At 38.7% G+C, this 57,671-nt stretch carries 53 protein-coding genes and 1 pseudogene (2 of these 54 only partly in view); 30 read left to right on the forward strand and 24 right to left on the reverse strand.

The genetic code is table 11. From position 1 onward, the window contains the following. The 4 genes from ACB088_RS08475 to ychF form a co-directional block, all read left to right on the forward strand. Positions 1-812, forward strand: partial view of a MetQ/NlpA family ABC transporter substrate-binding protein gene (locus tag ACB088_RS08475; protein WP_375038636.1) — the 3' portion only. Its footprint begins 22 nt before the window's first position; only the last 812 of its 834 coding nucleotides appear in the window; its start codon lies beyond the left edge, outside the window; it ends in the stop codon at positions 810-812. A gap of 5 nt (positions 813-817) precedes the next feature. After that, positions 818-1,894, forward strand: a complete 1,077-nt coding sequence (locus tag ACB088_RS08480) for a methionine ABC transporter ATP-binding protein (protein WP_375038637.1) — start codon at positions 818-820, stop codon at positions 1,892-1,894. Beyond that, positions 1,875-2,534 carry a methionine ABC transporter permease gene (locus tag ACB088_RS08485; protein ID WP_375038638.1) on the forward strand — a complete coding sequence of 220 codons (660 nt, stop codon included), beginning with the start codon at positions 1,875-1,877 and terminating at the stop codon, positions 2,532-2,534. The genes ACB088_RS08480 and ACB088_RS08485 overlap by 20 nt, the downstream gene beginning before the upstream one ends. A 93-nt stretch (positions 2,535-2,627) precedes the next feature. Next, positions 2,628-3,719 (forward strand): redox-regulated ATPase YchF, encoded by a 1,092-nt coding sequence (ychF, locus tag ACB088_RS08490; protein ID WP_017390507.1) that lies wholly within the window; start codon positions 2,628-2,630, stop codon positions 3,717-3,719. Positions 3,720-3,766: 47 nt separating this feature from the next. On the opposite strand, the gene ACB088_RS08495 is transcribed toward ychF, so the two are convergent. Continuing rightward, a complete protein-coding gene (locus ACB088_RS08495; RefSeq protein WP_375038639.1) occupies positions 3,767-4,294 on the reverse strand; it encodes a DUF962 domain-containing protein in 528 nt (175 codons plus the stop codon). Between the two features lie 92 nt (positions 4,295-4,386). Here ACB088_RS08495 and ACB088_RS08500 point away from each other — a divergent pair, with 92 nt between their 5' ends. Both ACB088_RS08500 and ACB088_RS08505 read left to right on the forward strand, forming a co-directional pair. Next, positions 4,387-5,094: a Crp/Fnr family transcriptional regulator gene (locus ACB088_RS08500; protein ID WP_375038640.1), complete on the forward strand. Its 708-nt coding sequence runs from the start codon at positions 4,387-4,389 to the stop codon at positions 5,092-5,094. A gap of 171 nt (positions 5,095-5,265) precedes the next feature. Next, the gene (locus ACB088_RS08505; RefSeq protein ID WP_309950422.1) at positions 5,266-5,592 is read left to right on the forward strand and encodes a hypothetical protein; all 327 of its coding nucleotides are present in this window, start codon (positions 5,266-5,268) and stop codon (positions 5,590-5,592) included. Between the two features lie 72 nt (positions 5,593-5,664). On the opposite strand, the gene ACB088_RS08510 is transcribed toward ACB088_RS08505, so the two are convergent. Continuing rightward, positions 5,665-6,135: a hypothetical protein gene (locus ACB088_RS08510; protein WP_307010143.1), complete on the reverse strand. Its 471-nt coding sequence runs from the start codon at positions 6,133-6,135 to the stop codon at positions 5,665-5,667. A 121-nt stretch (positions 6,136-6,256) separates the two neighbouring features. Here ACB088_RS08510 and ACB088_RS08515 point away from each other — a divergent pair, with 121 nt between their 5' ends. From ACB088_RS08515 to dapC, 6 genes are all read left to right on the forward strand, one after another. Next, positions 6,257-6,979, forward strand: coding sequence for an AzlC family ABC transporter permease (locus tag ACB088_RS08515; protein ID WP_348949581.1), 723 nt, complete (start codon positions 6,257-6,259; stop codon positions 6,977-6,979). A gap of 1 nt (position 6,980) precedes the next feature. Beyond that, positions 6,981-7,322, forward strand: coding sequence for an L-valine transporter subunit YgaH (ygaH, locus tag ACB088_RS08520; RefSeq protein WP_017390502.1), 342 nt, complete (start codon positions 6,981-6,983; stop codon positions 7,320-7,322). Between the two features lie 124 nt (positions 7,323-7,446). Continuing rightward, positions 7,447-7,836 carry a tautomerase family protein gene (locus ACB088_RS08525; RefSeq protein WP_209733398.1) on the forward strand — a complete coding sequence of 130 codons (390 nt, stop codon included), beginning with the start codon at positions 7,447-7,449 and terminating at the stop codon, positions 7,834-7,836. A gap of 103 nt (positions 7,837-7,939) precedes the next feature. Beyond that, on the forward strand, positions 7,940-9,157 hold the full coding sequence (purT, locus tag ACB088_RS08530) for a formate-dependent phosphoribosylglycinamide formyltransferase (RefSeq protein WP_375038641.1): 1,218 nt from the start codon (positions 7,940-7,942) through the stop codon (positions 9,155-9,157). Positions 9,158-9,184: 27 nt separating this feature from the next. Next, positions 9,185-11,848 (forward strand): [protein-PII] uridylyltransferase, encoded by a 2,664-nt coding sequence (gene glnD / locus ACB088_RS08535; protein ID WP_133746220.1) that lies wholly within the window; start codon positions 9,185-9,187, stop codon positions 11,846-11,848. 25 nt (positions 11,849-11,873) lie between these two features. Further along, complete coding sequence (gene dapC, locus ACB088_RS08540; protein ID WP_026055603.1) at positions 11,874-13,043, forward strand: succinyldiaminopimelate transaminase; 1,170 nt, start codon at positions 11,874-11,876, stop codon at positions 13,041-13,043. Between the two features lie 50 nt (positions 13,044-13,093). Here the strand turns inward: dapC and ACB088_RS08545 are convergent, their stop codons facing one another. The 4 genes from ACB088_RS08545 to msrB form a co-directional block, all read right to left on the reverse strand. After that, positions 13,094-13,726 (reverse strand): LysE family translocator, encoded by a 633-nt coding sequence (locus ACB088_RS08545; protein WP_375038642.1) that lies wholly within the window; start codon positions 13,724-13,726, stop codon positions 13,094-13,096. A gap of 64 nt (positions 13,727-13,790) precedes the next feature. Then, entirely contained in the window at positions 13,791-14,636 is an 846-nt protein-coding gene (locus ACB088_RS08550; RefSeq protein WP_375038644.1) for an AraC family transcriptional regulator, read from the reverse strand. Continuing rightward, a complete protein-coding gene (locus tag ACB088_RS08555; protein ID WP_003651303.1) occupies positions 14,636-15,121 on the reverse strand; it encodes a glutathione peroxidase in 486 nt (161 codons plus the stop codon). Before ACB088_RS08555 ends, ACB088_RS08550 begins: the two co-directional genes overlap by 1 nt. Then, positions 15,118-15,537: a peptide-methionine (R)-S-oxide reductase MsrB gene (gene msrB / locus ACB088_RS08560; RefSeq protein WP_004792889.1), complete on the reverse strand. Its 420-nt coding sequence runs from the start codon at positions 15,535-15,537 to the stop codon at positions 15,118-15,120. The genes ACB088_RS08555 and msrB overlap by 4 nt, the downstream gene beginning before the upstream one ends. Positions 15,538-15,776: 239 nt before the next feature. On the opposite strand from msrB, the gene ACB088_RS08565 reads away from it, so the two are divergent. The 8 genes from ACB088_RS08565 to ACB088_RS08600 all read left to right on the forward strand — a co-directional run bounded on the left by ACB088_RS08565 (position 15,777) and on the right by ACB088_RS08600 (position 29,339). Continuing rightward, positions 15,777-17,207, forward strand: coding sequence for a pyridoxal phosphate-dependent aminotransferase (locus tag ACB088_RS08565; RefSeq protein WP_375038645.1), 1,431 nt, complete (start codon positions 15,777-15,779; stop codon positions 17,205-17,207). Positions 17,208-17,681: 474 nt separating this feature from the next. Beyond that, positions 17,682-18,989: a dicarboxylate/amino acid:cation symporter gene (locus ACB088_RS08570; protein ID WP_375038646.1), complete on the forward strand. Its 1,308-nt coding sequence runs from the start codon at positions 17,682-17,684 to the stop codon at positions 18,987-18,989. Between the two features lie 688 nt (positions 18,990-19,677). Then, positions 19,678-20,745: a type II asparaginase gene (locus ACB088_RS08575; protein ID WP_045432880.1), complete on the forward strand. Its 1,068-nt coding sequence runs from the start codon at positions 19,678-19,680 to the stop codon at positions 20,743-20,745. A gap of 199 nt (positions 20,746-20,944) precedes the next feature. Beyond that, positions 20,945-24,508 carry a DNA polymerase III subunit alpha gene (gene dnaE, locus ACB088_RS08580; RefSeq protein WP_375038647.1) on the forward strand — a complete coding sequence of 1,188 codons (3,564 nt, stop codon included), beginning with the start codon at positions 20,945-20,947 and terminating at the stop codon, positions 24,506-24,508. Positions 24,509-24,522: 14 nt separating this feature from the next. Continuing rightward, on the forward strand, positions 24,523-25,362 hold the full coding sequence (locus ACB088_RS08585) for an RNA methyltransferase (protein WP_045432883.1): 840 nt from the start codon (positions 24,523-24,525) through the stop codon (positions 25,360-25,362). Beyond that, positions 25,355-26,170, forward strand: coding sequence for a serine O-acetyltransferase (gene cysE / locus ACB088_RS08590; RefSeq protein WP_092705534.1), 816 nt, complete (start codon positions 25,355-25,357; stop codon positions 26,168-26,170). The genes ACB088_RS08585 and cysE overlap by 8 nt, the downstream gene beginning before the upstream one ends. Positions 26,171-26,275: 105 nt before the next feature. Continuing rightward, positions 26,276-27,217 (forward strand): ABUW_2363 family tetratricopeptide repeat lipoprotein, encoded by a 942-nt coding sequence (locus ACB088_RS08595; protein WP_199990671.1) that lies wholly within the window; start codon positions 26,276-26,278, stop codon positions 27,215-27,217. Between the two features lie 115 nt (positions 27,218-27,332). Continuing rightward, positions 27,333-29,339: an alpha/beta fold hydrolase gene (locus ACB088_RS08600; protein ID WP_309950397.1), complete on the forward strand. Its 2,007-nt coding sequence runs from the start codon at positions 27,333-27,335 to the stop codon at positions 29,337-29,339. Between the two features lie 56 nt (positions 29,340-29,395). Here ACB088_RS08600 and ahpF read toward each other — a convergent pair whose 3' ends face one another. The 3 genes from ahpF to ACB088_RS08615 form a co-directional block, all read right to left on the reverse strand. After that, positions 29,396-30,961, reverse strand: a complete 1,566-nt coding sequence (gene ahpF, locus ACB088_RS08605; RefSeq protein WP_375038648.1) for an alkyl hydroperoxide reductase subunit F — start codon at positions 30,959-30,961, stop codon at positions 29,396-29,398. Between the two features lie 179 nt (positions 30,962-31,140). Continuing rightward, positions 31,141-31,662 (reverse strand): chromate transporter, encoded by a 522-nt coding sequence (locus ACB088_RS08610; protein ID WP_209733388.1) that lies wholly within the window; start codon positions 31,660-31,662, stop codon positions 31,141-31,143. Next, complete coding sequence (locus tag ACB088_RS08615) at positions 31,662-32,222, reverse strand: chromate transporter (protein WP_003651289.1); 561 nt, start codon at positions 32,220-32,222, stop codon at positions 31,662-31,664. Before ACB088_RS08615 ends, ACB088_RS08610 begins: the two co-directional genes overlap by 1 nt. A gap of 101 nt (positions 32,223-32,323) precedes the next feature. Here ACB088_RS08615 and ACB088_RS08620 point away from each other — a divergent pair, with 101 nt between their 5' ends. Beyond that, positions 32,324-33,226 carry a LysR substrate-binding domain-containing protein gene (locus ACB088_RS08620; protein WP_375038649.1) on the forward strand — a complete coding sequence of 301 codons (903 nt, stop codon included), beginning with the start codon at positions 32,324-32,326 and terminating at the stop codon, positions 33,224-33,226. 60 nt (positions 33,227-33,286) lie between these two features. Here ACB088_RS08620 and arsH read toward each other — a convergent pair. The 3 genes and pseudogenes from arsH to ACB088_RS08635 form a co-directional block, all read right to left on the reverse strand. After that, a pseudogene (gene arsH, locus ACB088_RS08625) lies at positions 33,287-34,000 on the reverse strand (arsenical resistance protein ArsH). Beyond that, complete coding sequence (gene arsB / locus ACB088_RS08630) at positions 33,987-35,033, reverse strand: ACR3 family arsenite efflux transporter (RefSeq protein ID WP_375038650.1); 1,047 nt, start codon at positions 35,031-35,033, stop codon at positions 33,987-33,989. Before arsB ends, arsH begins: the two are co-directional and overlap by 14 nt. A gap of 104 nt (positions 35,034-35,137) precedes the next feature. After that, entirely contained in the window at positions 35,138-35,467 is a 330-nt protein-coding gene (locus ACB088_RS08635) for a metalloregulator ArsR/SmtB family transcription factor (protein ID WP_199991083.1), read from the reverse strand. Between the two features lie 84 nt (positions 35,468-35,551). Between ACB088_RS08635 and arsC the strand changes: the two genes are divergently transcribed. Continuing rightward, positions 35,552-35,980 (forward strand): arsenate reductase (glutaredoxin), encoded by a 429-nt coding sequence (gene arsC / locus ACB088_RS08640; protein WP_375038651.1) that lies wholly within the window; start codon positions 35,552-35,554, stop codon positions 35,978-35,980. Positions 35,981-36,051: 71 nt separating this feature from the next. On the opposite strand, the gene ACB088_RS08645 is transcribed toward arsC, so the two are convergent. From ACB088_RS08645 to ACB088_RS08655, 3 genes are all read right to left on the reverse strand, one after another. Beyond that, positions 36,052-36,213: a DUF1427 family protein gene (locus ACB088_RS08645; RefSeq protein ID WP_000784879.1), complete on the reverse strand. Its 162-nt coding sequence runs from the start codon at positions 36,211-36,213 to the stop codon at positions 36,052-36,054. Positions 36,214-36,270: 57 nt separating this feature from the next. After that, on the reverse strand, positions 36,271-38,145 hold the full coding sequence (locus ACB088_RS08650; RefSeq protein ID WP_375038652.1) for an amidohydrolase: 1,875 nt from the start codon (positions 38,143-38,145) through the stop codon (positions 36,271-36,273). Between the two features lie 109 nt (positions 38,146-38,254). Beyond that, a complete protein-coding gene (locus tag ACB088_RS08655; RefSeq protein ID WP_001043290.1) occupies positions 38,255-38,941 on the reverse strand; it encodes a hydrolase in 687 nt (228 codons plus the stop codon). 196 nt (positions 38,942-39,137) lie between these two features. Between ACB088_RS08655 and ACB088_RS08660 the strand changes: the two genes are divergently transcribed. Beyond that, the gene (locus tag ACB088_RS08660; protein ID WP_375038653.1) at positions 39,138-40,028 is read left to right on the forward strand and encodes a LysR substrate-binding domain-containing protein; all 891 of its coding nucleotides are present in this window, start codon (positions 39,138-39,140) and stop codon (positions 40,026-40,028) included. 39 nt (positions 40,029-40,067) lie between these two features. Here ACB088_RS08660 and ACB088_RS08665 read toward each other — a convergent pair whose 3' ends face one another. Further along, positions 40,068-40,817, reverse strand: a complete 750-nt coding sequence (locus ACB088_RS08665) for a GntR family transcriptional regulator (RefSeq protein ID WP_375038654.1) — start codon at positions 40,815-40,817, stop codon at positions 40,068-40,070. 398 nt (positions 40,818-41,215) lie between these two features. On the opposite strand from ACB088_RS08665, the gene ACB088_RS08670 reads away from it, so the two are divergent. Together ACB088_RS08670 and ACB088_RS08675 are read left to right on the forward strand one after the other, a co-directional pair. Next, positions 41,216-42,676: an NCS1 family nucleobase:cation symporter-1 gene (locus ACB088_RS08670; protein WP_375038655.1), complete on the forward strand. Its 1,461-nt coding sequence runs from the start codon at positions 41,216-41,218 to the stop codon at positions 42,674-42,676. 11 nt (positions 42,677-42,687) lie between these two features. Next, positions 42,688-43,422, forward strand: coding sequence for an aspartate/glutamate racemase family protein (locus ACB088_RS08675; protein WP_375038794.1), 735 nt, complete (start codon positions 42,688-42,690; stop codon positions 43,420-43,422). A 70-nt stretch (positions 43,423-43,492) separates the two neighbouring features. On the opposite strand, the gene tauD is transcribed toward ACB088_RS08675, so the two are convergent. Genes tauD through tauA form a run of 4 tightly spaced genes read right to left on the reverse strand, consistent with a single transcriptional unit; the run spans position 43,493 to position 47,093 of the window. Then, entirely contained in the window at positions 43,493-44,374 is an 882-nt protein-coding gene (gene tauD / locus ACB088_RS08680) for a taurine dioxygenase (RefSeq protein WP_375038656.1), read from the reverse strand. 8 nt (positions 44,375-44,382) lie between these two features. Continuing rightward, positions 44,383-45,252 (reverse strand): taurine ABC transporter permease TauC, encoded by an 870-nt coding sequence (gene tauC / locus ACB088_RS08685; protein WP_375038657.1) that lies wholly within the window; start codon positions 45,250-45,252, stop codon positions 44,383-44,385. Next, positions 45,249-46,043 (reverse strand): taurine ABC transporter ATP-binding protein, encoded by a 795-nt coding sequence (locus ACB088_RS08690; RefSeq protein ID WP_375038659.1) that lies wholly within the window; start codon positions 46,041-46,043, stop codon positions 45,249-45,251. The genes tauC and ACB088_RS08690 overlap by 4 nt, the downstream gene beginning before the upstream one ends. A gap of 9 nt (positions 46,044-46,052) precedes the next feature. Continuing rightward, a complete protein-coding gene (tauA, locus tag ACB088_RS08695; protein ID WP_375038660.1) occupies positions 46,053-47,093 on the reverse strand; it encodes a taurine ABC transporter substrate-binding protein in 1,041 nt (346 codons plus the stop codon). A gap of 441 nt (positions 47,094-47,534) precedes the next feature. Here tauA and ACB088_RS08700 point away from each other — a divergent pair, with 441 nt between their 5' ends. Beyond that, positions 47,535-48,719, forward strand: a complete 1,185-nt coding sequence (locus ACB088_RS08700) for a hypothetical protein (protein WP_375038661.1) — start codon at positions 47,535-47,537, stop codon at positions 48,717-48,719. Between the two features lie 61 nt (positions 48,720-48,780). Here ACB088_RS08700 and ACB088_RS08705 read toward each other — a convergent pair whose 3' ends face one another. The 4 genes from ACB088_RS08705 to ACB088_RS08720 form a co-directional block, all read right to left on the reverse strand. Next, a complete protein-coding gene (locus ACB088_RS08705) occupies positions 48,781-50,247 on the reverse strand; it encodes an MFS transporter (protein ID WP_231761337.1) in 1,467 nt (488 codons plus the stop codon). Positions 50,248-50,439: 192 nt separating this feature from the next. Then, positions 50,440-51,831 (reverse strand): LLM class flavin-dependent oxidoreductase, encoded by a 1,392-nt coding sequence (locus tag ACB088_RS08710; RefSeq protein WP_375038662.1) that lies wholly within the window; start codon positions 51,829-51,831, stop codon positions 50,440-50,442. A gap of 175 nt (positions 51,832-52,006) precedes the next feature. Continuing rightward, a complete protein-coding gene (locus tag ACB088_RS08715) occupies positions 52,007-53,302 on the reverse strand; it encodes an acyl-CoA dehydrogenase family protein (protein ID WP_375038663.1) in 1,296 nt (431 codons plus the stop codon). 117 nt (positions 53,303-53,419) lie between these two features. Continuing rightward, positions 53,420-54,238 carry a hypothetical protein gene (locus ACB088_RS08720; RefSeq protein WP_375038664.1) on the reverse strand — a complete coding sequence of 273 codons (819 nt, stop codon included), beginning with the start codon at positions 54,236-54,238 and terminating at the stop codon, positions 53,420-53,422. Between the two features lie 654 nt (positions 54,239-54,892). On the opposite strand from ACB088_RS08720, the gene ACB088_RS08725 reads away from it, so the two are divergent. The 4 genes from ACB088_RS08725 to ACB088_RS08740 form a co-directional block, all read left to right on the forward strand. Then, entirely contained in the window at positions 54,893-56,338 is a 1,446-nt protein-coding gene (locus tag ACB088_RS08725; protein WP_045436368.1) for a cytochrome ubiquinol oxidase subunit I, read from the forward strand. Continuing rightward, positions 56,331-57,338 carry a cytochrome d ubiquinol oxidase subunit II gene (gene cydB, locus ACB088_RS08730; RefSeq protein ID WP_003651254.1) on the forward strand — a complete coding sequence of 336 codons (1,008 nt, stop codon included), beginning with the start codon at positions 56,331-56,333 and terminating at the stop codon, positions 57,336-57,338. Before ACB088_RS08725 ends, cydB begins: the two co-directional genes overlap by 8 nt. A 15-nt stretch (positions 57,339-57,353) precedes the next feature. Next, complete coding sequence (locus ACB088_RS08735; RefSeq protein ID WP_003651253.1) at positions 57,354-57,488, forward strand: hypothetical protein; 135 nt, start codon at positions 57,354-57,356, stop codon at positions 57,486-57,488. Between the two features lie 98 nt (positions 57,489-57,586). Next, positions 57,587-57,671 carry the 5' end (the start) of a PLP-dependent aminotransferase family protein gene (locus tag ACB088_RS08740; RefSeq protein ID WP_035357515.1) on the forward strand. It continues 1,334 nt past the right edge of the window, so the window shows 85 of its 1,419 coding nt (coding positions 1-85); its start codon is at positions 57,587-57,589; its stop codon lies off the right edge, out of view.

The following is a 57,671-nucleotide window of genomic DNA, read 5'->3' on the forward strand; positions in this document are numbered from 1 at the left end:
ATAAGCCTTGGTTACTCGGAATTACGATTTTAATCGTGATTCTGGGTCTCGTCGGTTATCGCTATATTAAAAATAAGCAAACCGATGATGTTTTAACGATTGGCATTAGCCCGCCTTATGCTGAGCTATTACAAAGCATTGCCAATGAAGTTGAAAAGCAAGGTGTTCACGTCAAGCTTGTTGAATTTTCTGACTGGCGAGCACCGAATGTTGCCGTACAAAACGGCGATATTGATGCAAACTTTTTCCAGCAAAGCGTTTTTTTACGCAATGCCGTTAAAGAAACAGGATATGACTTACACGCATTTGCTGTGGGTTCAGGAAGTCACGTAGGTTTATATTCAAAAAAATATAAAACACTTGATGATTTACCTTCACAGGCACGCGTTGCTATTCCAAACGACCCAGTCAATTTAGCTCGTGCCTTAATTTTGCTACATCGTGCTGGCTTAATTCAGCTAAAAGACAGCAACAATGAACTTTCGACCACCCAAGACATTATTGCTAATCCTAAACAGCTAAATTTTGTTGAGGTTGAAGGCCCGCAGACAGCACATGCATATAACGATGTCGATTTAATTTTCGGCTTCCCTCACTACTTAAAAATGGCAAAGGTAACCGACCCGCATAGCGCATTATTTTTAGATCCGATTGATAAAAAATATGCAATTTTGTTTGTGACCCGTCGTGATTACCAAGATAAAAATCAAAAACTGGCAACCTTCGTCAAAGCATTCCAGAACTCAAAACAAGCGCAGGATATTCTGGATAAAGACTTTGGCCAAGGTATGTGGTTTCAAGGCTGGAAATAAGGAGAATGACGATGGTGAGTTTTGGATCACAAGTTGATTTTTCTCTACCCCATATCAAAATTCGTGGTTTAAATAAGTTTTACCAATCACAAGGTCAAAAACTTCATGCTTTAAAAGAAATTAACCTTGATGTTCCTCAAGGTAAAATCTTAGGCATTATTGGGAAAAGTGGTGCAGGCAAATCTTCCTTGCTCCGTACTTTAAATGGCTTGGAACAAGTGAATACTGGCAGTATTCATATTCATCAACAAAACATTGCTGAATTGAGTCATGCCGAGCTCATCCAAACCCGTCAACGGATTGGAATGATTTTTCAACATTTCAATTTAATGTCTGCAAAAACAGTTTGGGAAAATGTGGCATTGCCCTTAAAAGTTTCCAATTACAACAAAGCAGATATCGACCAACGTGTAAATGAAGTTTTGGCTTTAGTCGGGCTAGCAGATAAATCTAGCTATTATCCGTCACAACTTTCTGGTGGGCAAAAGCAACGTGTCGGTATTGCACGCGCACTTGTTCACCACCCTGAAATTTTACTATGTGACGAAGCAACCTCCGCACTTGATCCAGAAAGTACAGCCACTATTTTGGCTTTGCTTAAAAAGATTAATCAGGAGCTTGGCTTAACTATTGTATTAATCACTCACGAAATGCAGGTCATTCGAGAAATTTGCGATCAAGTCGTAGTGATTGATCAAGGTGAGATTGTAGAGGCTGGACAAGTTTGGTCTGTGTTTTCACGCCCAGAACAACAGATTACCCAAGAGCTGCTTAATCTTGAGCAAATCACCCTACCTTTTAAGATCAGTCCGTTACTGGATGAAAATTCGACTCATATTATTATAAAACTTAAATATGAGGCTGAAGCACATCAAGTACCCGATATACAAGAACTACTTGCTAGATTTAAAGCACCCGTCAATTTATATCAAAGTCAGGTCGACACCATTCAAGGGCACATTATTGGCTCACTTTTAGTGGGTATTCCTAATGTAGAAATTGATATTTCATCCATACGACAAGATGCATTAACAGCAATTGCACAATTTGAGGTACTTGGCTATGCCCGACCAGCTCATTGATCTATTAATTACTGGAACTGTAGATACCTTACTTATGGTGGGTGCATCTGCATTGATTGCTTTTTTAATTGGCTTACCGATTGCTGTTGTTCTAGTAAGTACATCTGAGCATGGCATTCACCCCTCACAAAAAACTAATCAGGCGTTGGGCTGGGTAATTAACATTACGCGCTCTGTGCCTTTTCTTATTTTAATGGTAGCCCTTATTCCACTTACTCGCTGGATTGTCGGGACAAGTTACGGCGTATGGGCAGCCGTTGTTCCATTAACGATTGCTGCAATTCCTTTCTTTGCCCGTATTGCAGAAGTTAGCTTACGTGAAGTCGATCAAGGCTTAATTGAAGCTGCACAAGCGATGGGTTGTAACCGTAAACAAATTATTTGGCATGTGCTTTTACCAGAGGCTTTGCCAGGTATTGTTGCGGGCTTTACTGTCACAATTGTTACCATGATTAACTCCTCTGCCATTGCCGGTGCTATTGGTGCGGGTGGCCTAGGAGACATTGCTTATCGTTATGGCTATCAACGTTTTGATATGCAAATTATGGTGGCTGTAATTTTAGTATTGATTGTTTTAGTCATGTTAGTACAAGCGACTGGTGATGCATTAGCCCAGCAACTTGATAAACGTAAAGTTTAAACTCAACAGAACCCTGCTCTAGCCATGACTTTGTCATGGCTTTCATGTAAAATCAGCCACAATTTTTAATTTACATATTTGTGAGTGGTTTTCATGGGTTTTAATTGCGGTATTGTTGGTCTGCCAAACGTAGGGAAATCTACCCTTTTCAATGCATTAACGAAAGCAGCAATTGCAGCGGAAAACTTCCCTTTCTGTACCATTGAACCAAACACAGGTATTGTTCCTGTACCAGATCCACGTTTAGACAAACTTGCTGCGATTGTTAAACCACAGCGTATTTTGCCAACTACAATGGAATTTGTAGATATTGCAGGTCTTGTTGCTGGTGCATCAAAAGGTGAAGGCTTAGGTAACCAATTCCTTGCTAACATTCGTGAAACTGATGCAATTGCTCACGTGGTACGTTGTTTCGAAGATGAAAACGTGATTCACGTAAACGGTAAAATTGATCCGTTAGATGACATCGCAACCATCAATACTGAACTTGCACTTGCAGACCTTGAAACTGTTGCTAAAGCAATTTTACGCTTAACTAAAGTTGCTAAAGGCGGTGACAAAGAAGCTGTTGCAACTAAAGCAGTTTTAGAAAAAATCCAACCATTACTAGATGAAGGTAAACCAGCACGCGCAGCTGATTTGTCTGATGACGAACGTAAATTAGTTCGTGGTTTTGGTTTAATGACTTTAAAACCAACGATGTATATTGCCAACGTTGCTGAAGACGGTTTTGAAAATAACCCGCATTTAGATGCAGTAAAAAAACTTGCTGCTGAAGAAAACGCAATTGTTGTTCCTCTTTGCAACCAAATCGAAGCTGAAATTTCATTATTAGAAGATGAAGATCGTGCTGAGTTCCTAGAAGCAATGGGCATGGAAGAACCAGGCTTAAATGTGGTTATTCGTGCAGGTTATGCGCTTTTAGGTTTACAGACTTATTTCACTGCTGGTGTACAAGAAGTACGTGCATGGACTGTAAAAGTTGGTGCAACCGCTCCTCAAGCAGCTGGTGTGATTCACACTGACTTCGAAAAAGGCTTTATCCGTGCTGAAGTTGTTGCATATGATGACTTCGTACAATACAACGGTGAAAACGGCGCTAAAGAAGCTGGTAAATGGCGTTTAGAAGGTAAAACTTACATCGTTCAAGATGGCGATGTAATGCACTTCCGTTTCAACGTTTAAGTTAAAGATTAAGAAAAAGCCCCAACATATTGGGGCTTTTTTTATATTTATAAGGAATGATTCAGATCCATCATCTCTCGTTTACTACGTGCTTCTTTCAAAATTCGCTCATGCAATGGCTTTCTAAAACCCAGCATAAATATAAATTCTGCCAATACAAATAACGGCCCTATCGCAAGTCCAATCACGTCATCAACAAAAGCTGGTTTTTTCTTTTCGAAATAATGCCCAACAAACTGAAAGACCCATCCCACCACAAAGATACCAATACTTGCTGCTAACCATTCTCCCCAAGATAATTGGGCAATTTGGCTCGCCAGTGGATAGAAAGCAACTAAAAGAATCAGCATGAGTAAACCAAATACTTTATCTAAAATAAAATAATAAATCGTACTAACTGCAATCAACACAATAGCTAAAGTAAGTTTAAAACTACTTATATCGATCCCAGCTCTCGCAGTTAAACATAGAATTGAAAAAACGATGAGTGGAATACCAATAAAATGCGTCAAAATATTTTTATGATTTAAGTGGTAAGCCGCATATTTGCTAAGCTGTTGCTCCAGATTTGACATGAGTTGTTCCCTATTCATCTACATATAGTCATACTGTACAAATAAGGAAAACTTAAAGTTGTCAGCTATTTGACAAAGTAATGATTTTTTTCATGGATGGCCCAATATTGGACATTATTTATATTAACCGATTAAAAGAAAACACATGGTTTAGTGCGCTTCCAGAAGCATTCCAAAACTTTATTCTAGAGCATGGTAAGCAAATTACTTTCGAAAAAAATAGTTATGTTTTCCGTGCCCAAGATGTGTTTGATGGCATTTATACCGTGCTTGAAGGCTCAATTAGCTTAGGTTATGTCGATGTAAATGGTAATGAAGCACTTTCTGCTATTGCTGAGCCGATTATGTGGTTTGGAGAAATCTCCCTCATTGACCATGAACCACGTTCACACGATGCGATTGCTCTGAAAAAAAGTACTGTTCTACATATTCCAGCGAAGCCCTTAAATAAGCTACTCAAAGAAAATCCCTATTACTGGTACTATTTTGCACGTTTAACCAGCCAAAAACTTAGGTATGTTTTCTTAGAGCAGATTGCAATACAAACACGCAGCATTTCTCAAAGGCTTACTCAACGTCTTCTATTCATTTTAGAAGGCTATGGTAACCATATTCTTATTCAAGATCGCCACATTCATATTTCTCAAGAACAATTGGCAAATATGCTGACTACATCTAGACAGACCATCAATCATGAACTGAGCCTACTCGAAAAACAAAAGATCATTAAAATTGCTTTTAAAAAAATTGAGATTTTAGATATTGAGAAATTGAAAGTAGTTGCTCAAGCCCATTCTTAATCCATTCAAAGGCAGCCATATAACAAAAACTTAAAATTAAATTAAAAAATTAGATAACACTGCAAAACAACACATTGTTCAAACTCTATTTCACAAAATAAATGTTTCAAAGCAGATATTTTCACCCTACACTCAAGCTGAGCAATAATACTCAACAAGGCGCTGATTAACATGAAAAAATTATCAACAATTCTTACAGCAGGCGTATTGGCTATGCTAAGTGTTTCGGCATTTGCATGTCCAAAAGGAACTCAATTACAAGGCGGTACAGGACCAAATCATAAAGGCGGAAAATGTGTTGCGGCACACGGCAAAGCGACTGCTAAAAAAGAAGTAGCAAAAGCAAAACAAGATGTTAAAAAAGATATGACTGAACAAAAGCATGACACAATGATGAAATCTATGCATGCTCAGCATGAATCTCAGCAAATGACTCATCAAATGAAACAAGATGCAGTAAAAACTGCTAACACAGCTAAAGCGGCAACAAAACCTTAATTAACATTCACTCATTATCGTTTAAAAGCAAAAAAGCGAGATTGATCATCTCGCTTTTTATATTTGTCTGCTTTATTTTGGAGAAGTATTTCCAAGACTTGGCTTCTCAATTGCATCCTTACATTGCGCTTTATCTCGCTCATAATCTGCCTGCTTCTTAGCAACTGAATTATTATTTTCCAATGTTTCACGAGCCCACACATCTAGACTAGTTAAAGCTTTACGACAAAGCGCGTATTTCCCTTCTGTCACTGAGTCAGTCATTTTCACATTAATACGCCAGTCCGTACTCAATTGACGTAAAGGTTTACGAACGTTGTCATCGATTTGACTCAGTTGCTTTTCATAAACCAAATGCTCAACCGTATTAATTAATGTCCATGCTTTTTGAGCATAAACAGTTGCATCATTGGTTAGTTTCGGTGCTGGCTTAATTTCTACTTTTTTTTCTGCACCCTGATTACCATTGTCACAGCCCTGCAATGTAAAAATACCTGCACTCAACATGGCGATATAAACTAAACGAATCTTTGCGTTGAACATATCAAACTGCCGATTAAACATTTCGGCACTATGCTATTAAATTCGGCTACAATACTCAATCTTTCAAGTATTTTTATCATTTGGTTTATTGCCAAGGTGTATTGTGTCCAAACAACAATTGATGGCTGATCAAACGGCAACTTTTTGGCAAGGTGCCAAAGATAGTCAAGCTATCGTACTCACCTATTTACCCGTTTCTTTTGCCTTCGGTGTTTCTGCATCTCAGTTTGGTTTTACGCCATGGGAAGCTTTTTTCCTATCTTGTTCAATGTATGCTGGAGCCAGCCAGTTCTTGGTTGTCGCACTTTTGGCCAGCGGTTCATCCATCTGGTTAACGGCATTAACAGTGATTGCACTTGATATTCGTCATGTTCTTTATGGGCCAGCGCTATACAACCTTATTCCCAACAAGTTAAATCTTAAAAAAACGGCGGTTTGGGCATGGGGCTTAACCGATGAAGTTTTTGCAAGTGGCATGATCCAACTTTCACAACGTCGTCAGCAATGGTCTGAATCTTGGATGTTAGGACTTAGCCTATTTAGTTGGATGGCTTGGGCAACTGGCTCATTATTAGGGGGATTATTTGCAGATCAGGTCTCTCATCTTCCAAAGTTTTTACAAGCAGCATTAGACTTTTTACTTCCAGCTTTATTTTTGAGTTTCTTGTTAGCGGCTTTTGAGCGAAAACATAGCCTTGTAGTCGCTGTATCTTTAGTCGTTTCAGCTTTAGCCTGCTATTGGATTAACTTATCTGCTGCCATTTTTATTGGCATTCTTTCAGGCATTTTAGCAGGCCTGTTTAAACATTATGTTTTAAGACAACAAGAAGAGGTCGAAGTTTAAAATGAACCTAGAGATTATTCTGGTCGGCATAATTGTGGGTATTGCTAATTTCGCCTCACGTTTTGGACCATTCTTTGTTATACAAAAGCTGCAAGGTACACAGCAAAGACGCGGTTCAGTCTGGTTAAAAATTGCTTTGGGCTGTATTGGTATATCTGCAATTAGCGCCATGCTTGTCGTTGCCACTCTTCCACCACTTCTTGAAAATCCAGATAAGAGTTTCGCCATGCTTATCGGTTTTCTGGTTTTAGCAGGCCTTTATTTTAAATTTAAGAAAATTGTGCCAGCAACGTTAACTGCCGCAATTGTTTATGGCCTGATCTATACTTATTTACCTTTATAAATAGATAAACTCATTTTCCTTATATAAAATAAATTCCAGCCAGAGGTATTTAGACTTCTGGCTTTAAAAACTAATTTTTTAAATTGATTAAAAAGATAACTTCATCTACCCATTAGAGATAAAAATGTCACAAGTTAAAATTTACGCAAATGAACAAACGATTATGCAATATCGAGAATTACTTTCTCATGCCATACATCAAGCCCTCATTGAAGAATTAAAATATCCGGTTGAGAAAAGATTTCAACGTTTTATTAGCCTTAAACCAGGAAACTTTATCTATCCTTCTGACCGTAGCCAACACTACATCATCCTTGAGCTTTCAATGTTTATAGGTCGTAGTACAGAAACGAAAAAGAGACTCATCCAAACGTTATTTCGCAATATTGAAGAACAATGCAAAATAGCACCTCAAGATATCGAAATTACGATTTTTGAAACACCTAAAGAAAATTGGGGTATTCGCGGTAAAAATGCCGATGAGCTACTTTTAAACTATCAAGTTAATGTCTAAATAAAGTACATTCTTAATTGTCCGACAAAATTCATTTTTTATGCGTTATAAGGCTTAACTCCACCATAAGTTCTGCTATGCTTAAAAAAATAATTTTGTCAGGATGATTCGCATGAGCGTGACACTCGGTACCCCACTTCAATCTTCTGCATTTAAAGTTTTATTGTTAGGTTCAGGAGAGCTTGGCAAAGAAGTTGTAATTTCCTTACAACGCCTTGGTGTAGAAGTACATGCAGCCGACCGTTATGATCATGCGCCAGCCATGCAAGTTGCACATTTTTCTTATGTGTTAAATATGGCTGATCCTACTCAATTAAAACAACTCATCAAAAAAATTAAACCGAATTTAATTGTTCCAGAAATTGAGGCCATCGCTACAGAAGTTCTCGTTGAAATTGAAGCGAGCCAAACTGCAACAGTTATTCCTTCTGCTAAAGCTGTAAATCTAACAATGAACCGTGAAGGTATTCGTCGTCTTGCTGCTGAAGAACTTGGTTTACCTACCTCTGCTTATCGCTTTGCTGATTCACTAGAAAGCTTCCGCGCCGCTTCTGATGATATTGGTTATCCAAATTTTGTAAAACCAGTGATGTCATCTTCAGGTAAAGGCCAATCTCGTGTAAAAAGTTTCGATGAAGTCGATGCTGCTTGGGAATATGCGATGCAAGGTGGTCGTGTTAACCAAGGTACGGTCATCATTGAATCTCAAATTGATTTTGATTTTGAAATTACATTACTTACCGTTCGCGCTAAAAACCCTGAAACTGGTGAAATCGAAACTCACTACTGCGACCCAATTGGTCACCGTCAAGATGCAGGTGATTATGTAGAAAGCTGGCAGCCTCAACCCATGACACCTGCCGCACTTGAAGAAGCAAAACGGATCGCCAATAAAGTGACAACTGCACTGGGTGGCTGTGGTATTTTTGGTGTAGAACTGTTTATTAAAGGCGATAAAGTCTGGTTCAGTGAAGTATCACCTCGCCCACATGATACAGGTCTAGTAACTCTAGCATCGCAATTTCAAAGCGAATTTGAACTGCATGCTCGTGCAATTTTAGGATTACCAGTGAACACAGCTCGCCATAGTATTGCCGCGAGTGCAGTCATTTATGCGGGGGTAGATGCCAACAACTTAAGCTACAGTGGCTTAAATACGGCGTTAGCCAATCCAAATACTGACCTACGCCTGTTTGGTAAACCAGAAGGTTTCAAACGACGTCGTATGGGTGTGGCAACTGCTCGTGCAGAAAATACTGATCTTGCTCGTACTTTAGCGAAAGAAACCGCTGATCAAGTAAGCGTAAAAACCAACTCTTAATATTTACTTATTGGTAGACCCATTTTCATGATCAATACATCGCCATTGCTGAACTACGTTACAAGCCATCATGATATTAAAGCCATTAATCAATGGCGAACGGATGTAGAAAAGCAATTGCAGGATTCATATGAAAATGGGCAATCGATTCGAGAAGTCATTAAAGCGCGCTCAGACCTTGTAGACGAAGCACTGATCTTTTTATGGAAACATGCCGAACTCGACCAGACAGGATTAGGTCTTTTTGCAGTGGGTGGTTATGGGCGCCGTGAAATGTTGCCCTATTCCGATGTTGATATCATGATTTTGTCAGAACATGAAATTAACGAAGAAAACGAAAAGCGTATTTCTACATTTATTTCCTCTTTATGGGATGTTGGTAATTTTAAACCCGGAATTAGCGTTCGTACCATCCAAAGCTGTGTTGAACAAGCTGCAACAGATCTAACCGTTGCAACCACACTCATTGAAGCTCGTTTAATTACAGGTAATAGTCAACTTGCAAAATGGCCGCGTCGTATTGTTTCGCAAACGTGGACAGACAAAACATTTTTTGATGCAAAAATGGCTGAACAAGCCAAGCGTTACCACCAACACAACAATACTGAAAGCAATTTAGAACCAGATATTAAAAATGCACCGGGTGGCATTCGTGACATTAACCAGATTGGCTGGATTGCCAAGCGTCATTTCCGCGTAAACCGCATTTATGACTTAGTACATTTAGGTTTTATTTCAGAGTTTGAATTAACAGTTTTAGAAGAAGCTGAAAGTTTTCTTTGGGAAATTCGCCACCATTTACATCGTTTAGCGAAACGTGATGAAAACCGTCTTTTATTCGATCATCAAAGAGAAATTGCGGCTCAATTTGGTTATGTCCGTAAAGAAGGTCAACCTGTAAATTACGGTGTTGAGCAGTTCATGAAACGCTACTACCGTACCGCACAACAGGTTTCTACCCTCAATGAAATGTTATTGGCCTATTTTAGCGAATCGGTCATTACTCCTCGCTTACCCAATTACGAACGTAAAATTGAAGAAGTTAATAATCATTTTAAAATCGTTGATAACAAGCTTGCCGTACAGCACCACAAAATATTCGCAGAACACCCAAGTGCTATTTTAGAGTTATTCTATATTTTGGCTAATCGACCAGATATTGAAGGGATCCGCGCTCGTACTTTACGCTTACTTATTCTTGCTGCAAAACGTATTAATCAGAATTATCGAGATAATCCTGAACATCAAGCACTATTCATGTCAATCATTCGCTCCCCCTATCGTCTATACGATACTTTAGTTGCAATGAAGCGCTATGGTGTTTTAGGAAACTACATACCAGCGTTTGGTCAAATTATGGGTCTTATGCAATATGACCTATTCCATATCTATACGGTCGATGCTCACACATTATTATTGCTGCGCAACTTAAACCGTTTTAAAGAACCTGAGTTTGCTAAAGAGTTTCCTGTTGTAAGCTCTGTTTTCCAACGTCTCGCACGTCAAGATATTGTATTTATCGCTGCATTATTTCATGACATTGCTAAAGGCCGCGGTGGAGACCATAGTGAACTCGGTGCAGAAGATGCGATTGAGTTTGGACGTGCGCACGGCTTTACAGAGCGTGAATGCAAATTAATTGCATGGCTCATCCACAACCATTTGCTCATGTCACTGACTGCTCAGAAAAAGGATATTTCCGATCCAGATGTTGTTAAAGATTTTGCTGAAAAACTTGGCGATATGGAACATCTCGATTATCTATATACCTTAACGGTTGCCGATATTAATGCAACAAATCCAAAACTATGGAACACATGGCGTGCTTCACTTATGCGTCAACTTTATACGCATGCCCGTGATGTAATTCGTACAGGTTTAAGTCGTCCTGTTGACTATCAAATGCTGATTGAAGACACCAAATTTGCAGCAAGTGAATTACTGGTGAATAACTTCTCATTAGCAGACGTCGAAAAAGTATGGCAAGAACTTGGTGATGAATACTTCATTAAAGAATCAGCAGATGAAATTGCATGGCACACTCAAGCAATTTTGAAACACGGTGATAATCCAGAGCCATTAGTACTGTTGCGTGCTCACCGTAAAGCTGCCCAAGATGCAGTGCAAATCTTTATATATACACGTGACCAACCCAACCTTTTTGCCACCACTGTTGCAGTTTTGGACAAAATGAATTTAGACGTTCAAGATGCAAAGATTATCACGGCAAGTACGGCATTTAGCTTAGACACCTATGTTGTGCTTGATCGTTTCGGTACATTGCTGACCGACCCTGAACGCGAAGAAACTGTTAAAACTGCATTAGTGAAAGCACTTAGTCAGCCAGATCAATATCCAGGACTCATGCAACGCCGAATTCCACGTCAACTACGTCATTTTGATATTGAAAATACAGTCGACGTTACATTGAATGAAGCGTTACAGCAAAACATGGTCGAAATTTCAACACTTGATCACCCTGGCCTACTTGCACGCGTAGGTGGCTTATTTATGATGCAAGGTTTAGACATCCATTCAGCTAGAATTGCAACTTTAGGTGAACGCGCCGAAGATATTTTCTTTGTCACGAAAAAAGATGGAAAACCGTTAAATAACGAAGAGGTCAAACTCTTCTCGGAAAAGCTTAAAGCTGCATTAGATGAAGCATCTAATCAAATTTGTCAGCACTGAAACTCAACTAATTGGTAACTGTTTAATGAACTCTAGCTTGTCGTTATTGCACCCGTATCCATTTGAAAAGTTAAACCAGCTTTTTAAGGATATCACTCCTGCTAATCTCCCCTTGATTCCACTATCAATTGGTGAACCTAAGCACCCAGCACCAGAGTTTGTTAAACAAGCAATTATTGATAACTTTAATCATTTATCGACTTATCCGAATAGTAAGGGTTTGCCAGAGCTTCGCCAAAGTATTGCAGAGTGGTTAACCAAGCGCTTCAAACTGAATAGCATTAGTGCAGAAAATCATATTTTACCCGTATCAGGTACGCGTGAAGGGATTTTCTCATTTGTTCAGGCGCTCATTAACCGTGAAGACGCGCCGTATGTAGTAATGCCGAATCCGTTTTATCAAATTTATGAAGGTGCAGCTCTACTCGCTGGTGCAAAACCTTATTTCATCAATTGCACAGAAGAAAATGGCTATTTAGGTGATTTTGATGCTGTACCGGCAGAAGTATGGGAAAAAACCGCCCTTCTTTTTGTATGTACACCAGGTAACCCAACAGGCACAGTACTTTCTAAAGAGCAATTCAAAAAGTTAATTGCCTTGTCCGATCAATATAATTTTGTTATTGCTTCTGACGAATGCTATTCAGAACTTTGGTTCGATCAAGCACCTACAGGTTTGCTAGAAGTTTGTGCAGAACTTGGTCGTGATGACTATAAAAACTGTGTCGTATTCCATTCACTTTCTAAACGCTCAAACTTACCGGGTTTACGCTCAGGTTTTGTTGCTGGTGATGCAGAATTATTAAAACCATATTTGCAGTATCGTACTTATCATGGTGCAGCAATGCCTGTTCAACATCAGCTTGCATCAATTGCAGCATGGAATGATGAGAACCATGTTGAAGAAAACCGTAAGCAATATCGTGCAAAATTTGATTTATTCCAAACTGAACTAGGTCACTTATTACCTCTGCAAAAGCCAGATGCTGGTTTTTATTATTGGTTAAAAGTTGATAACGATGAAACTTTTGCCAAGATGTTAATGGAAAAAGCACATATTAAGGTTTTACCTGGCCGTTATTTATCTCGTGACACAGATCAAGGTAACCCTGGGGAAAATCATGTGCGCATGGCTTTAGTTGCCGATTTAGCGCAATGCGAAGAAGTGGTTAAGCGTTTAAAAGCAATTCTCTAAGCATAAGTAAATTGTACAGCCTTTAGTAATATTAAAGGCTGTACACTACATTAACTATAAATAACCAGCAGTACTGCGAAAAATATAAAAGCCAAACTAGAGCAATAATATAGGCCCTTAGCAGAACGTTTAATCTGTTCTAGAACCCGATTTTGAAGCAATAAGCGAACCAACAATAAGTTCCAACCAAGCACCACTCCAGTCATCCATGTACTCATTAGCAATTTTTGAAACAGACTAAAGTCATTTTGAATGAGCAACATTAAGCTGCTATAAAACATAATATTTTTCGGATTAAGAAGACTAGATTGTATTCCTAACATTAAGCTCTTAACTTTATCCTGCTGTCGATGCTCTTGATCCATCAAACCATTTTTTTCAATAGCAAAAGTTAAGGTGCCAGAACGAGCAGCACTAAAACAAAGGTAGCTCAAATAAACCAAATACCCCGCCCCAAGCCATTTAAGTACTAAAAGAATGTCCGTACTCAAATTTCCAAGCACCATAAATCCAAACATACACGCCATCAAAATCAAGGCATTACCAAAAGTAATTCCCACAATGACGCCATATGTATAGCGCGAACCCTTTTGCAAAAGACTGGTGAGAATCAGAAAGAAGTCAGGTCCCGGAGATAACAAAGCTAAAAAATGGGTAAAGGCAATAACTAAAAAAACTTCCATAACGGTTTCATCTGTAAAACAGTATGGAATAGCTTAAAAATAGAGAAAAATAATTTCTTGTAAATTATTGCGCAGCAACGAGTTGGAACTGACGAGGAGTGATTCCTGTATGGGCTTTGAAAGCTTTATGAAAATGGCTCTGATCACTAAAGCCTAAATTTACAGCCAGCTCTGCGAGTGGAATGCCTTGTTTTAATTGTGCTCTGGCCTGATTAATCTTTAAATTAATTTGAAATGCATGGGGTGTTAAGCCCACATTCGCTTTAAATAGGCGAATGATTGCATATCGACTAAGGCCAACCTGCTCTGCAAGCTCTTCTAAAGAAATAAATCGTTCGGATGATTTAATAATATGAATTAAGTCTAAAAAGCTTTCATACAAATATTGAGTTTTCTGTATTTTTTCTAATATAAAATGAGGTAATAACAACTGTGTAAGGCAATAGATAAGCGACTGTTCTTTTTCGAGAATTAATTTTTGAGAATCAAATAAAGTTTCATTCATATCAGAAAAAGCCTGATATAAATTTTCATCTTTAATAATGAGAGGTCTATGCTGGGGCAAATTTAAATCAAAGCCCTCTTTTTGAAACTCGGCATACCATTGATTAAGCCAAGATATATCCAGATGCAACATCTGGTAACTCCAAGCCTGATCAGGCAGCGGGTTACAAGAATGTTCAATGTGGGCAGGCACAATGACTAATGTGCCGGCAGAAATATTTTGTGCTGTACCAAATGAGCTTTGAAAAACGCTATTCCCTTCGTCTATAGCTCCAATTGAAAATGTTGGATGACTATGAGGCTTATAACATGTTCGGCTAAAACAAGACCTTCTGGTTTCAACATAAGGCATTCGCCCATCTTGCCAAAACTCAAAAGCTTGGGGAATAGCGTTCATTGAATTCATTAACTTGCTAATGCTTTTTCAATATCAGCTTCTAAAGCTTCTGGTTTAGTCGTAGGAGCATAGCGGTTTAACACTGCGCCATCTCTTCCCACTAAAAATTTGGTAAAGTTCCATTTAATCGTACTACTACCCAAAATACCTTTAGCTTCACGTGTTAAATATCTAAAAATCACATGGGCTTCTGGTCCTTTTACATCAACTTTTGCAAACATCGGGAATTTCACCCCATAGTTGCGCTGACAGAACGTACCGATTTCTTTATTGTTACCTGGATCTTGCCCCCCAAACTGGTTGCAGGGAAAACCTAAAACTTCCAAACCTTGATCTTTATATTTCTCATAAAGTTTTTCAAGGCCAGCAAATTGTGGTGTAAAACCACATTTACTCGCAGTATTTACAATTAGTAAAACTTTACCTTTGTAATCAGCTAATTGCTTAACTTCACCCTCTAACAGTTCAGCTTCAAACTGATAAATATTACTCATGGATAGGTTTCCTCATCATTTTTTTCTTGTGATTTCAGTTGTAATGATGCCGAGTTTACACAATAGCGCAAACCAGTCGGCTGTGGTCCATCTTCAAAAACATGCCCTAAATGGGCTTCGCAATCATGACAAACAATTTCAGTTCTGACCATACCATGCGATAAATCGTCATGTTCTTCAATTGCAGTTGGCTCAATCGGTTTAAAGAAGCTAGGCCAACCACAACCACTGTCATATTTAGTATCTGATGAGAACAATTCTGCGCCGCAGCAACGGCAGACATAGGTACCATGTTGCTTAGTATTCCAGTATTGCCCCGTAAATGCAGGCTCAGTGCCCTTTTGTCGTGTAATCCGATACTCTTCTGGTGATAACTCTCTTTGCCATTCCCGGTCTGTTTTATTGACTTTTCCCATGACATGCACCTTTATTCTGATGTAAACATTTCTGATGATTGAGTTTTTATATTTACGCCATTCATCACAAAAACACTAGTCTCTGAACGTAAAATTTGTTGGAATTTAATCATCTAAGCAATAGAAAGCAAAAAGTAAGCAAAATTCAAAATCAAAAGTAAGCAAATTTATGTTTTATTTTCTTCCAAGGAAGCAAAGATGGTGCTATTCTTGTTTGGCACGGTTGTATAGGACAAAACATGTCTCAGAAAAAAAGTGTGCTTTTCCAGCAACTATTACCAGTTATCAAACAGTATCAGCAATCGGGCTTTACCCATGAAAAAATTGTTGAATTACTAAAAGATCAACACGATCTGAATTTGGTAACAGTTAAAACATTTAAAAGTTATTTATACCGATATGCAAAAGTGAATCCAGCTATGTCTAAAAATACTGCTACCCTCCAATCCATGCCAACTTCTAGAGAAATAAAGAAATCATCGAAGCTTGAGTATGTTTGTTATGACATTCGCGGACCAGTATTACGAGCCGCCAATGAAATGGAAGAGCAAGGACATAAAATCATTAAGCTAAATATTGGCAACCCTGCTCCATTTGGTTTTGAAGCCCCACAAGAAATTATTAATGACGTTGCTTTAAACCTACCAAATGCAATTGGTTATGTTGACTCAAAAGGTATCTTTCCAGCACGTAAAGCTATCTGCCAGTATTACCAACAAAAAGGCATTCTAAATATGCACGTGAATGACGTGTATATCGGTAATGGCGTATCTGAACTTATTGTCATGGCTATGCAAGGCCTATTAGATGATGGCGATGAAATGTTGATTCCAATGCCGGATTATCCGCTTTGGACAGCAGCTGTTAATCTTTCAGGTGGTACAGCAATCCACTATAAATGTGATGAAGAAAATAGCTGGTATCCAGATATTGCTGATATTGAAAGTAAAATTACGCCGAACACACGCGGTATTGTCATTATTAACCCGAACAACCCGACTGGTTCAGTATATCCACGTCATGTGCTTGAACAAATTGTCGCAGTTGCAAAGAAACATGACTTAATTTTATTTGCTGACGAAATTTACGACAAAATTATTTATGACGGCATTGAACATGTTTCGGTGGCGTCATTAGCGGGTGACCAGCTATGCGTATCTTTTAATGGCTTGTCAAAAGCTTATCGTATTGCAGGTTTCCGTTCAGGATGGATGGCAATTACTGGTGACAAAAGCCGTGCTGCTGACTATATCGAAGGTTTAGATATGTTGGCATCTATGCGCCTATGTGCAAACGTTCAAGCTCAATATGCGATTCAAACCGCGCTCGGAGGATATCAATCAATTAATGACCTGATTCGTCCGGGTGGTCGTTTATACGAACAGCGTAATATTGCTTGGGAAATGCTAAATGAAATTCCAGGGGTAAGCTGCGTGAAACCAGAGGGAGCAATGTACTGTTTCCCTCGCCTCGATCCCAACATCTATCCAATTGAAGATGACGAAAAGTTAATGCTTGATTTGTTACGTGCAGAAAAAGTGTTATTGGTGCAAGGTACGGGCTTTAATTGGCCAACTCCAGATCATTTCCGCGTGGTTTTCTTACCTGCTGAAAATGAATTACGAGAAGCAATTACTCGCTTAGGTCGTTTCTTAGCCAACCGTCGTTAAAAAAATGCATATCAAAAAAGGCATCTTAAATTGGATGCCTTTTTTGATAATTCTATTTTATTATTTAAAAAAATAATTATCGCAAATCCTTTCACCTTTCTACCCATTCAAGAATAACACTTTGAAGTTAAATGTTTTTCATTGGAAATTTAATTCTTTTAATCTTTAAATTCACCGTAATAATTCATTTATATATTTTTTACCATACGTTTAAATTTGTGTGTAATTCCGCATTTTCCTCAATCTTTATTATGCAAAAAATGCATGGATCAATATATTTTTGCATTTCACACTGCTTCAAAATCGAGCAACAATCCCCTTCCATAACAACATCACCATATTCGATTCGGTTAAACAGATACAGATATCTAGGAAGATAAAATCGGTAGAACGACCGGACTGAACTAACAAGGAAAGCTTTCAATCATTCAAATCCCATCAAAGAATGATTGAATCAAATGGATAGAGGTTCATATGAAGCAAAAGAAATTGCTCAAGTATATTGTTATTGCTATTTTACTCGGCATACTAACAGGTTGGATTTGTCACCATTTTTTCAATGAAGGTGAACAACTGAAGCAAATCGCTTCTTATTTCAGCATTATTTCAGACATCTTTTTACGCTTAATCAAAATGATTATTGCTCCATTAGTATTTGCCACAATTGTTTCAGGCATTGTATCAATGGGGAAATCTACATCAATTGGAAGTATTACACTTAAGTCAATGACTTGGTTTATTACTGCTTCGTTTGTATCGCTTGCAATCGGTATGGGTTTAGCTAACTTCTTCCAACCTGGTGCAGCTTTAGACTTAGCACTACCAACAGCTCAACAACTTAGTGGCGCTTCTCTCCCAGCGACCACTGGCTTTACACTACAATCATTCTTAAGCCATGTTTTCCCACGCAGCATTGCAGAAGCAATGGCCAACAATGACATCCTCCAAGTACTCGTTTTCTCAATCTTCTTTGGCTCAGCTCTTGCTTTTGTAAATCAAGATAAAGAAAAAGACTCTGTCATTATCCGTTTGACTGAAGAACTTAGCAAGATCATGTTCCGTATTACCGATTACGTCATGATGTTCGCCCCTTTTGCAGTATTTGCTGCAATCGCTTCAGCAATTACGGTACAGGGGTTAGGCTTGATTGTTGACTACGGTATTTTAATCGCTGAGTTCTACTTCGGTCTTCTGTTGCTTTGGATTATTTTGTTCTCTGTTGGTGCAATCGTACTTAAAAAAGATATTTTCCGCTTAGGCAAATTAATTCGCGAACCTGTAACGCTTGCTTTTGCTACAGCTTCAAGTGAATCTGCCTACCCTAAAGTAATGGATGCACTAAATAAATTTGGTGTGCCTAAAAAAGTGACTAGCTTTGTATTACCTTTGGGTTATTCATTCAACCTAGATGGTTCAATGATGTACACCACGTTTGCAGTACTGTTTATTGCTCAAGCTTACAACATCGATCTTAGCTTCACTCAACAAATCTTAATTCTGTTAACGCTTATGGTGACAAGTAAAGGTATTGCGGGTGTATCACGAGCTTCTATCGTCGTTATTTCAGCAACACTTACCATGTTCCATTTACCTGAAGCAGGCATTCTCTTATTGCTTGGTATCGATCAGTTCCTTGATATGGGTCGTACTGCAACAAACGTAGTAGGTAACAGTATTGCTACTGCCGTAGTTGCTAAACTTGAAGGTGATAAAGTAGCTGACACTGAAGAGCTACCAGAGCCTGTATTAATTAAATCAACTCAAGAACAAACGACCGCTTAAGTTTCTCTTTTCTCCCACTCTCCCAACTTAAGAGCAATTTTATATGACCTTATAAAATTGCTCTTCTTTTTATTCTAAAATTAAACAATAAAAATTTATCTGTATTTTCATATTAAATAATGAACCAAATAATAGCTTTTAACTCCTATTAAATTTTTTTAAAGTAAACCTTAAAAAGAGAATAAAAATCACCCAAACAGAATTTATATTCTTAAAAATAAGCATCAAGTGATTAAATTTTAATTCATTTTATTACAACTTAATTATATTAAACTATTGTAATTATTATTTAGTTTCCCTACTAAAAAATTTATATAATTTTATTTATAAATAATAAACTTTGTAATCAACACTATATAAGTACCAAATGGTAAATAAGACCCCTACCACACCCATTATTTTTTAATTTTATAAAGATGAAAAAATCATTTGCTTTCTTTATATTAAAAAGCAAACAAATCGAGATAAATTAGAAAAACTTAATAGATTTTTTATTTTATTCATGATATTTATTAACGCTGAATAAAAGCAATGACTAAGTAATTGTTGGTGAAACAAAATGCTATTCAGGGATGCTTATTATTCAGCAAGTTACGAATATGTTTTACATGGTATGTATTTTGCTTAGGAAAAGCAGACATATTCGACAAACTTTTTTTACTTTCGTCACTTCATAAGGATATTTTCGATGTTGACTAAAACTGTTAAATCTTTAGGTTTAGCGATGGGCTTATTGGCCTGCTCTCTCCCACTTTACGCAAAAAACAATGTAGTTGTTGTTGCCACTGGCGGTACTATCGCAGGTGCTGGCGCAAATTCAACAAACAGTGCAACTTACACTGCTGCGAAAGTTCCAGTTGATGCCTTAATTAATGCAGTTCCACAAATCAAAGATTTGGCGAATGTAACTGGTATTCAGGCATTACAGGTCGCTTCTGAAAGTATTACTGACAAGGAATTATTACAAATTGCTCGTCAAGTAAATGAGCTGGTAAAAAAACCATCTGTTAACGGTGTTGTGATTACTCACGGTACAGATACTTTAGAAGAAACAGCATTTTTCTTAAATCTGGTTGTTCACACTGATAAACCGATTGTTATTGTTGGTTCAATGCGCCCTTCAACTGCTCTTTCAGCAGATGGCCCACTTAACCTTTATAGTGCAGTTGCTTTAGCAGCTTCTGATGATGCAAAAAATAAAGGCGTTATGGTTCTCATGAACGACTCTATTTTTGCTGCGCGTGATGTAACTAAAGGCATTAACATTCATACAAATGCTTTTGTTAGCCAATGGGGTGCTTTAGGTACATTAGTTGAAGGCAAGCCATACTGGTTCAGACAGTCTGTAAAACGTTTTACAAATGCTTCAGAATTTAATATTGAAAATATTAAAGGTGATGCACTTCCAATGGTACAGATCGTTTATGGCTCAGACTCTATGCTTCCAGATGCTTATGAAGCATATGCAAAAGCTGGCGCTAAAGCGATTATCCATGCAGGTACTGGTAACGGTTCAGTTGCGAACTATATCGTACCAACTTTACAAAATCTTCACGACAAGAACGGTATTCAAATTATCCGTTCATCACGTGTTCCACAAGGTTTTGTAGTGCGTGATGCAGAACAACCTGACTCTAAATATGGCTGGGTAGCAGCACATGATTTAAATCCTCAGAAAGCGCGTCTTCTTGCAGCATTAGCTCTTACCAAGACTACCGATGCTAAAGAAATTCAACGCATGTTCTGGCAGTACTAAGTTTTTCAACCAGCTCAAACCTAGATGTTTGAGCTGGTCATATTTTATAAAAATAATGTCTTTTATATTAAATCTGTACAATAGTTGTTCAACTCATTCTTCTTAAATAATAAAATCCTTAACAGTTTGCCAAAATATTAACCATTTCCTTTTAACTTTGCGTGTTAAACTATGCTGTGGTCGCATTAAGGATTGGTTTATGCAGTTTGTTCATCTAGGTATTTATACAGAATTTTCGATTACAGAGTCGATAGTTCGCATACCTGACTTGGTCAATGCTGCGGTTAAAGACCAAATGCCTGCGTTGGCATTAACTGATCTCTCTAACCTCCATGCGGCGGTAAAATTTTATAATTCTTGTTTAAAAAAAGGAATTAAGCCGCTTTTAGGTAGCACAATTCGCCTTGATGATGCTCAACATCGTGTCACCTTACTTGCAATGAGTGATGTTGGGTGGAAAAGTCTCACCGAAATCGTTTCACGCGGCTTTATTGAAGGACAACAGCTCAGTATTCCATGTGTACAAAAAGAATGGGTACTTGAACAGCATCAAGATATTATCGTTTTACTTGGCCAGCATAGTGATGTTGGTCAGATGCTTTGCTCATCTAACCCTCAAAAAGCTGCTCCCCTTTTAGAAGCATGGCTCGAAAAGTTTGGTAACCGTGTTTATCTTGCTTTAACACGTACTGACCGTCCAGGTGAAGAAGACTTTATTCAAGAAGCAGCTAAGCTTGCTGCTCAATATAATGTTGGTGTAGTTGCACATAATGATGTGCACTTTGTAGAAAAAGAAGATTTCGAGGCACACGAAGCACGTGTTTGTATCGCTGATGGTTATGTATTAGCAGATAATCGCCGTCCACGGACGTATAGCCCAGAGCAGCACTTTAAAACCTCAGATGAAATGATCGAATTGTTTTCCGATATTCCTAGTGCTATCGAGAACACCTATCATATTGCTAAACGCTGCAACGTTAAACTACAACTCGGTACTTACTTTTTACCTGACTATCCAATTCCAGATGGTTTTACCATCGACACTTATTTTGAACATTTATCTAAAGTAGGTTTGGAAGAGCGCTTAAATTATCTTTACCCTGTTGAAAAACGTGGCGAGGACTGGGCAGAGATTCGTAAGCCTTACGATGAACGAATTGATTATGAAGTCGGTATTATCCTGAAAATGGGTTTCCCAGGATACTTCCTCATCGTCATGGACTTTATTCAATGGGCAAAAAATAATGGTGTTCCTGTAGGGCCAGGTCGTGGTTCAGGTGCAGGTTCTTTAGTCGCATATAGCTTAAAAATTACTGACCTTGATCCACTTCGTTACGATCTACTCTTTGAACGTTTCTTAAACCCAGAACGTGTATCGATGCCTGACTTTGACGTCGATTTCTGTATTGCTGGACGTGACCGCGTCATTGATTATGTATCACGTACTTATGGTCGCGAAGCCGTTTCACAAATTGCAACTTTCGGAACCATGGCAGCAAAAGGTGCAATCCGTGATGTTGCACGTGTATTAGGTAAATCTTACGGTTTAGCTGACCGTATTTCAAAAATGGTGCCTACCAAACCGCTCGGTGTGGACTTAGCTACCGCTATTGATATGGAACCTCAGCTTAAAGATATTGTGACCAACCCATCTAACCCAGATAACGACGATGCAAGCGAAATCTGGGAAATGGCATTAAAATTAGAAGGTGTAACCCGAAATACTGGTAAACATGCCGGAGGTGTAGTCATTGCACCAGGTAAAATTACCGATTTCTCGGCTGTACTTTGTGATGCAGATGGGACGAACCGTGTTGCTCAATATGATAAAGACGATGTAGAAGCAGCAGGTCTGGTCAAATTCGACTTCTTGGGCTTACGTAACTTAACCGTTATTGAAGACGCGATCCAAAATATTAATAAAAACCGCGACAGTAATGATCAGCTCAATATCTTGCATGTTCCTCTAGACGACGCTAAAGCATATTCTGTCTTTGCCGATGCAAATACGACAGCGGTATTCCAGTTTGAATCCGTCGGCATGAAACGGATGCTTAAAGAAGCACGCCCAAGCAAATTCGAAGAAATTATTGCGTTCGTATCATTGTATCGTCCAGGTCCAATGGACCTGATTCCTGACTTTATTCACCGTATGCATGGTGGAGATTTTGAATATCTTCATCCCCTTCTTGAAGGTGTATTAGAACCAACATACGGCATTATGGTTTATCAGGAACAAGTTATGCAGGCTGCACAGATCTGTGCAGGTTACACGTTAGGCGGCGCAGACTTATTACGCCGTGCAATGGGTAAAAAGAAACCTGAGGAAATGGTTAAGCAACGCCAAATTTTCCTAGAAGGTGCTGCTGAAAAAGGGATTGATGAAAGCACAGCCAACCATATCTTTGACTATATGGAAAAGTTTGCAGGCTATGGATTTAACAAATCTCACGCCGCTGCTTATGCACTCGTTGCCTACCATACAGCATGGTTGAAAGCTCATTACCCTGCTGAATTTATGGCAGCGGTAATGACATCGGAAATGCAAAACACAGACAGTGTTGTATTCTTGATTGATGACTGTCGAAATAATAATCTTGATGTCTTACCGCCCTCGGTCAACATGTCGACTTATCACTTCCATGCGAGTAATGATAAAACGATTGTTTACGGCTTAGGTGCAATTAAAGGCGTCGGCGAACAAGCAATGCAGTCAGTTATTGACTCTCGTCGACAATATGGCCCTTATACAGATCTATTCGATTTTTGCCACCGTATTGATTTAAAGAAAATCAATAAGCGTACTCTTGAAGCTTTAATTCGTGCGGGTGCACTCGATTGCCTAGGTATTGAACGTGCAAGCTTAATGGCTCAATTGCCTGAAGCTGTTCAAGCTGCTGAACAAGCGCGAAGTAACCGTGAAAGCGGTATTATGGATTTATTTGGTGAAGTTGAAGAAGTTCAGCGTAAACCAGCTAAGCCTGTTAAACCGTGGAGTGATGAAGTTCGTCTAAAAGGCGAAAAAGATACGCTTGGTTTATATTTAACGGGCCATCCAATTGATGTTTACCGACAAGAACTCAAAGCTTTTATTCCTGTAAAACTGAACGAAATTACAGCTACGCGTCGTGGCGTTACAACGGTTTATGCAGGTTTGGTCATTGATGTCGCAAACTTTCCGAACCGAGTTGTTATTGTACTTGATGATGGTACGGCACGTATTGAAGTCAGCTGTAATCATGAGCGCTTCCAACGTTTTAAAGATATCGTTCAAGTGGAACGTGTTGTAGTTTTCGAAGGCGAAATCTATGAGCGTGAAGGCTTTGATCGTCCAATGGGACGTTTAACCAAAGCTTTCACCTTAAATGAAATACGACAAAAACGTGCTAACAGTATTCAAATCAAATTAACAGAAGAGTTCATGCAACCAACATTGGCAAAAGATCTGCAAAACATGATCTTGCCATTTTGCAATGTAGATATGCATCAACATATCGCTCTACAGTTACAGATTGATCAACCCTATGCTCAAGCCGAGCTTCAGTTTGGTCCGCAATGGAAAGTCGCTCCTCTAGATGAATTACTTGCTAAACTCAGAGATTATTTTGGTAAAGATAATATTTATATTGAATATCAAGTAAAGTCGAAAGCGGCTAAAGCAGCAGATCCTGTTCGTCCACATGCTGTTGCCTCTCCTCCTACGGGTATGTCTATGGACGATGCATTGGATTTATACCAAAGCGAAGTTTCTCAATATTCGTAATTTCTGGAAATCTTATGAGTTCGTTTGACCACACCACCGTGTCAAAACAATTAGCACAAGTGCGTATTGTCATGGTAAATACAACTTTGCCTGCTAATATTGGCAGTGCTTTACGTGCCATGAAAACAATGGGACTAATTAAATTAGTTCTCGTAGCACCTAAAACATATCCTCATCCAGATATACAAGCGCTTGCTGCTGGTGCCCAAGATTTATTTGAGCACCTTGAGATTGTAGACACCTTAGAAGATGCGATTAAAGATTGCCATTTGGTTTTTGGAACAAGTGCACGTAGTCGCACCATTCCTTGGCCTTTACTGGATGTGCGACCTGCAGCTAAAGAAGCCATTAAAGCAACTGCTCAAGGACAACAAATTGCGATTGTTTTTGGTCGCGAAGATCGTGGTTTAACTAACGAAGAATTAGCGCTAGCAAATTACCATTTAACGATTCCTGTAAATCCGGACTATGGCGTATTAAATGTTGCGCAAGCGATTCAAGTCGTATGTTATGAGCTTCGAATGTCTGCTCTGGAACAAGACAAAGTCGATCAGAATGTAGATGAAATGCCATTAGTGCAAGGCCAAAGCATGCAATGGGATGAACCTTTGGTTACTCAGCAGCAAATGGAAGAGTTTTATCCTCACCTAGAAAAAATGCTGACTGAAATTGAATTTTTAGATCCAGAGAATCCACGTTTATTGCCTTTACGCTTGCGTCGTCTGTTTGGTCGTATACAATTAGATCGTATGGAATATCATTTACTGCGCGGTATTTTTAGTCGTGTGCAAGCTCTGACAAGTGGTAAATGGAAAAAAGCATTATCTGACAAGGAGGATCAACCCAATGCTTAAGCAGCTTAAAGAAGATATAAAGGCTGTATTTGCGCGAGATCCTGCTGCCCGCAATACACTCGAAGTTCTTACGACTTATCCTGGCATTCATGCAATTATGATGCATCGTGTTGCACATGAATTATGGCAAAAAGATTGTAAAGGTGCAGCGCGCCTACTTTCTTCATTTAGCCGTTTTGCAACAGGAATCGAAATTCATCCGGGTGCTAAAATCGGTAAGCGTTTTTTTATTGATCATGGTATGGGTGTTGTGATTGGTGAAACTGCTGAAATTGGCGATGATGTTACGCTTTATCATGGTGTTACCTTAGGCGGTACAACATGGAAGACCGGCAAACGTCACCCAACTTTAGAAGATGGTGTGGTGGTTGGTGCTGGCGCGAAAATTTTGGGCCCATTTACGGTAGGTAAAGGTGCTAAAGTTGGTTCAAATGCTGTAGTGACTAAAGCTGTTCCTGCTGGTGTAACTGCTGTTGGAAACCCTGCTCGCTATATCTATAAAGATACCGACAAGAACCAAGATAAAGATGAAGAACGTCGCCGTGATTATGCACAAAGTATTGGTTTTGCCCCATATGCGACAACTGCTGATCAGTCAGACCCTATTTTAGAAGGTATGCGCGTTTTGCTTGATCGTATTCAGAACAATGAAACGCGTATGAATAATTTATGCCAGCGTTTATCCGAGCTAGATCCTAGCTTCAAAAAAGAAAGCCAAGATGAACAACCTTTTAGTGATGAAGAGCTAAAAATTCTTGAAGAAGTGCGTCGTGAGTGTGGCGCACAAAACAAGATATCAAAAACGTAATATTCTTGATTCATAATGTAACACGCTTACTCTTGCATGTCGGTTTAGCTTTTCCTAGACTTACCACTACCAAATCTGACTTTACTAAAATGAACGGAAGATCCTATGAATTTTAAGCCTTTGGCATATATCATCCTTGCGACCTCAAGTTTAACAGCTTGTACAATGGCACCTGTAAAACAACAAAAAATTGAGCCTTTTGTTTTCAAGGAACCAGAGCTTACTCCTCCTTTTTATGCACTAAATCCTTTTAACTATGATCAACCGCCAGCATTTGAAGTTGCGTTAAAAGAAGCTGCTGCACAGCCGGTAACGAAAATGGTGGTTAATCGTCAAGATGACCCAACCAAACAGCTTACTCTCGACACCAATAAACTGATTGTTCCGACTGTAAATAACACACAGCGTTCAATGAAATATGCAGTTTTAGCTGGCGAGAATGAAATTGACGTTACAAGCATTGATGACTTCTTACAGTTAGTGGAAGGCAAAGCACGTCACTATCCACCTCGCTTTACTGACCGCCAAGAACGTAAAGGCTTCGAAAGTAAACTTAAAGAAGTAACACAGCAACTCGATACACTTGCTGCAAACCCAAATGCATCATTTGATATTTTACTTCGCGCTTTTAAAGCAAGTGTTCTTGCACGTAACCTTGATTTAGGTACTGCTCATACCACTAGATCTTTAGAATATGCTCAAAGACTTTTAAAAATTAATCCAGATGACGCGGAAGCAAACTTCTGGTTCGGTTTTGGCTTATCTGAAGGTGGTGGTCAACGCGAAGCGATTCCATATTTAGATAAAGCAATTAAAGGTAATGTTCAAGAAGCATATTTAGCTGCTGCAAATAACTATATTGCGATGGAGCAAAAGAAAAATGCGATCCAGACGCTTAAGAATTATAAAGTTAAATATCCAGATGAGTCGGAAATTGCTGATCGTTTAATTCAAGAAATTGAAAAACAAGGTCGTTGGAATGTATGGCAAGTTTTAACTAACCCTGCAATGTCTGCCACTACCCCTAGCACAACACCTAAAAAATAAGCGTAATTAGATAAAAAAGGGCTGTTTTGACAGCCCTTTTTTTATTTGATCATTTGAAAAATATTTTAAAATTTGTATGATCTACCTACCATTGAGCCACTAAATTTTGACCATAATGTTTTCAATAAAAAGAAGCAAAACAGTATTGACGGTCATACTACTCGGTTCAATTCTGAGTGGTTGTCAGGTCGTTAATGTTAAACAGCAAGCTTTGAATGTAACTATTGCAAATGAACGTAATAGTATTCTTACGCAAGATAAACTCAGCGAAGCAAGTCTGAATGTTTTATCAATGTCTGGTCAGGAAGCTAAAGTTTGTACTGACACACCTGACACCTGTGTAAATCAACTCAAAAATTTACCTCAAATTTTAGATGAACAGTTCTTATCAGCTGCAAGTGAAATGTATCTGGCAAAAGCAATGGCTTTGTCAGATTCATCTAATTGTAAAATTAGTAGATTTACTAAACATAAGTCTGAAGAAGAACAAACGAATATTCAAAGTAAATATGATGATTGCTTAGACCAGCAATTGAATTTACTGGATAAAAGTATTCGTTACAGCTATGCCTACCTATTCTCAACAAAACGTCAGCCTAATGACCGTATTTTTGATAATAGACAAGTTCAAATTCGGGACTTTTATAATCAAGCCATCGCAAAAATGGTGAGTGTTTATGATTTACGCTACCCTAAAAAAAATGGTGTTGAACCTCAAATACATATTGGTAAAAGTGTCTATTCGATTGATTTCGAATTTCATCAGCAGCTTGCTGGGCAAAAATTAGAAAAGTTAATTTCTAGTTATAATTTAAATTTTTCAGGGTTAAGAACCATTAACCGTCGTGATGGTTTTGGATCTGAATTTGTAGCGGTTTTTCCGAGTTCAGGAAAAGAAGATATTAATGAGTATATTTTAGACCCGCTTAAATACAATTATAAAAATGGTGTTAATCCAAATATTCATCATGCACGTTATTTGGCTGCAACGATTGTAGCTGAACCAAAACATGCGACCACTGTTGAAGAAATTATTAATAATCCTGAATTCGTGATTCGGGTTTACGATCCATACCGGACCGATAATATTAGTGTAGCAGGAAAACAATATCCTCTAGCGGCCAACTTTTCCGCGCCTTACGGCCTATGGTTAGCTGAAAATAATTTAGGTGTCGCGGCTTATTTAAGTCTGATTGATCGAGATCAGCACTTGACTATGCCACACCTATATATGCTTGAACCATACAACCCAAATAAGAAAATTATTGTATTAGTCCATGGGCTCGCGAGTAGTCCTGAGGCATGGATTGCTTTGACTAATGATGTTATGGGTGACACGGTTTTAAGAGATAATTATCAAGTTTGGCAAGTTTTCTATTCGACTAATATGCCAATTCTGGAAAGCCGTTTCCAAACTTATGCCCTTCTTAAGCAAGCTTTTGGTTCTTTGAACCCTAATGATCCTGCTGCACATGATGCCGTACTGGTTGGACATAGTATGGGAGGTATTATTAGCCGTTTACTGGTAAGTGATGGCGATATTACCAAGCCTGCTTTAGAGCTAATGACAACACGTCAGCAAAACCGCTTTAAGAAACATCCAATGGTTACTGAACGATTGCAAATGCATTCAATCAATAATTTTGATCGTGCAATTTTCTTGGCTTCCCCTCATCGAGGTACAGATTATGCAGATCGCTGGTTTACATTAGCAGCGCGTAAAGTTATTCGCCTACCTGGTGCTTTTTTATCAGCTGTAGCAACCTCACTTACAACCGAAAATTTAGATGTTAAAGATTTCTTGAGTAATATTGATAGTGGTTTAATTCAAAATGGTCCAAGCGATTTGAGTCATCAGTCCAAATTTATGGAGCTTACAGAAAATATTAATCCTCATAAGGGCTTGGTTTTTCACTCAATTATGGGAAATATCACCAAGAGCGATGATCCAAACGTAATTACTGATGGTATTGTCCCTTATAAGAGTGCTCACTTAGAGGGTGCCAAATCTGAGAAAGTTCTTCCAGGTGGACATTCAATTCAGTTAACGCCGCAAGCCGTTTTAGAACTGCGTCGTATTTTACGAGAGCATTTAGTAGAACATGGTTTATATAAACCATAAAAAGAAAAAGAGCCAAAGGTTACCCCCTTTGGCTCTTTTGTTTCTGGATCTAAATTTTACTGCCCAGAACGGATGATGTAATCAAATGCAGAGAGTGATGCTTTTGCACCTTCACCTGTTGCAATAATGATTTGTTTGTACGGAACCGTAGTACAGTCGCCTGCAGCAAATACACCTTTCACATTGGTCTCATTACGGTCATTCACAATGATCTCACCACGATTGGTTAACTCAAGTTCACTGTCTTTCAAGAAGTCAGTGTTTGGCAATAAACCAATCTGTACAAAGATCCCTGCAAGCTCAACCACATGCTCTTCATCAGTCGCACGATCTTTATATTTAAGACCTGTCACTTGTGAACCATCACCTAATACTTCAGTACTTAAAGCATTCATGATCACAGTTGTGTTTGGCAAGCTATGCAATTTGTTTTGCAAGACTTGGTCAGCACGTAGTTTGGTATCGAACTCTACCAAAGTTACATGCTCAACAATCCCTGCAAGGTCAATCGCAGCTTCAACACCTGAGTTACCGCCACCAATCACGGCAACACGTTTGCCTTTGAACAAAGGGCCATCACAGTGTGGGCAGTATGCGACACCACGGGTACGGTATTCTTGCTCACCCGGTACATTCATTTCTCTCCAACGCGCACCTGTTGAAAGGATTACTGTTTTCGATTCAAGCTTTGCACCATTTTCAAGTTCAACTTCAACCAGACCATTTGCGGTTTGATCTGCACCAACGATTTTGCTGACACGTTGCAAATTCATGATATCAACATCGTATTCACGAACATGTGCTTCCATTTCAGCAGCAAATTTAGGACCTTGAGTTTTTTGAACAGACGTGAAGTTTTCAATGTCCATGGTATCCATGACCTGACCACCAAAGCGTTCAGCCACGATACCTGTATTAATGCCTTTACGTGCTGCATAAATAGCAGCAGTTGCACCCGCAGGACCACCACCAATCACTAACACATCAAACGCATCTTTGGCATTAAGCGCCGCTGCATCTTTTTCAGCAGAGTTGGTGTCGAGTTTTGCTACGATTTCTTCAAGTGTCATACGACCTTGACCAATGTGTTCATTGTTCTGGAACACCATTGGAACTGCCATGATTTTGCGTTGTTCTACTTCATCTTGGAAGAATGAACCATCAATCATGGTTGCAGTTGTGTTCGGATTATAAATCGCAATCAGATTAAGCGCCTGTACCACGTCCGGACAGTTATGACAGCTTAGCGATACAAACACATCAAAGTCAGCCTTGAGGTTTAAACCTTTAATCTGGTTCAACACTTCATCAGACACTTTAGGAGCATAGCCAGACACTTGTAACAGTGCCAAGATCAAAGATGTAAACTCATGGCCCATCGGTAAGCCAGCAAAGAACACACGAGGTTGTTCACCTGCTTTAGCCACACCAAAGCTTGGACGACGTGTATTGTTGCCATCAAAACGTGCAGTCACTTTGTCAGAAAGTTCAGCAATTTCGGTAACCAGCTCTTTAATTTGAGCAGCTTTATCTGATTCATCCAAAGCAGCAACTAATTCGATTGGACTTTCTAAACGTTCTAAGTAAGCTTTTAATTGAGTTTTAATGTTTTGATCTAACATCTGTTTTTACTCCAATGCATCCAAATTCTTTCAATAGATGCATAGTACGTGAAAACACAAAATAGGTAAAACAGTATGTTTTTATAGATTTAATCGGTTTTTTAGATTTAATTGTTATTCACTTCAATCAAAAAAAGCCAACCTGAACTCATCCAGTGCAGGTCGGCAAACTGGTTAAACTAGAGTAAGACCACACCAAATACAGCCCCTGCGATCAAAACATGTAATGGATGAACTTTCTTAATTAGAGATAATAAAGTTGCAATGACTACCATAATGATAAGTAAAGTGTTGATTGCAGCCGCCTCAGAAATAATCCACGCACTGGCAAGTACCGTTCCAACAGTGACGGGTTGTAAAGCAAGCTGTAAAACACGGCGCCATTTTTTATCTTTAAATTTTGACCAACCTCTCATTACAAATACAGTAATAATAGATGAAGGCAGAAATTTGGCAGTTGATGTCACAAGTAAACCTGATAACCCTGCTACATGCCATCCCACCAACGGGACAATCATCATGTTTGGACCAGGGGCAGCTTGGGCTATTGCGAATAAGGCACTAAATTCTTGTGCAGTCATCCAGTGATGAATATCAACCACTTGACGTTGCATTTCGGGCAAAATTGTATTTCCGCCACCAAATGCAATAAGAGATAATTGAGTAAAAATGATGGCTAAAGTAAGTAGAACGGCGCCCATTACACACGTCTCCAAATAACAGCTGAATAAAATGACAACAAAACCAGCATGGTCAAAAGCAAGGAGATTTTAAGAAAAGCGATACTGACAATTGCCACTACAACTACACAAATAGCTAATGGATTACGTAATAAAGGCTTGAGCATTTTCAACCCTGTTGCAACCAGTAGCCCAGCAGCAGCTGCCGCTAGTCCTTCAAAAAGATGCTTGACCATGAGGTTGTCTTGGAACTGCTCATAGACATAATGTAAAAGTACAACAATTACCGTCGGTGCAAAGATTAAGCCAATCAGTGAGCTTACTGCACCGCGAATGCCACGAAACTCCATGCCAATCGCAACAGATAAATTAATAATATTGCCACCCGGTAAAAATTGACACAGACCAAGTAACTCAGTGAATTTTTCAGGACTTAGCCACTGTCTCTGCTCTACAACGACTTTTCGTGCTAAAGGCAACACGCCGCCAAATCCAATTAAACCTAATGTTAAAAAACCTAAAAATAGTTCTGTGCAGCTCGGTACACTCTCCTTCTGCACGGCAATCTCAACATGGTTCATTTTCGTTACTTTTCACTTTATCTGACCAAGATAGAATGATACTTTTATGACATATCTACAAATGCTTTTATTTTCTTTAACCATACCCTAAAGGTATTCCTATGCTAGATTTAAACAAGCTTCATGCCTTTGTTGTGGTTGTTGAAGAAAGAAATATTACCCACGCGGCGAACCGATTATTTATTCAACAGCCGCCATTAACACGTTTACTCAAAAAACTGGAAGAAGAACTCGGGACACAATTGCTTGTTCGTCAACCACGTGGGATTGAACCGACCGAAGCTGGCTTAGCATTATTTAAAGAAGCACAAATTTTATTAGAGCATGCCAAACATATTCCTAAATTAGTTCAAGATGTCAGCCAAGGTAAAACAGGACAACTCAATATTGGTTTTACAAGTTCTGCAGGATTACATCCACTGATTTCATTAGTATTGCGCTCCTATCGGGAAATATACCCAAAGGTACAAACCAAACTTGAAGAAGCAGGCAGCCAAAAGCAATTAGATCGGTTAATCTCGGAAAAACTTGATATCGCCTTTTTAAGAGCCCCGATTAGTCGTGATATTGGGTTAAAACATCTTCATATATTAGATGAGCCAATGATGGTGGCATTACCTACAGGACATCCACTTACACAAAAAGAAAAAATTAGTTCAAGTGACTTATCAAATGAAAATTTTGTTTTATACCGTCGCTCTTCAGGGCAGGGTTTATATGACAATATTTTATACAGTTGTTATCAAGCGGGTTTTAGCCCACGTATTATTCAGGAAGCGCCTCGACCTACCGCAACATTAAATTTAGTTGCTGCTGGAATTGGCATCACTATTGTACCAGCCTCAATGCATAACTTCTGGGACCATGAAATTGTTTATCGCGAATTTGATAGTTCAATAAAACTGAATGCTCCTCTTTACTTGATTACAAGAGAAAATGAAAATTCAGCCAAAGTTTCAAACTTTATTGATTTATTACAAAAATTATTACCAACAATTACGTAAGCAAAAAATTACTCAATAAAAAGTGCCCCTATCGGAGCACTTTTTATTGAGTAAAACAGTCTATTTTTGGTTCACTCGTTTTGATAACTCTTCTGCCGATTCTTTACGTTCCGAATAGCGATCTGTCAGATATTGTTTTTGTCCACGTGTTAATAAAGTGAACTTATAGAGTTCCTCCATTACATCGACAATTCGGTCATAGTAAGAAGATGGTTTCATACTTCCATCTTCTTCAAACTCTAAAAAAGCTTTAGCAACTGAAGACTGATTCGGGATCGTAATCATACGCATCCAGCGCCCTAAAATACGCATTTGATTCACAGCATTGAAAGATTGAGAACCTCCACTAACCTACATAACTGCTAAGGTTTTACCTTGTGTTGCACGAATTGCTCCGCCAGCTAAGGGAATCCAATCAATCTGAGCTTTTAAAATCGAACTCATTGCACCATGACGTTCTGGTGAACACCAAACCATACCTTCTGCCCAAGCCAAAAGCTCATGTAATTCTTGAACTTTTGGATGATCTGTTTCTGCATCTTCTGGTAAAGGTAAACCTTTAGGATGAAAGATTTTGACCTCGGCACCTAAATATTCAAGAATTCTACCTGCTGTCAACACAGCAAAACGGCTATAAGAACGCTCACGATTAGAACCATATAGCAATAAAATGCGTGGTGGATGTTCAAGTTGCTGTGCTTGCACTTGTTCAAAGGTAGGCTTATCTAAAAGATTTAACGCTACATTTGATAAATCATTGTTAAGACTGTTCATGGGAGAAATACTTTTTCTTTAGCCAAAGAGAAACTGAAACGAGTGAAATTAAAACAGGAACCTCAACTAATGGTCCTATGACTGTAGTAAATGCTACAGGTGACGCTAAACCAAATGTTGCAATCGCAACGGCTAAAGCGAGCTCAAAGTTGTTACCCGCAGCGGTAAATGAAATAGCAGTGGTACGTGGGTAGTTATTTCCCATACGTTTACTCATAAAAAAGCTAATGAAGAACATCACCACAAAGTAAATCGTCAGTGGAATCGCAATTCGTAATACATCTAAAGGTAAGCTCACCACATCACCACCTTTAAGACTAAACATAGCCACAATGGTAAAAAGTAATGCAATCAAACTAATTGGACTAATTTTTGGCAAAAATTTAGTTTGATACCAATCTAATCCTTTTACTTTCACTAAAATGAGCCGCGTGAGGAAACCCATTAAAAATGGAATACCTAAATACACCAATACAGCATGGGTAATGGTCCAGAAATTCACATCAATGACTTGACCCGCCACACCAAAATATGGCGGCAAGAAAGTTAAGAAAAGCCATGCATAAGTACTAAAGAATAAAATTTGAAAAATACTGTTAAATGCAACTAAAGCAGCAACATATTGGTTATCCCCACATGCCAAACCGTTCCAGACCAATACCATTGCAATACATCGTGCCAAGCCTATCAGGATTAGACCTGTCATATATTCCGGATAGTTATGAAGAAAAATAATCGCTAAAACAAACATCAAAATTGGAGCAATTAACCAGTTTTGTACTAAAGACAAAGCCAACGTTTTTTTATCTTTAAATACTTCCGGTAAAGCTGCGTAATCTACCTTTGCCAAAGGTGGATACATCATTAAAATTAAACCAATTGCAATCGGAATATTGACGTTATCTACACTAAGTTGATTCAAAGAAACCGAGGCTTGAGGAAAGAAAACACCTATTGCCACACCTAAACCCATAGCAATAAAAATCCATAGCGTTAGGTTCCGGTCTAAAAAAGAAAGGCCTTGTTTAGTCATGTTCTGCTCAATGAAAGAATTTATGAGTTTTACTTGTCATATAGAAATGATTTATTCCCATAACTTAAACAAGCAAACATTTTTCAAATAAAGTTTTTCAAACCTTAATCACAGCAAGTCGCTATTGATAAAGGTTGATCCAGTTGTTGGACCATAGTTCCGTCTTGATGCTTTTCTATAACTTTTAAAATATCCAACGCCCATATAGGTAAAACTGGATTTAAGCTGTAATAAACCCACTGTCCTTTTCTTTCATCAAGTAATACGCCATGGGTACGCAGTAGAGCTAAATGTCTAGAAATTTTCGGTTGGCTTAAATCCAGTTGTTCAGTTAGCTCACAGACGCATATGTTTTGTTTGTTTAAAACCAATTTAAGAATACTTAACCGAGTAGGGTCCGAAAGACATTTAAAAAAATCGACTTGAGTGATCATTTCAGCAACAATTCATATTCGTTATTGCAAATATACGGATATCCATATATAAATGCAATATCTTAATTCGGCGATAAATTTGTCATGACTGAGCTAGTGAAGATTTACCATAACCCTGCTTGCGGAACCTCACGTAATACGCTGGCACTTATTCGTCACGCTGGGATTGAACCCATTGTTATTGAATATTTACAGACACCTCCTAGTAAAGATGAGCTTACTCAACTCATTTCACAAGCTGGATTAACTGTTCGTGATGCAATTCGTAAAAATGTTGATCCATATAAAAATTTAGATTTGGAACAAGATAGTTGGACAGATGAACAGTTAATTGATTTTATGGTTCAGTACCCAATTTTAATCAATCGTCCGTTTGTGGTGACTTCAAAAGGTACACGTCTGTGCCGCCCTTCTGAAATTGTCCTTGATATTTTAGATTCAGAAAACTTAGGCTATTTTGCAAAAGAAGATGGTGAAGTGATCATTAATGAACAAGGCCAACGAGTAAAATAATTTAAGATTCTCATAAATATAAAAAGCTAAATGGCGCAATACCATTTAGCTTTTTTGTTGAATGAAAGTGGTTAAAAATAGGACTTAATAAAAGGAAGAAGTTGCTCTCCTATCACCATGCCTAATAAACCAACTAATGCAACAAGAGGTGGAGCTGGCGACTTCACATTTAAAACGTAATATAAGACACCAACGAGCAACCCTACAGCCAAAGATAATAAGTACATTTTCATGGTACATACCTTAGAGAACCAAGCCCTTTAAAGCGGCAGGCTCCCATACTGTTTTATTTAAAATGCGAAACAAGAACACCCTAGTGCGCCCCAGAAAGATTTTTTATCTTTATCATTTACCGGAACATCAAGCATCCATGAGTGGCTATGTCCATGCATACCGCAACTGCTAGCACATGCACAAAGCGCGCTTTCTGACTGTAAAGACTGATTTGAAGGTGCGTTACGGTTTTCAGATAAACGCCATTGTCCACCAAAGCGTTTTACTGGCGACCATGTTGGAGATGCTGGTGGTAACGGCGGATCGTCTTGCTTAAACTCTGCCCCTGCATATACCACTTTTCCGCCTAAAACAGTGAGTACAGATTCAATCCATTGGATATTTTCTGCTTCAACTTTAAAGTAGTCATCAGACAATACAACTAAATCAGCAAGTTCCCCTGCTGTTAATGAGCCTTTGACATCTTTTTCACCTGAAAACCATGCAGAACCTTTGGTCCAGAGCATGAGGGCCGTCTGGCGATCTAATAGATTTTTTTCATCATACAAAGGTAAACCACCAACAGTTTTACCTGTGCTCAACCAATATAAACAAACCCAAGGGTTATAAGATGCAACACGTGTTGCATCTGTTCCCGCACCGACAGGAACACCGAGCTCTAGCATTTTCTTAACTGGTGGCGTTGCTTGAGCGGCTTCTGCACCATAGCGTTTTACGAAAATCTCACCTTGATATGCCATACGGTGTTGAATGGCAATACCACCACCTAATGCACCAATACGCTCAATATTACGTTCAGATACGGTTTCGGCATGGTCAATAATAAATCGAGTTGCAAATGGCTGTTTTGAATTTACTTTTTCAAATACATTGAGCAAACGATTAATACTTTCATCATAGGTTGCATGAATACGAAATGGCCATTTCTTTTCAGATAAATGCTCTACAATGGCTTCGAGTTCACCTTCCATCTTTTCTGGTAAATCCGGACGTGGCTCATAGAAATCTTCAAAGTCGCCCGCCGACCATGTCAAGTTCTCACCTGCTCCATTCATTCTAAATAATTCATCACCATCGCCCGGAAATGTCATTTCGGTCCAACGGCGATAATCATCAAGTTCTTCACCAGCTTTTTGAGCAAATAGGTTGTATGCAATTCGCACTGTCATTTGATTTTGGTCGTGTAATTGCTTTATCACGTCATAATCTTCAGGATAATTTTGCCCGCCACCACCAGCATCAATCGCAGAAGTAATACCTAATCGATTGAGTTCACGCATGAAATGACGAGTTGAATTGACTTGATCTTCCACTGGCAATTTCGGTGCTTTACCTAAGGTCGAATACAAAATCATAGCGGATGGCGTTGCGAGCAAAAGACCTGTTGGCTCACCCTTTTCATCTCGTACGATCTTACCGCCAGGTGGGTCTGGTGTGTCTTTGTTAAAGCCTAATACATCAAGCGCAGCTCGGTTCAACAAGGCGCTAGCATATAAATGTAAAACAAATACTGGAGTATCGGGCGCGGCTTTATTAATTTCTTCTAAAGTAGGTAAACGCTTTTCGGCAAACTGGAATTCAGTCCAACCACCAACCACACGTACCCATTGAGGAGCTGGTGTATTATCTGCCTGTTCTTTGAGTAAGCGTAGTGCATCCGCTACAGATGGCACACCTTCCCAACGCAGTTCCATATTGTAGTTCAGGCCACCACGAATAATATGTAGATGGCTGTCATTTAGACCCGGTATAACGCGACGGCCATTTAAATCTACAACTTTGCTCATCGCTGCTGCTAGCTTCATGATCTCATCATTTGTGCCGGTGCGTACGACTTTACCATCTGCTATGGCAATTGCTTGTACTTCTGGATTTTTAGGATCTAGTGTGGTGATTTTACCATTTTTGAGTATGAGGTTTATTTCGGTCATTCTGAACTCCATTCTTATGAATTATCGTTCTAAAAAATAAAGGCATATCCGTATTAATATCACTTCAATATTGAATACTAGACATGCCTTTACCTAAATAAGTACTATTTTATTTTGCCGGAACTGGTGCAAGTACTTCGTGTTTTGATGTGGTACGTTCAGGTGCCTTATGGACCATTGTATAAGCATAGTCAACGCCCATACCATAAGCACCAGAATGCTCACGTACAATTGCCATGACTGCATCATATGTATCACGGTGTGCCCAATCACGCTGCCATTCAAGTAATACTTGTTGCCAAGTTACAGGAACAACACCAGCCTGAATCATACGTTGCATGGCATAGTCATGTGCTTCTTTCGATGTGCCACCAGAAGCATCCGCGACCATATAAATTTCATAATCGCCTTCAAGCATGGCACCAAAAGCAAAAGTGTTATTGCACACTTCAGTCCATAAACCTGAAACAATCACTTTCTTACGATTATTTTTTGCAAGTGAATCACGTACTTTTTGGTCATCCCATGAATTCATTGATGTACGTTCTAATAATGGAGCATCTGGAAATACATCTAAAAGCTCAGGATAGGTATGCCCAGAGAAGCTTTCAGTTTCAACCGTAGTAATGGTGACAGGAATATTGAAAGTTTTAGCTGCTTTTGCGAGACCTACCGTATTATTTTTCAATACTTGGCGGTCTATTGACTGTACCCCAAAAGCCATTTGTGGCTGGTGATCAATAAAAATAACCTGACAATTCGTTGGTGATAGTTGTTCTAAAAGTGATTTATTCATGGGTAAACTCCATTATTCCTTATGAGTAATGCATTGAAATTGCTTACTGGTCTCTATCAAAACAGATAAAAATGTAAAAGCATAGACAGCAAATCAGCACGTATCTGTATCCTGCACGAATACAATAAAAACAATGATTGCTTTTTAATTTTTATAGTTTAATCATTGATATATATTTTTTAACTTTTGCTTATCCATGGATCGATTAGACTGTATTTCCACTTTTGTAAGTGTCGTAGAACATGGGAATTTTAGTAGCGCAGCTAGAGCACTCGATATCTCTCGCGACTTGGTTGCCAAACGTGTTTGCTACCTAGAAAATGACCTAAAAACCACACTATTAACCAGAACCACAAGACAGATGAACCTCACCTCTTGTGGAGAAAAGTTTTATCAACATAGCAAAGTCATTTTAAGTGAGTTTGAATGGGCTGCCTATGAAATTAGCTACAATCAGCAGTACCCTGAAGGAGAACTCAAGCTCAATACCCCCATGTCTTTTAGCAATATTTTTCTTCAAAATATAATTTCAGATTTTATTGAAAAATACCCTAGCATCAAAATTGATTTGTTCATGACTGATCAATTATTAGATATGAATAATAATAAATTTGATTTAACAATTCGTGTAGATGGTTCTCCTCCAAATTTGGCAAATAGTAAAATATTAAATACCTATCAACGTTACTTATACGCAACACCTGAGTATTTTAATCAGCATGGATTACCCGCCTCTTTAGAGGAACTCAAAGATCATAAATTTTTAATTTATTATCAAGATAGCCGTCATAAGAAGTTGATTTTCCAAAAAGATCAAAAAGAAATATCCTTTAATTGTTTCCCTGTGATGACCTGTAATAATGGCGAATTATTATTAGATATGTGCCTAAAAGATCACGGTATTGTCTTTCTTCCAGAGTTTATTGCAGAGCCTTACTACCAGGAAGGTAAATTACAGAAATGTTTGGAGGACTACACCAGTCAGCCACTTCATTTATATGTGACATGGCCAAACCGTAAAATTTTGTCGAAGAAAGTAAAACTATTTATCGATTTTTTAACACATCAAATCGCTCCTATAAAATAAGTGGTCTGGGCCTTTTCCATAACAATTGGCCCACTTTTTTTAGTTGGTTTGAGTAGCTTCAATCTTCTTATTTTTAAATAAATTTAATAAATTTTGCTCTGCTGTTACTACGCTGTTTTCTTCAATAAATGTCGTCGCGTAATGTTCTAAATGCTCTTCCATCAACTGAGTTGCTCGTTTTTCATCGCCTTGCTCAATAGCATCTAAAATTGCACGATGTTCATCTGCCGAACAATTATTATGTTTTGGAATTTCATACAAACCAATTAACAATGATGTTCTCGCAATAAGTGTCTGCAAATAGCTGGTCATAATCATGTTTTGATTAGCTTCAACAAGCTTTAGGTGAAATTTACCTGATAGCTTAATCCACTCAGCCCAATTTCCAGCTAAACGCTCATGAGATTCTTGATCGACTAAAGCTCTAAGCTCACTAAAATCTAAGTGACGGGACTTTTGTGCAAGTTTTTTTACCGTGGCGATTTCAAGCATGCTGCGTGCTTCAAAGACCTCTTTTGTTTCATCAAGGCTATGTTCTGCTATGAGTGCCCCACGATTGGGCTGTATTTCGATAACTTTATCATGGGCGAGTTTAACAAAAACGCGTCTTAAGACTCCCCGTGTCACACCAAATGCCTCACATAGTGGTGCTTCAACCAAGCGTGCTCCAGGTGTAAGTTGCCTATTTAAAATGGCATCTACAATAGCGTTATATATATGGTCATCAATTTCATCATTGCTCATTTCTACGGCTTTTTTTGGTGCATGCGATGACATCAATTTCTCCAATTTTTCTTAACGCACATCTTATTTACAGCATCATCTATTATGAAGAGTGTAAGTTCAACTTAACCATTTGGAAATATTTCTCTCATAAGAACAATATCTATGCTGGAAGATCTATTCAAGATTTAACATTATAAGATTCTTCCATTCCTTTAAATTTACTCATTTTTTTATAACAGATTAAGCAGACCAACTTTCATTAATTTATCCCTCAATACACAAACTATGAGTTGAACGGAAAAACTCACAAGCTTTGATTTCTGAATTTGGCATAACTTTTGCTCAATTACGATTGTGCACAATTTAAATATTAAATTGTGCACAACTTTAATTTCATTCTTTTAGACAGAAGTCCAAAGCTGCTGAAAGTACCCACCATCTTAGGGAAGTGAGCGTTCAAGATGAATAATAGCGAAGCAATAATTAAACCTTCTTATGATGCAAAACTGACAAATCAAGATTTAGCCCCTTTAAAAAAGCAAACATGGGGTGCTTACAATATTTTTGCCTTCTGGATGTCTGACGTTCATAGTGTCGGTGGTTATGTTATGGCCGGAAGCCTTTTTGCACTTGGGCTAAATAGCTGGCAGGTACTTTTATCTTTACTCATCGGTATTGCAATTGTTCAGTTTTTTACAAATCTGATTGCCAAGTCTAGCCAACAAACTGGCACGCCTTATCCTGTTATTTGTCGGGCAACTTTCGGTGTGCTTGGTGCAAATATTCCTGCCGTTATTCGTGGTCTTATTGCTGTCGCATGGTATGGCATTCAAACCTATTTAGCCTCAAGTGCATTCTTATTGGTCATTTTAAAGTTCTTTCCGGAATGGACAGTCTATGCAGATGTTTCAACTTATGGCTTTCTTGGACTGTCCTTTTTAGGATGGGTTGGCTTCATGCTGCTTTGGCTACTACAAGCTATTGTTTTTTGGTCTGGCATGGACAGCATTCGTAAGTTCATCGACTGGGCTGGTCCCGCGGTCTACGTTGTGATGTTTGCCATGGCAGTATGGCTCATCTGGAAAGCTGGATGGCAAAATATTGATTTAAACTTAAGTGGTGTTCAATACGACGGTTTCGCGGTTGTACCTGTCATGATTGGTGCTATTGCGCTTGTTGTTTCATATTTTTCAGGGCCTATGCTGAACTTTGGCGACTTCGCTCGTTACGGCAAAAGTTTTAGTGCCATTAAAATGGGCAACTTTCTTGGTTTACCCATTAACTTTCTAGGCTTTTCTTTACTTACCGTGGTTTGTATTGCAGCAACGCTACCTGTTTACGGCAAACTCATTACCGACCCTGTCGAAATGGTTGGCAAATTGGATAACACTTTTGTAGTCATTTTAGGCAGCTTGACCTTAATGATTGCGACCATCGGGATTAATATTGTCGCTAACTTTGTTTCGCCTGCCTTTGATTTTTCGAATGTTTCACCGAGCAAAATTAGCTGGCGTATGGGTGGAATGATTGCAGCAGTAGGTTCAATTTTCATCACCCCATGGAATCTGTTCAATAACCCTCAAGTGATTCACTACACCATTGATATTTTAGGTGCATTTATCGGCCCACTTTTTGGCGTATTGCTAGCCGACTTTTACCTCGTTAAAAAACAAAAAATCGTAGTAGATGATTTATATACATTAGACCCTAAGGGTTTGTATTGGTACAAAAATGGTTATAACCTTTCTGCCTTTTATGCCTTAATTCCAGCTTCATTAATTCCTGTTTTATGTGTGCTTTTACCGCAATTGTCTGCGCTGGCTAATTTCACTTGGTTTATTGGTATGGGATTTGGTTTCGTCATTTACCGATTTCTTAACCAACCACTTGCCCACGCAAAATCTGTAATGACTAAGGTATAAGTACAATGAAAATTAAAATTAAAATTATTAACCCCAATACTACTCAAAGCATGACTGATAAAATTACTGCTTCTGCAAAGATAGTCGCGGGGACTGATACTCAAATAATTGCAGTCAGTCCTCAAATGGGCCCTGCAACGATCGAAAGCTATTATGATGAAGCCCTAAGTGCAGTAGGTGTGCTGGAGGAAATTCGCCAAGGTGAACAGCTAAATATAGATGCTTATATCATTGCCTGTTTTGGTGACCCTGCGCTTTATGCTGCCCGTGAAATTACTTCAGCACCTGTAATTGGGATTGCTGAAGCAGCCATGCGAACTGCAAGTTATGTGAGTACTGGTTTTAGTGTGGTCACTACTTTACAACGCACAGTGAATATGAGCTGGCATCTGGCTCATCGCTATGGCGCTCAACCCTTTTGCAAAAATGTTCGAGCTTGTGATATCGCAGTTGAAGAGTTGGAGCTTCCTGACTCAAACGCTTATCGAATTGTACGAGACGAGTGCAAAAAAGCGCTAGCTGAAGATAAAAGTGATGCAATTGTTTTGGGCTGTGCAGGTATGAGTGATTTATGTCTAAAGCTGCAAAATGAATTAGGAGTTGTTGTTATTGACGGCGTAACAGCAGCCGTTAAACAAGCTGAAATATTAGTTCAGTTAAATTTAAAAACCAGCAAAGTTGGAGATTGGGCCTCGCCTCCTGTAAAGAACTACACAGGCATATTGTCTAGTTTTGGAACACACTAGAGATAAGTTACTGTTTCAATTCCAACTCAAAACACTGCGTTGGAATTGAAACAAAAAGAAATTAAAAGAATTAAACCTCGGCTAACTCTGGCTGTTGTTCTTCTTTATAAAATGGCACATCACCGTTAATAGTTGCACGGTGCATGATGCGATGAGCATCGCCATAATCAAATAATGCTTTATGTTGTGTGCAACGGTTATCCCAAATCGCGACATCACCATCTTGCCACTTCCAACGCAAATGAAACTGTTCTTGAGTCGCATGTTGAAACAAAAAGTTAAGTAACTGCTCACTTTCGTCTTCTGCTAACTCATTAATTCGAGTGGTAAAGCCTTCACTAACAAACAACAAAGGCTCACCTGTGACCGGATGGGTACGCACAACGGGATGAACCACTGGCGGATTACGCTTAAAGGTTTGTAAAAGCTTTTCACGCTCTTCTTCGTTATGGGCAAAACGATCAAGTGGAAAAGATTTACGAATATCGTGTGTCGCCATTAAACCACGTAATTTTTGCTGTAACTCAAGCGGAAGACCTTTAAAAGCTGCTGTATTACTTGACCATAACGTATCGCCACCTACAGGTGGAATTTTAATGGCTTGCAACACGCATCCTAATGGCGGATTTTTGCTAAAAGTGACGTCTGTGTGCCAAAGCTCATTGTCACGCAGGTCTTGTTTCCAGCTATCGAGCACCATAACTTCTGGTACATCTTCAATAGAAGGATAAATCGGGTGCACATGTAAGGTGCCAAAACTACGTGCTAAATCTGCTTGTGCTTGAGGCGCTAATTGTTGCTTTCGAAAAAAAATGACCTGATGATCAAGCAAAGCCTGCTGAATTTGTTGCGTCGTCTTTTCATTTAACGCATTCAAATCAATATCGTGAATAATTGCGCCAATGGTAGGCTTGATCACTTCAATATTTAAGTTTGCTACTACTGTATTCATCTTCTTTACTACAACTGCTGACCATACCAAGGAGAAAACTGTTTTTGTAACCAACGTAAAAACAGCTCAAAACTAACTGCGACAATCGCGATCACAATAATGCCCAGAATCACCGTATCGGTAATTAAGAACTGTGCGGCCGACTGCACCATAAAACCAATACCACGGTCCGCTGCAACCAACTCCGCTGCAACCAATGTTGACCAACCCACCCCAAGACCAATACGGATACCGGTAATAATATGAGGTAAGGCCGTTGGTAAAATGACATGCCAAAATACTTGTGACTGACTTGCCCCGAGCGATAACGCAGCACGTTCACGATTAAGCTGATGACTTAACACACCATGCGCACTACTAATAATGACGGGTGCTAATATTGATAAGAAAATCAAAAGTACTTTTGTGGTTTCACCAATCCCAAACCAAATCACGAGTAACGGCAAATATGCTAACGGTGGAATTGGGCGTAATAATTCAACCAAAGGATCTAGAACAGCACGAACCCATTTGTTTAGTCCCATCCATAAACCCAGCGGAACACCAATCACTACGGCAGCAATCAAAGCTAAAAATACACGAGAGATGCTAGCTGCCAAGTGTTGCCACAAAGTAGCTTTCATAAAGCCTTCTTGGCTTACCGATATAAATTTTTGCCATACTGCCTGTGGGCTAGGTAAAAACAGTTCAGGTACAACATGCAAGGCCGTAATGAGAAACCAGAGCGCAACCACGCTTCCCACACTAATAAAGCTCACTGCTAAAGTTCGATGCTTCTCAAAAAATGATGATAAAAATGAAGCATTTTCTGTTCGCACATCTGGCTTAAGTTTTAGCCCTGCTTTGTCATATTCATAGACGTTATCTTTAGTGCTCATGTGGTTAACGCCTCCTTACCGCTTTGTTTTTGTGCCCTTAAACTTTCAAATAGCTGCTCTCTAAGCTGAATAAATTGAAGATCCGACTTGATTGAGCGAATAGACTCGCCCTCACGATATCGTTTAGCAAAATCGAGATGTAGAGTTTCTACAATTTTGCCTGGATGGGCTGTCATCAGAACTAACTGATTGCTGAGCAATAATGCTTCTTCAATGTCATGGGTAATTAAAAAGAAGCTTTTATTTTGCTGAATCCATAAATCAAGCACTAACTGCTGCATGTTTTCACGTGTAAAAGCATCGAGTGCTGCAAAAGGTTCATCTAATAAAATAAATGGCGCGTGACTAATCAAAGCTCTTGCAATACCAACACGTTGTTTCATACCACCGGAAAGTTCCCAGATATTGGCTTTTTCAACGTGACTTAAACCCACAATTTTTAAAATTGCGGTGACTTGTGCTTCGATATCCGCACGCTTTAAACCTTTTAACTGCAAAGCGAAGCCAACATTATCTGCAACGTTCAACCAAGGAAGTAAGGCATGATCCTGAAACACCACAGCACGTGTTACATCTGGCCCACTTACTACTTCATGATTTACAAGCACATCACCTGAGCTTGGCTTTTGAAAACCCGCCAGAATATTGAGTAAAGTTGTTTTTCCACAACCAGACTCACCTAAAATGACGGTTAAAGAACCTTCTTCAATTTTAAGGTTAATGTCTTGTAAAACTGGCTTCTGCTGTTTAGGAAAAGTCAGATGAATATGTTTGGCTTCTAATACACTCATGACAACTCCTTAAGGCTGCAAAAATGAAGAGTTCACATTGCCTTTATAATCGGCTTTAAGTTGGTCGACTTTACCCTGACCTTTTAAGAACTTCGCTGTATCAAAAATATTTTGCGCAAAGTCGCCATCTAAGGTTTGTTTTTGCTGAGCGTGGTCAAGGTAGATGTTTCCACTTAATAAAAGCGGGATATCTTTTGCATCAGAACCTGTTAACTGAGCAATTTTCTCAACGTTATCGGCATTTTTAACGTAAGCAGCTGGATCTTGATTATATTTTTCAAGCTGCTCAAGCGTAGTTTTAACAAAAGCTTTTAAGAAATCAGGGTTTTTCTCTGCAAAATCTTTACGTACCACCCATAAGTCATAAGTTGGAGCACCCCATTCACCCACTTGTTTTGAGTCGGTTAAAACCGTACCAGATGCTTTGGCTTTACTTAAAGCAGGTTCCCATACATAGGCAGCATCAATATCACCACGTTCCCAAGCAGCTGAAATTTCAGGTGGACGCAAGTTAATAATTTTTACTTTGTCTTCTGGAATGTTCCAATGTTTAAGCGCAGACAATAGGCTGTAATGCGTAGTTGAAACAAAAGGTACAGCAATGGTTTTACCAATTAAATCTTGAGGGGTTTTAATGCCTGATTTATTGCTCACCACTAAGGCTTCAGATGCACCAAGTTTTGAAGTAATTAAGAATACTTCAATCGGTAGATCACGGCTTGCCGCAGCAGCAAGTGGGCTTGATCCGATATTACCAAGCACAACATCGCCTGAAGCGAGTGCATTTACAACGTCTGAACCCGCATCAAATTTTTTCCATTGGATAGTCCGCTGGCTGTGTTTTTCATAGTCTCCATTGGCCTGCGCAACTTTGCTTGGGTCAACCCCTGTTTGATAAGCAATAACAACAGGTTTGCTGTCACGAACTGATGCACTTGTATTATTGTCTTTCTTATTTTGCCATACGATAAATGCAACAATTGCGACTACAACAATTGCCGTGATAATCAACGGTTTGGTCTTAGTGCTCATAATTTCATGATCTTTCAATAATATAAGCTCATGGTATGCAGCTGGCCTTATAATGAAAAATAAAAAAATATGAGTTGCTTATCAGGTTTTTATAAATAACTTTTCCTTATAAGTTTTTATCTTTTGGTAAAAAGCAAACACTAAACAAACTTACAGATTAGAGGTAAAATTTAAATACTTATATATCAATAATTAAAAACGATATTCAAAAAATACATGATGATGAACACCTGACACACACCCTCTAATTATTTTATCCTACTCATTTCATCATTTTTATTTTTGCTTCTTGCATCCAGAGTTTTGCATCTAATTAATTTTCATTCTTTTATATAACAATCAGATTTTATTATCTTTTTATCTTAAAACCTCTGCAAATATTAAGATTTGGACAAATCTTTTTCTGGTTTATACATGACGCAAATTTAATTTTTATTTTTTAAGAGGAGAAAGAATCTTTTGTTTAAACATCCCAAAACTTTAAAAAAAATATTTATCGCGACAACTTTAATTACATTCAGCCTTTCAAGCCATGCAGCCCTTACCTTTGGTAATGCTGAAGAAGGCCAACTTAAAGTGAGTGGTACTGTTCGGGCTAAATATGTTTATGATTTTGACTCTGAACCCTCTACGAGTAAATTCTCCTTTAACGACGCAGTATTATGGTTGGATTACAACTCACCCAAATGGATTGGCCGTTTAGATTATCGGATCTATGAGTATTATGGACGTTTAGGTGATGCCAATTGGCTTACCGATGCGTGGTTGGGTTATAAAATTAATGACAACAGTAAAATTATTGCTGGCTTAAACCCAGTTCCTTTTGGCTTGGGTCGCTTTTGGGGAAATACTTATTATTTAGGGATTGCCAATAGTGCAGGTTGGGAAGATGTGCACAACCTTGGGGTGAAATATGACTTCAATGATGGAATCAATGAAGCACAACTCGCCTTTTATCCTACCGATGGTGGCACCTATAGAGGTAAAAGCAAAGACTCGAGTCGATTTAGTATCAACCCTGTCAATGCGGATGACTCTGTACCGCAAGGCACCAATACCAAAGAAAAGAACTCGATTGTTGTTCGCGGTGCTCACACCTTTAAGAACGTTTTAGGGCAAGAAAATTTCTCTACCCAACTTGGTGCCTCTGCATGGTATTCCACCATTGAAAACAAACGTTCAGGCCAAGATGGCGACCGCCAAGTCTATTCAGTTTTTAGCAATACCAATTATAACCAATGGAATTTACAACTTTTAGCAGGTTATCAAGACATTGATAATGCCGACACTGAATATAAAGACCACCTGACTTTAGGCGGTTTCGATTATTCATTTAACTCTGCAACCAAAGGTCAGATTTATTCAGCCGAACTCAGCTATTTATTTCCTCAGCAGTTTGGCCCAATTACCTCAGTGCGCCCGTACCTAAACTATAGTTCTTATCGAAAAGAACAAGATGGCTTTAAAGACTCAACCCGTTTTATACCCGGCATTGCGTTTAACTATCAAAAATTGACAGTACAAGCCGAGTTGCTAATGGGCAAACATGACCCATACTTAGGAGATAGTGAAGGCCTTGCGGCTGGTGGAACCAATGATAAATGGAATAAAAAAGCGTTTGTGATTTTTGCTTATTATTTCTAACCCACAAAACAAAGGCCAACAGATGTTGGCCTTTGTTTTTATATAGATATCTATTTTCACTCTAATCAATTACCGGTGAATTATTGAGAGGAAGTTCTGTTTTATCTTCATCGATGACATCGACATCTTGAGCGGTAGGCTCAAACTTAATCAGTAGTCCAATCACAATTAAAGGAATAAAAGCAAAGATAGAAATAATCAGATAAACATCCGTTTTATAACCCGCCATCCAAATTGGCAACACAAACAAAGCAATTGCTTGAGCGACACCTGTTACTGCACGGTTAAACCCAACGCCAACCCCACGAATCGAAGCCGGATAAGCCATGGTTGGATAGACCATCATTTGCGCACCCGGTCCAAAACCTTCCGCAAAGAGCCATAAACCTAACATGCCAATGGCGGTGTAGAGTAAAAAGCTATTACCCGGTTCACCAATCAATGCCAATGCAATGAGGGCAATAAACTGAAGTAAAAAACCTGTAAGTAGCACATGACGAGATTTAAATCTGCTCGCAACAAATACGCCTAATAGCCCACCCGTAAATGCAAACAATAAATTTAGTCCGAGCGTTGTAGTAATGGTCGTCAAAACATCTGTGTGAAAGAAACGCGTCAAAATCGAAGGTAAAAAGAAGGCAATGGTGGTGTACTGAAATGCCACCGAAATATGAATCACAATTGCCACAATCGTTCTTGGCAAATAAGTTTTATTAAATAAAACCGCAAAACCCTCACGCTTTTTCTTTTCAGCAGTTCTTTCTACTTTTTCGACTGTGGCGACTGCATTAATTGCATAGGACTCTTGTAGAACTTTAGCTGCCCCTTTTAAATCGCCTTGGTTTGCAAGCCAAATTGGTGACTCGGTTAAATATTTACCGCGAATAAAAATAATGAGTAACGCAGGCACTGCTCCAAAAATTAAAGATGCTCGCCATAACCAGTTGCTATGTTCAGGCGGTAAAAGAAAGTAAAGTGCCAGAACCAGACCAAAGCAGACAGAAGAAGCCGCATACCACATTGGGCACCATGCCGCTAAACGGGCAGCTTTATTGCTACTTCCGTTAAATTTGGAAAATTCAGATAAGTAGGACATTGCGACGGGTAAATCGATCCCCACACTAATTCCCATAATAAATCTGGCTAAAATTAAAACCCAAACATTTGGTGCAAAGCCTGCGACAATTGCAGCAATGACGAACAGCACCATGTCCGCCATAAATACCCGATAACGGCCAATTTTATCCGTTAGCCAACCGCCAATTAAATTACCAACAATGGTTCCGCAGACAATTGCCGAAGCAACCACACCCGTCATGACAGGGCTTAAAGAAAACTCTGATATAACCTGCTCAATACCGAATGAGAGTGTTGTTAAATCATAAGCATCAATAAATACCCCAATCAGTGCCAACCAAATGACTTTATTCGACTTACCCTTCCCTGCAAATTTGGAAATTAATTGTGAAACATCATCGGGAGATTTAATTTCATAACGCTGGTTATGATCGAGTTCTTGTGTGCTCACTTAATAATTCCTGAATTTTAATAACAGAAACAAAATAATGATTATTCACATAATACAAAAACAAATTAATCTGATGTTTTAATCTAAATTATAGAATTATTTTTTCATTATTAACTCAGCAATAAAATCGATATAAAAGACAAAATAAAAGCTGGTATTTAACCAGCCTTTATTTAAATACTATTTAAAATATTAACTCGCCTCAGCAAGTTTTAATTCTTTTAGATTGCGATATTTAGCACCGCGGTGATTTTCAGGTAAATAAGGACCTGCACCAAATAATTTTTCTCTTAATGTTCCTTGTGCATATGAGGTTTGATATACCCCACGTTTTTGTAACTCTGGAACAATAAATTCGACAACATCAGCAAAGGTTTGATGAGCCAAAATATAGGCAAGATTAAAGCCATCAACATCGGTTTCTTCAACCCACTGCTGTAAAGCATCGGAAACTGTTTCTGCCGAGCCCACCAATACTGGGCCATTACCACCTAAGCTATTCCAGTTTGCAATTTCCTCAATCGTCCATACACGCTCTGGATCTGCATTTACATAAGAGTCTAATAAAGATTGAATCGCATTGGTTTGAATATATTCAACTTTGTCAGTCGGTTGATATTGTGAAAAATCAACACCTGACCAGCCAGACAGCAATGTTAAAGCGCCATCATAGCTTCCATAGCTTTGATATTCTTTAAACTTAGCCTGAGCTTTTGCATCGGTTTCACCAGTGACAATCGACAAAAGTGCATAAATTTTAACTGAGTACGGGTCGCGGCCTTCTTGAGCTAGTTTTTGGCGAATGCCTTGCACGACTTTTTTAGTGGCAATTTTAGACGGCGCTGCAATGAATACACATTCGGCATTTTGGCTGGCAAACTTCTGCCCGCGTGAGGATGCACCTGCTTGATAAAGTACCGGAGTCCGCTGTGGTGATGGCTCACAAATATGGATGCCCGGTACAGTAAAGTATTTACCTTCATGCTGAATTGGATGCACTTTTCTATGGTCAGCAAAGACACCGCTTTCACGATCACGAAGTACCGAACCTTCTTCCCAAGAACCTTCCCAAAGTTTGTAAAGGACTTCTAAATACTCATCAGCAATATCATAACGATTGTCATGATTGACCTGAGTTTTTAGGCCTAAGTTTTTTGAACCACTTTCTAAATAAGAAGTCACGATATTCCATCCAACTCGTCCTTTGGTTAAATGGTCTAGGGTACTAATACGTCTAGCAAAAGGATAAGGATGCTCAAAGGAGATGGAAGTCGTTACACCAAAGCCCAAGTGCTTTGTAACTGCCGCCATGGCTGGCACAATCTGTAATGGATCATTGACTGGAACTTGTACCGCACCTGTTAAGGCATGTTCAGCACCCTGATGGTAAACGTCATAAATACCAAGCACATCTGCAATAAAAATACCGTCAAAAAAACCACGCTCAAGAATTTGTGCTAAATCTGTCCAATATTCTAAATCTTTATATTCAACAGATCGGTCTTGAGGATGCCGCCATAATCCGGGAGATTGATGTGCAATACAGTTCATTTCAAAAGCATTAAAACTAATCTTCTTAGTCATAAAATATCAACCAACATTTTAATTACTTTTATACTAAAGCAATTTTCATCTATTCTTTATAATATAAACCCCAAACAAAATATGATTTTATTCTAATAGATTTTTATAAATTATTTTTAAAACAAAAATAATATTAAGCCGCAAAAACTAGCAGCTTAATATCTAAAATTTTAAATTATTGTTTAGCAACGTTACCAATTCGCCACTGATAAGGCGGTAATGTTCCATTCACACTAAAATCACCCACAATCCGATTTTTAAATACTCTCGGGTTATGTGAAGATAAAGTTCGTACATTACGCCAGTATCGATCTAGGCCTAAATCTTTGTCTGTTGCTGAAGCACCTAATGCATCAAATAAAATGGTAGATGCGTTTAAGATTAAATCGGTAATAACTGTTTGAGACTGCGCACTTTCAAGCTCGGCAAGTGCATTTTGCTCTTCTTCAAGCTGTTCATTATTTTGAAATGCTGCCAAATAAGCACGTTGTATGCTTTGCGCCACTTTTTCAACAATCGCCCCTGCACTGTAAGCAGCGCCACGGATTTGTCCCACTACTTGTAAAATTTGTGGGTCCTGTTTTACAAATTGGGCATTCGCATGAGTATAGTTTCGGGTACGTTTAGCCACCGCTTGGGAAACCTCATATGTCGCAGCTCGTCCTAAACCAGTAATGATTGCCAGTTGCACAAGTTGATAATAGGCAGCCGAATATTTAAAACGATCATCATCAGGTAAGATTTCGGTTTCATTAACCAATACGTCATGGAAATATGCCGTGCCACTTGCGGTGAGTTGCTGACCAAAGCCATTCCAGTCATCTATAATTTCAACGCCTTCATCTTCACGGCGCACAACGACTGAGCCAGACTCCCCATTTAAATCTGTTACACCAACGTCAACCCAGTCCGCATATAGGCTACCTGTGGTGTAGTATTTTTGACCTTTAACTCGAATTTTTCCGTCAGCATCCCGATATAAATGAGTATCAAACTGATCGATTGACTCTTTCCCACCTTCAGACCAAGCACTACCAACCGTTTCCCCTTGTGCAATTCGGCTGAGCCAGCGCTGTTGAAATTCTTTATTTTTGCTGACCAACACATCTTCAGTAAAACCGAAGTGCACACGCAACGCTTGCGGTAAATTTGAGTCTGCTTCTGCAAGTTCAATTAACAATGCAAACAATTCAGGAATGGATGCTTCAAAGCCACCATGTGCTTTAGGAAGTCGTAACCGTGTAAAACCAATATCTTTGAGCCACTGAAGTTGTTCATATGGCAAAATATGCTGTTCCTCACGGATTAAAGCCCCTTCTTTAATGCGTGCAAATGTAGGCCTGAAATTTTTTGCCAATTCATCATAACGTTCAGAAGGCCCTTCACCCCATACCCGAGAAATGATTGAGGCCTGACTAAGTGCAGCGTGAGTTAGTGAACCGAGATGATGCTCAAAATTTAGATTTGTCATTTATGTAAAACCAAGATTACTTTGCTTTTACCATAAAATATTTATTTCACATGAAAACGATTATTTTTTTATAACAGTATTCATTCTTCATATAACGCCAGAAAATGCCTACCAACATTAAGCTATCTCTTTCTTTTGAAGACTATGCTGACTTTGCAATAAGGTTTGCATATATTCTGAATAGACAGATAACTTCTCAAAAATATGTTCCGAATAAAACATATCATCAATTAAATGGGTCATTTGAGAAGCGGTAAAAGTATCACATAAGCCTACAAGCTGTGCATTTAGCTGGGCAAATTGAGCACACAATTTCACATAAGTTTCATCTTTATTTTTAAATAATAATTGACGCATATCTAAATCATTTAGATCGTTTAAACCACTATTTTGTTGGGGATTAATCCAATAAATTTTGACTTTTAAAAACAACGCAAGCTCTTCTAAATGCTCTAGGTCTATATCTAAATTTGTAATTAAAAAAATTGTGGAGATATCACTTCGGCACAGCGCTTTGATTAAGCTTAAATAAATAAACCCAATTTCACTCAACTCTGATAATTCTAAATCTAGATATATTTTTAGGCTCTCTAGAACTTCATCTACTTTAAACAAAACTTTCTTTTCAGCTTGATAATATTTATTGAGAATAGCAAGAACGGGCTTTGTCGCTGGTGTTGTATAAATAGCAGGCTTATTGAGGTTAGCAAAAACAAAAGGTGAAAATAGATAAGCCAAACTGCTTTGCTGCGGATGAATATGTGATTGAATTAAATAAACAGTTTGAGATTTAGAAAAGTCTCTTAAGACTTTTGCTCTTAATAAAGTTGCTTCAAGATTAACATAAGCTTGCTCTAATTGAGCCATTATAGGTGCTGGAATAGCCTGATTTTTAATAATTTTATTTAGGATATTGAGTTGAGAAGTAATAAACATTTTTTAACATCCAAGCTATTTTAGAAGAGCTACACTTAAACCAAGGTCTTTAATAACCTACGTAACAACCAGACCTCATACAAAACAACAAGGGAATAGACAAGAAGAAATTTATCCTGTGCTCATATGTAAAACCCAAAGTCGCATTCATGCTGTTTTTGAAGATTGATTTTGGTTAGCCATAAATCTTGTTCATTTTTATTTTGGACTTTAGATGAAGGGATATATAGCTACAGATAATTGAAAAAAAACTATAGCACCCATAATAACGACTTCGGACTGTTATAGTTTTATAAAAAATTTCTGTATCTACATATACAAAATGAGTGAGTGCATGATTAAGAAAACTTCTTAAGGTAGGTAGTTTTCATGAAACGATCTATGGTTCATCGTCAGATATTTCATCAATGTTTCAATGCAACATGCATTTTTACAAATGCAACATCAAGTATGAGCTTTGTTAACAGATTGAGAACAATCAATCAGTCTATTCTATTGAAATATCAAGCAATTATATTACTTCGCCCTTCTGGCATTTTACTTGCTAAGAACATTTATCACAGAAGTAAGTTCAATCGTCAGAATACTTTATTGCCTGAAAATAAGTATTTAACACAATCAATCATCATCAGCTAGTTCACAGGGGGAATGTATATGAGCCTCGGTCTAACCGCTTTAGAATTAGCACGAATACAATTTGCTTTCACAGTATCCTTTCATATTATTTTTCCAGCCACCTCCATTGGTCTTGCCTGCTTTTTAGCAGTTTTAGAGTGGAAGTGGTTAAGAACCCAAAACCCGATTTATAAAGATCTGTTTAAATACTGGATCAAGATCTTTGCCGTTGCCTTTGGTATGGGTGTGGTCTCGGGCGTGGTCATGAGTTATCAGTTCGGTACCAACTGGAGTGAGTTTTCTCGTATTGCAGGAAGTATTACCGGTCCTTTACTTACCTATGAAGTCTTGAGTGCCTTCTTTTTAGAAGCTGGGTTCTTAGGCATTATGTTGTTTGGTTGGGGACGTGTCGGTCCCAGAGCCCACTTTTTTGCAACACTCATGGTTGCGATTGGTACCTGTATTTCCATGTTCTGGATTTTATCGTCCAATAGCTGGATGCAGACCCCTCAAGGCTTCGCTATAGAAAACGGCATTATTGTTCCTAAAGACTGGTTCGCTATTGTTTTTAACCCATCCTTTCCTTATCGCTTTGCCCATATGGGTGCAGCAGCCTTTTTAGTTTCTTCTTTATTAGTCGTAGGAACTTCTGCATGGCACTTAGTGAAAGGCCGTCGTGATGAATTGGTAAAAAAATCGTTCTCGATGGGTCTATGGATGGTGCTTGTGACTTCATGTTTGCAAGTCGTAATTGGTGATAACCATGGTTTAAATACCCGTGAGCATCAACCTGCCAAACTAGCAGCGATGGAAGGTCATTGGGAAACGAATCACAATGAACCTATGCCACTGTTACTCTTTGCAATTCCAGATATGAAAGAAGAACGAAACCATTTTGAAGTGGGTGTTCCATATTTAGGTAGTTTAATTTTAACTCACAGTTTAGATGGTCAAGTTACAGGTTTAAAAGATTTCGCCCCTGAAGATCGACCAAATTCAACCATCGTTTTCTGGAGCTTCCGTGTGATGGTCGGGCTTGGCGTACTCATGGTCACGCTGTCTTTAATAGCCCTTTGGTTACGTAAGCGTGGAAAACTCTATGAAACTTCATGGTTCCATAAGTTTGCTTTAGTGATGGGCCCATCTGGTTATATCGCCATGCTTGCAGGTTGGGTAACTACTGAAGTCGGCCGTCAACCATGGGTGGTATATGGCATCCTACGAACTAAAGATGGTTTATCTCATACTGTGTCGGCAGAACAAGTCGGCCTTAGCCTCTTTATTTTTGTAGTGGTATATACCATCGTTTTTGGTAGCGGTATCTACTACACCTTAAAATTGATTAATAAAGGCCCTGTATTTATCGATACGCCAAATATGGAAGCAGGCGGTGTTGGACACTTTAAAACACCAATGCGCCCACTCAGTGCTGTCGATGAAAACATTGACAGTAAACAAAATTCTGGGGAGAACCGTCATGATTGATCTTTCTTTAATATGGGTCGGTATTATCGGTTTAGGTGTCATGATTTATGTCGTGATGGATGGCTTTGACTTAGGAATCGGGATCATGTTCCCTTTCATTAAGAACAGCCAAGAACGTGACGTGATGATGAATACCGTAGCCCCTGTCTGGGATGGCAACGAAACATGGATGGTACTGGGTGGAGCTGGGCTATATGCTGCATTTCCACTAGTTTACTCAACGGTTTTATCGGCACTGTATTTACCTATTATTTTTATGGTCATTGCCTTAATTTTCCGTGGAGTCGCATTTGAATTCCGCTTTAAAGCTCATCGCACCAAATACCTTTGGGACTTAGCTTTTATTTGGGGTTCAGTGTTAACTAGCTTTCTTCAAGGCATCATCTTGGGTGCCTATATTCAAGGTATTAAAACCACCAATGGTATTTTTTCTGGCGGATCACTTGATTGGTTGACACCATTTACCTTCTTTACTGGTATTGGTGTAGTTGCCATGTATGCCACTTTAGGATGTGGATGGCTTATTTTAAAAACCGAAAAAGGCTTGCAGCAACGTATGTATGAGCTTATGCCAAAGCTGATTATTGCATTGCTCATTATTTTTGGTGGAGTGAGTCTATATACTCCGTTGACTCATCCTGAAATCGCAGATCGCTGGTTCTCTTTACCTAATCTGTTCTATTTTAGCCCTGTACCTATTTTGGTCTTATTGTTTGTTGGCCTGATTTTATCGGCGTGTAAAAAGCAGCAACATGACCTTAAACCATTTATATATACGCTAGCCCTCGTTTTCCTTGCATTTACAGGTTTTGTGATTAGTTTATGGCCTTATATTATTCCGCCATCAGTCACCATCTGGCAAGCCGCAGCTCCACATTCAAGCCAACTGTTTGCTTTAGTCGGTGCGCTCATTCTGATTCCAATCATTATTGCTTACACTATTGTGTCTTACTGGGTATTCCGTGACAAAGTACGTGTAGGTGATGAAGGCTATCATTAAAGTTAGGAGGGTTTTATGAAAAATTTATCTTCTAAACTGTCTCAAACCCAATGGTTTATTTTGCTATGGCTAGGTGGTTTTTTAGCATTAGCTGTTATTGCCGGTTTGTTTAAAGTGATATTGATTTATGCAGCCCCTTACCTAAAGTAAACTTATTTTTATAAGCAAATGCCGTTTGTAGATTCTACAAACGGCATTTATTATTGATTAAGTGCATCTTTCATTTTGTCATTTCGTGCAGCCAATACATGTATAAATCAGAACAACTTGCCCATAGCATTCGCCAACTCATTGAGAGCGGCACTTTAAATGCACACGAGAAGTTACCTTCGT

The organism is Acinetobacter sp. RW6, assembly GCF_041956835.1.
Taxonomy (GTDB): domain Bacteria; phylum Pseudomonadota; class Gammaproteobacteria; order Pseudomonadales; family Moraxellaceae; genus Acinetobacter; species Acinetobacter calcoaceticus.

Excerpts from the sequence above, each read along its gene's own strand:
- dnaE (WP_375038647.1), top strand. The coding sequence starts at position 20,945 with ATGCAGTTTGTTCATCTAGGTATTTATACAGAATTTTCGATTACAGAG.
- ACB088_RS08720 (WP_375038664.1), bottom strand. The coding sequence starts at position 54,238 with ATGTTTATTACTTCTCAACTCAATATCCTAAATAAAATTATTAAAAAT.
- ACB088_RS08555 (WP_003651303.1), bottom strand. The coding sequence starts at position 15,121 with ATGAGTAATATTTATCAGTTTGAAGCTGAACTGTTAGAGGGTGAAGTT.
- ACB088_RS08725 (WP_045436368.1), top strand. The coding sequence starts at position 54,893 with ATGAGCCTCGGTCTAACCGCTTTAGAATTAGCACGAATACAATTTGCT.
- ygaH (WP_017390502.1), top strand. The coding sequence starts at position 6,981 with ATGAACCTAGAGATTATTCTGGTCGGCATAATTGTGGGTATTGCTAAT.
- ACB088_RS08575 (WP_045432880.1), top strand. The coding sequence starts at position 19,678 with ATGTTGACTAAAACTGTTAAATCTTTAGGTTTAGCGATGGGCTTATTG.
- ACB088_RS08585 (WP_045432883.1), top strand. The coding sequence starts at position 24,523 with ATGAGTTCGTTTGACCACACCACCGTGTCAAAACAATTAGCACAAGTG.
- ACB088_RS08600 (WP_309950397.1), top strand. The coding sequence starts at position 27,333 with ATGTTTTCAATAAAAAGAAGCAAAACAGTATTGACGGTCATACTACTC.
- ACB088_RS08650 (WP_375038652.1), bottom strand. The coding sequence starts at position 38,145 with ATGACCGAAATAAACCTCATACTCAAAAATGGTAAAATCACCACACTA.
- ACB088_RS08525 (WP_209733398.1), top strand. The coding sequence starts at position 7,447 with ATGTCACAAGTTAAAATTTACGCAAATGAACAAACGATTATGCAATAT.
- ACB088_RS08485 (WP_375038638.1), top strand. The coding sequence starts at position 1,875 with ATGCCCGACCAGCTCATTGATCTATTAATTACTGGAACTGTAGATACC.
- ACB088_RS08500 (WP_375038640.1), top strand. The coding sequence starts at position 4,387 with ATGGATGGCCCAATATTGGACATTATTTATATTAACCGATTAAAAGAA.
- ACB088_RS08510 (WP_307010143.1), bottom strand. The coding sequence starts at position 6,135 with ATGTTCAACGCAAAGATTCGTTTAGTTTATATCGCCATGTTGAGTGCA.
- ACB088_RS08495 (WP_375038639.1), bottom strand. The coding sequence starts at position 4,294 with ATGTCAAATCTGGAGCAACAGCTTAGCAAATATGCGGCTTACCACTTA.
- ACB088_RS08620 (WP_375038649.1), top strand. The coding sequence starts at position 32,324 with ATGCTAGATTTAAACAAGCTTCATGCCTTTGTTGTGGTTGTTGAAGAA.
- ACB088_RS08655 (WP_001043290.1), bottom strand. The coding sequence starts at position 38,941 with ATGAATAAATCACTTTTAGAACAACTATCACCAACGAATTGTCAGGTT.
- cysE (WP_092705534.1), top strand. The coding sequence starts at position 25,355 with ATGCTTAAGCAGCTTAAAGAAGATATAAAGGCTGTATTTGCGCGAGAT.
- ACB088_RS08670 (WP_375038655.1), top strand. The coding sequence starts at position 41,216 with ATGAATAATAGCGAAGCAATAATTAAACCTTCTTATGATGCAAAACTG.
- ACB088_RS08565 (WP_375038645.1), top strand. The coding sequence starts at position 15,777 with ATGTCTCAGAAAAAAAGTGTGCTTTTCCAGCAACTATTACCAGTTATC.
- purT (WP_375038641.1), top strand. The coding sequence starts at position 7,940 with ATGATTCGCATGAGCGTGACACTCGGTACCCCACTTCAATCTTCTGCA.
- ACB088_RS08480 (WP_375038637.1), top strand. The coding sequence starts at position 818 with ATGACGATGGTGAGTTTTGGATCACAAGTTGATTTTTCTCTACCCCAT.
- msrB (WP_004792889.1), bottom strand. The coding sequence starts at position 15,537 with ATGGGAAAAGTCAATAAAACAGACCGGGAATGGCAAAGAGAGTTATCA.
- tauC (WP_375038657.1), bottom strand. The coding sequence starts at position 45,252 with ATGAGCACTAAAGATAACGTCTATGAATATGACAAAGCAGGGCTAAAA.
- ACB088_RS08710 (WP_375038662.1), bottom strand. The coding sequence starts at position 51,831 with ATGACTAAGAAGATTAGTTTTAATGCTTTTGAAATGAACTGTATTGCA.
- tauD (WP_375038656.1), bottom strand. The coding sequence starts at position 44,374 with ATGAATACAGTAGTAGCAAACTTAAATATTGAAGTGATCAAGCCTACC.
- ahpF (WP_375038648.1), bottom strand. The coding sequence starts at position 30,961 with ATGTTAGATCAAAACATTAAAACTCAATTAAAAGCTTACTTAGAACGT.
- arsB (WP_375038650.1), bottom strand. The coding sequence starts at position 35,033 with ATGACTAAACAAGGCCTTTCTTTTTTAGACCGGAACCTAACGCTATGG.
- ACB088_RS08645 (WP_000784879.1), bottom strand. The coding sequence starts at position 36,213 with ATGAAAATGTACTTATTATCTTTGGCTGTAGGGTTGCTCGTTGGTGTC.
- dapC (WP_026055603.1), top strand. The coding sequence starts at position 11,874 with ATGAACTCTAGCTTGTCGTTATTGCACCCGTATCCATTTGAAAAGTTA.
- ACB088_RS08660 (WP_375038653.1), top strand. The coding sequence starts at position 39,138 with ATGGATCGATTAGACTGTATTTCCACTTTTGTAAGTGTCGTAGAACAT.
- ACB088_RS08735 (WP_003651253.1), top strand. The coding sequence starts at position 57,354 with ATGAAAAATTTATCTTCTAAACTGTCTCAAACCCAATGGTTTATTTTG.
- ACB088_RS08515 (WP_348949581.1), top strand. The coding sequence starts at position 6,257 with ATGGCTGATCAAACGGCAACTTTTTGGCAAGGTGCCAAAGATAGTCAA.
- ACB088_RS08570 (WP_375038646.1), top strand. The coding sequence starts at position 17,682 with ATGAAGCAAAAGAAATTGCTCAAGTATATTGTTATTGCTATTTTACTC.
- ACB088_RS08615 (WP_003651289.1), bottom strand. The coding sequence starts at position 32,222 with ATGAACCATGTTGAGATTGCCGTGCAGAAGGAGAGTGTACCGAGCTGC.
- ACB088_RS08550 (WP_375038644.1), bottom strand. The coding sequence starts at position 14,636 with ATGAATTCAATGAACGCTATTCCCCAAGCTTTTGAGTTTTGGCAAGAT.
- ychF (WP_017390507.1), top strand. The coding sequence starts at position 2,628 with ATGGGTTTTAATTGCGGTATTGTTGGTCTGCCAAACGTAGGGAAATCT.
- arsC (WP_375038651.1), top strand. The coding sequence starts at position 35,552 with ATGACTGAGCTAGTGAAGATTTACCATAACCCTGCTTGCGGAACCTCA.
- ACB088_RS08690 (WP_375038659.1), bottom strand. The coding sequence starts at position 46,043 with ATGAGTGTATTAGAAGCCAAACATATTCATCTGACTTTTCCTAAACAG.
- ACB088_RS08610 (WP_209733388.1), bottom strand. The coding sequence starts at position 31,662 with ATGGGCGCCGTTCTACTTACTTTAGCCATCATTTTTACTCAATTATCT.
- ACB088_RS08545 (WP_375038642.1), bottom strand. The coding sequence starts at position 13,726 with ATGGAAGTTTTTTTAGTTATTGCCTTTACCCATTTTTTAGCTTTGTTA.
- cydB (WP_003651254.1), top strand. The coding sequence starts at position 56,331 with ATGATTGATCTTTCTTTAATATGGGTCGGTATTATCGGTTTAGGTGTC.
- glnD (WP_133746220.1), top strand. The coding sequence starts at position 9,185 with ATGATCAATACATCGCCATTGCTGAACTACGTTACAAGCCATCATGAT.
- ACB088_RS08635 (WP_199991083.1), bottom strand. The coding sequence starts at position 35,467 with ATGATCACTCAAGTCGATTTTTTTAAATGTCTTTCGGACCCTACTCGG.
- ACB088_RS08715 (WP_375038663.1), bottom strand. The coding sequence starts at position 53,302 with ATGACAAATCTAAATTTTGAGCATCATCTCGGTTCACTAACTCACGCT.
- ACB088_RS08505 (WP_309950422.1), top strand. The coding sequence starts at position 5,266 with ATGAAAAAATTATCAACAATTCTTACAGCAGGCGTATTGGCTATGCTA.
- ACB088_RS08595 (WP_199990671.1), top strand. The coding sequence starts at position 26,276 with ATGAATTTTAAGCCTTTGGCATATATCATCCTTGCGACCTCAAGTTTA.